General features: G+C 67.4%; 55 protein-coding genes, 8 pseudogenes and 1 riboswitch (1 of these 64 only partly in view). Of the genes and pseudogenes, 30 read left to right on the top strand and 33 right to left on the bottom strand.

Features of this window, described 5'->3' with window-relative positions; all coding sequences use genetic code 11:
• Both G3N64_RS05910 and G3N64_RS05905 read left to right on the top strand, forming a co-directional pair.
• Positions 1–1,300, top strand: the 3' portion of a protein-coding gene (locus tag G3N64_RS05910) for an amino acid ABC transporter permease/ATP-binding protein (RefSeq protein ID WP_205782785.1). The gene continues 491 nt to the left of window position 1, outside the view; only the last 1,300 of its 1,791 coding nucleotides appear in the window; its start codon lies beyond the left edge, outside the window; the stop codon is at positions 1,298–1,300.
• A 34-nt stretch (positions 1,301–1,334) separates the two neighbouring features.
• A complete protein-coding gene (locus G3N64_RS05905) occupies positions 1,335–2,270 on the top strand; it encodes an ABC transporter substrate-binding protein (protein WP_205782784.1) in 936 nt (311 codons plus the stop codon).
• Between the two features lie 103 nt (positions 2,271–2,373).
• Here the strand turns inward: G3N64_RS05905 and G3N64_RS05900 are convergent, their stop codons facing one another.
• Both G3N64_RS05900 and G3N64_RS05895 read right to left on the bottom strand, forming a co-directional pair.
• Positions 2,374–3,468 carry an LLM class flavin-dependent oxidoreductase gene (locus G3N64_RS05900; RefSeq protein WP_205782783.1) on the bottom strand — a complete coding sequence of 365 codons (1,095 nt, stop codon included), beginning with the start codon at positions 3,466–3,468 and terminating at the stop codon, positions 2,374–2,376.
• A 52-nt stretch (positions 3,469–3,520) separates the two neighbouring features.
• On the bottom strand, positions 3,521–4,489 hold the full coding sequence (locus G3N64_RS05895) for an ABC transporter substrate-binding protein (protein WP_205782782.1): 969 nt from the start codon (positions 4,487–4,489) through the stop codon (positions 3,521–3,523).
• A gap of 288 nt (positions 4,490–4,777) precedes the next feature.
• Here G3N64_RS05895 and G3N64_RS05890 point away from each other — a divergent pair, with 288 nt between their 5' ends.
• From G3N64_RS05890 to G3N64_RS05880, 3 genes are all read left to right on the top strand, one after another.
• A complete protein-coding gene (locus G3N64_RS05890) occupies positions 4,778–5,695 on the top strand; it encodes an alpha/beta hydrolase (RefSeq protein ID WP_205782781.1) in 918 nt (305 codons plus the stop codon).
• Positions 5,692–6,123 (top strand): MarR family transcriptional regulator, encoded by a 432-nt coding sequence (locus G3N64_RS05885; protein ID WP_205782780.1) that lies wholly within the window; start codon positions 5,692–5,694, stop codon positions 6,121–6,123. Before G3N64_RS05890 ends, G3N64_RS05885 begins: the two co-directional genes overlap by 4 nt.
• Before the next feature lie 474 nt (positions 6,124–6,597).
• Positions 6,598–8,046, top strand: a complete 1,449-nt coding sequence (locus tag G3N64_RS05880; protein WP_205782779.1) for a sialidase family protein — start codon at positions 6,598–6,600, stop codon at positions 8,044–8,046.
• Between the two features lie 70 nt (positions 8,047–8,116).
• Here G3N64_RS05880 and adhP read toward each other — a convergent pair whose 3' ends face one another.
• Positions 8,117–9,145 carry an alcohol dehydrogenase AdhP gene (gene adhP, locus G3N64_RS05875; RefSeq protein ID WP_205782778.1) on the bottom strand — a complete coding sequence of 343 codons (1,029 nt, stop codon included), beginning with the start codon at positions 9,143–9,145 and terminating at the stop codon, positions 8,117–8,119.
• 632 nt (positions 9,146–9,777) lie between these two features.
• On the opposite strand from adhP, the gene G3N64_RS05870 reads away from it, so the two are divergent.
• Positions 9,778–11,805 carry a TonB-dependent receptor gene (locus G3N64_RS05870; RefSeq protein WP_205782824.1) on the top strand — a complete coding sequence of 676 codons (2,028 nt, stop codon included), beginning with the start codon at positions 9,778–9,780 and terminating at the stop codon, positions 11,803–11,805.
• A 706-nt stretch (positions 11,806–12,511) separates the two neighbouring features.
• On the top strand, positions 12,512–13,918 hold the full coding sequence (gene otsA / locus G3N64_RS05865; protein ID WP_205782777.1) for an alpha,alpha-trehalose-phosphate synthase (UDP-forming): 1,407 nt from the start codon (positions 12,512–12,514) through the stop codon (positions 13,916–13,918).
• A gap of 7 nt (positions 13,919–13,925) precedes the next feature.
• Here the strand turns inward: otsA and G3N64_RS05860 are convergent, their stop codons facing one another.
• Positions 13,926–14,393, bottom strand: coding sequence for an OsmC family protein (locus G3N64_RS05860; RefSeq protein ID WP_205782776.1), 468 nt, complete (start codon positions 14,391–14,393; stop codon positions 13,926–13,928).
• A 123-nt stretch (positions 14,394–14,516) separates the two neighbouring features.
• On the bottom strand, positions 14,517–16,499 hold the full coding sequence (gene ftsH, locus G3N64_RS05855; protein WP_205782775.1) for an ATP-dependent zinc metalloprotease FtsH: 1,983 nt from the start codon (positions 16,497–16,499) through the stop codon (positions 14,517–14,519).
• Positions 16,500–16,970: 471 nt separating this feature from the next.
• On the opposite strand from ftsH, the gene G3N64_RS05850 reads away from it, so the two are divergent.
• Positions 16,971–18,635, top strand: a complete 1,665-nt coding sequence (locus G3N64_RS05850; RefSeq protein ID WP_205782774.1) for an acid phosphatase — start codon at positions 16,971–16,973, stop codon at positions 18,633–18,635.
• A gap of 100 nt (positions 18,636–18,735) precedes the next feature.
• Here the strand turns inward: G3N64_RS05850 and G3N64_RS05845 are convergent.
• Positions 18,736–19,009, bottom strand: a pseudogene (locus tag G3N64_RS05845) (FAD-binding protein); the annotation flags it as partial.
• A 60-nt stretch (positions 19,010–19,069) separates the two neighbouring features.
• Between G3N64_RS05845 and G3N64_RS05840 the strand changes: the two are divergent.
• Positions 19,070–19,414: pseudogene (locus tag G3N64_RS05840) on the top strand (nucleoside-diphosphate sugar epimerase); the annotation flags it as partial.
• Positions 19,415–19,514: 100 nt separating this feature from the next.
• Here the strand turns inward: G3N64_RS05840 and G3N64_RS05835 are convergent.
• Both G3N64_RS05835 and G3N64_RS05830 read right to left on the bottom strand, forming a co-directional pair.
• A complete protein-coding gene (locus G3N64_RS05835; protein WP_205782773.1) occupies positions 19,515–21,380 on the bottom strand; it encodes a phosphoenolpyruvate carboxykinase (GTP) in 1,866 nt (621 codons plus the stop codon).
• 525 nt (positions 21,381–21,905) lie between these two features.
• Positions 21,906–22,454 (bottom strand): annotated as a pseudogene (locus G3N64_RS05830) (SDR family oxidoreductase); the annotation flags it as partial.
• A gap of 127 nt (positions 22,455–22,581) precedes the next feature.
• Between G3N64_RS05830 and G3N64_RS05825 the strand changes: the two are divergent.
• The 4 genes from G3N64_RS05825 to G3N64_RS05810 all read left to right on the top strand — a co-directional run bounded on the left by G3N64_RS05825 (position 22,582) and on the right by G3N64_RS05810 (position 25,188).
• Positions 22,582–23,085 carry a YbaK/prolyl-tRNA synthetase associated domain-containing protein gene (locus G3N64_RS05825; protein WP_205782772.1) on the top strand — a complete coding sequence of 168 codons (504 nt, stop codon included), beginning with the start codon at positions 22,582–22,584 and terminating at the stop codon, positions 23,083–23,085.
• A gap of 62 nt (positions 23,086–23,147) precedes the next feature.
• Positions 23,148–23,786 (top strand): helix-turn-helix transcriptional regulator, encoded by a 639-nt coding sequence (locus tag G3N64_RS05820; RefSeq protein WP_205782771.1) that lies wholly within the window; start codon positions 23,148–23,150, stop codon positions 23,784–23,786.
• A gap of 61 nt (positions 23,787–23,847) precedes the next feature.
• Complete coding sequence (locus G3N64_RS05815; protein WP_175032404.1) at positions 23,848–24,822, top strand: threo-3-hydroxy-L-aspartate ammonia-lyase; 975 nt, start codon at positions 23,848–23,850, stop codon at positions 24,820–24,822.
• A 117-nt stretch (positions 24,823–24,939) separates the two neighbouring features.
• Positions 24,940–25,188 (top strand): hypothetical protein, encoded by a 249-nt coding sequence (locus G3N64_RS05810; RefSeq protein ID WP_205782770.1) that lies wholly within the window; start codon positions 24,940–24,942, stop codon positions 25,186–25,188.
• Here the strand turns inward: G3N64_RS05810 and G3N64_RS39630 are convergent.
• Entirely contained in the window at positions 25,119–25,517 is a 399-nt protein-coding gene (locus G3N64_RS39630; protein ID WP_241020795.1) for a hypothetical protein, read from the bottom strand. The genes G3N64_RS05810 and G3N64_RS39630 overlap by 70 nt on opposite strands.
• 128 nt (positions 25,518–25,645) lie before the next feature.
• A riboswitch (cobalamin riboswitch) is annotated at positions 25,646–25,839 on the top strand.
• A 90-nt stretch (positions 25,840–25,929) separates the two neighbouring features.
• Here G3N64_RS39630 and G3N64_RS05800 point away from each other — a divergent pair.
• The 7 genes from G3N64_RS05800 to G3N64_RS05770 all read left to right on the top strand — a co-directional run bounded on the left by G3N64_RS05800 (position 25,930) and on the right by G3N64_RS05770 (position 32,046).
• Complete coding sequence (locus G3N64_RS05800; RefSeq protein WP_205782769.1) at positions 25,930–26,097, top strand: hypothetical protein; 168 nt, start codon at positions 25,930–25,932, stop codon at positions 26,095–26,097.
• An 83-nt stretch (positions 26,098–26,180) separates the two neighbouring features.
• Positions 26,181–28,109 carry a TonB-dependent receptor gene (locus tag G3N64_RS05795; RefSeq protein ID WP_205782768.1) on the top strand — a complete coding sequence of 643 codons (1,929 nt, stop codon included), beginning with the start codon at positions 26,181–26,183 and terminating at the stop codon, positions 28,107–28,109.
• Positions 28,110–28,330: 221 nt separating this feature from the next.
• Positions 28,331–28,900, top strand: coding sequence for a YdeI/OmpD-associated family protein (locus G3N64_RS05790; RefSeq protein ID WP_205782767.1), 570 nt, complete (start codon positions 28,331–28,333; stop codon positions 28,898–28,900).
• Between the two features lie 162 nt (positions 28,901–29,062).
• Positions 29,063–29,908 carry a GNAT family N-acetyltransferase gene (locus G3N64_RS05785; RefSeq protein WP_205782766.1) on the top strand — a complete coding sequence of 282 codons (846 nt, stop codon included), beginning with the start codon at positions 29,063–29,065 and terminating at the stop codon, positions 29,906–29,908.
• A gap of 104 nt (positions 29,909–30,012) precedes the next feature.
• On the top strand, positions 30,013–30,585 hold the full coding sequence (locus G3N64_RS05780) for a TetR-like C-terminal domain-containing protein (protein ID WP_205782765.1): 573 nt from the start codon (positions 30,013–30,015) through the stop codon (positions 30,583–30,585).
• Positions 30,586–30,614: 29 nt separating this feature from the next.
• Positions 30,615–31,610: an alpha/beta hydrolase gene (locus tag G3N64_RS05775; RefSeq protein WP_205782764.1), complete on the top strand. Its 996-nt coding sequence runs from the start codon at positions 30,615–30,617 to the stop codon at positions 31,608–31,610.
• A gap of 19 nt (positions 31,611–31,629) precedes the next feature.
• Positions 31,630–32,046, top strand: a complete 417-nt coding sequence (locus G3N64_RS05770; protein WP_205782763.1) for a DUF6331 family protein — start codon at positions 31,630–31,632, stop codon at positions 32,044–32,046.
• Here G3N64_RS05770 and G3N64_RS05765 read toward each other — a convergent pair.
• Positions 32,043–32,675, bottom strand: a complete 633-nt coding sequence (locus G3N64_RS05765; RefSeq protein ID WP_205782762.1) for a LysE family transporter — start codon at positions 32,673–32,675, stop codon at positions 32,043–32,045. The genes G3N64_RS05770 and G3N64_RS05765 overlap by 4 nt on opposite strands.
• Before the next feature lie 116 nt (positions 32,676–32,791).
• Between G3N64_RS05765 and G3N64_RS05760 the strand changes: the two genes are divergently transcribed.
• Positions 32,792–33,253: an Lrp/AsnC family transcriptional regulator gene (locus G3N64_RS05760; protein ID WP_205782761.1), complete on the top strand. Its 462-nt coding sequence runs from the start codon at positions 32,792–32,794 to the stop codon at positions 33,251–33,253.
• A 122-nt stretch (positions 33,254–33,375) separates the two neighbouring features.
• On the opposite strand, the gene G3N64_RS05755 is transcribed toward G3N64_RS05760, so the two are convergent.
• From G3N64_RS05755 to G3N64_RS05725, 7 genes and pseudogenes are all read right to left on the bottom strand, one after another.
• Positions 33,376–34,707, bottom strand: coding sequence for a collagen-like triple helix repeat-containing protein (locus G3N64_RS05755; RefSeq protein WP_205782760.1), 1,332 nt, complete (start codon positions 34,705–34,707; stop codon positions 33,376–33,378).
• Between the two features lie 313 nt (positions 34,708–35,020).
• Complete coding sequence (locus G3N64_RS05750; RefSeq protein ID WP_205782759.1) at positions 35,021–35,812, bottom strand: DUF2182 domain-containing protein; 792 nt, start codon at positions 35,810–35,812, stop codon at positions 35,021–35,023.
• Positions 35,809–36,453 (bottom strand): DUF1326 domain-containing protein, encoded by a 645-nt coding sequence (locus tag G3N64_RS05745; RefSeq protein WP_205782758.1) that lies wholly within the window; start codon positions 36,451–36,453, stop codon positions 35,809–35,811. The genes G3N64_RS05750 and G3N64_RS05745 overlap by 4 nt, the downstream gene beginning before the upstream one ends.
• Positions 36,454–36,643: 190 nt before the next feature.
• On the bottom strand, positions 36,644–36,943 hold the full coding sequence (locus G3N64_RS05740; RefSeq protein ID WP_043186617.1) for a hypothetical protein: 300 nt from the start codon (positions 36,941–36,943) through the stop codon (positions 36,644–36,646).
• A gap of 254 nt (positions 36,944–37,197) precedes the next feature.
• Positions 37,198–37,446 carry a hypothetical protein gene (locus tag G3N64_RS05735; RefSeq protein ID WP_205782757.1) on the bottom strand — a complete coding sequence of 83 codons (249 nt, stop codon included), beginning with the start codon at positions 37,444–37,446 and terminating at the stop codon, positions 37,198–37,200.
• 110 nt (positions 37,447–37,556) lie between these two features.
• Positions 37,557–38,059, bottom strand: a pseudogene (locus G3N64_RS05730) (phenylacetic acid degradation protein PaaY); the annotation flags it as partial.
• A 3-nt stretch (positions 38,060–38,062) separates the two neighbouring features.
• Positions 38,063–38,203 (bottom strand): annotated as a pseudogene (locus tag G3N64_RS05725) (electron transfer flavoprotein subunit alpha/FixB family protein); the annotation flags it as partial.
• Positions 38,204–38,206: 3 nt separating this feature from the next.
• Here G3N64_RS05725 and G3N64_RS05720 point away from each other — a divergent pair.
• From G3N64_RS05720 to G3N64_RS05705, 4 genes and pseudogenes are all read left to right on the top strand, one after another.
• Positions 38,207–38,362: pseudogene (locus G3N64_RS05720) on the top strand (DUF1329 domain-containing protein); the annotation flags it as partial.
• A 110-nt stretch (positions 38,363–38,472) separates the two neighbouring features.
• Positions 38,473–38,859: pseudogene (locus G3N64_RS40375) on the top strand (2-oxopent-4-enoate hydratase); the annotation flags it as partial.
• Positions 38,859–39,584 (top strand): annotated as a pseudogene (locus G3N64_RS05710) (SDR family oxidoreductase); the annotation flags it as partial. The pseudogenes G3N64_RS40375 and G3N64_RS05710, both read left to right, overlap by 1 nt.
• 114 nt (positions 39,585–39,698) lie before the next feature.
• Positions 39,699–40,496 carry an alpha/beta hydrolase gene (locus tag G3N64_RS05705; RefSeq protein WP_205782754.1) on the top strand — a complete coding sequence of 266 codons (798 nt, stop codon included), beginning with the start codon at positions 39,699–39,701 and terminating at the stop codon, positions 40,494–40,496.
• 176 nt (positions 40,497–40,672) lie between these two features.
• Here the strand turns inward: G3N64_RS05705 and infA are convergent, their stop codons facing one another.
• The 9 genes from infA to G3N64_RS39615 form a co-directional block, all read right to left on the bottom strand.
• Entirely contained in the window at positions 40,673–40,936 is a 264-nt protein-coding gene (infA, locus tag G3N64_RS05700; protein WP_011355053.1) for a translation initiation factor IF-1, read from the bottom strand.
• Positions 40,937–41,406: 470 nt separating this feature from the next.
• Positions 41,407–41,610 carry a cold-shock protein gene (locus G3N64_RS05695; RefSeq protein ID WP_006483056.1) on the bottom strand — a complete coding sequence of 68 codons (204 nt, stop codon included), beginning with the start codon at positions 41,608–41,610 and terminating at the stop codon, positions 41,407–41,409.
• A 63-nt stretch (positions 41,611–41,673) separates the two neighbouring features.
• Positions 41,674–42,057 (bottom strand): hypothetical protein, encoded by a 384-nt coding sequence (locus tag G3N64_RS39625; protein WP_241020792.1) that lies wholly within the window; start codon positions 42,055–42,057, stop codon positions 41,674–41,676.
• 189 nt (positions 42,058–42,246) lie between these two features.
• Positions 42,247–42,663 (bottom strand): type II toxin-antitoxin system VapC family toxin, encoded by a 417-nt coding sequence (locus tag G3N64_RS05685; protein ID WP_346778802.1) that lies wholly within the window; start codon positions 42,661–42,663, stop codon positions 42,247–42,249.
• Positions 42,650–42,886, bottom strand: a complete 237-nt coding sequence (locus G3N64_RS05680) for a DNA-binding protein (protein WP_205782753.1) — start codon at positions 42,884–42,886, stop codon at positions 42,650–42,652. Before G3N64_RS05680 ends, G3N64_RS05685 begins: the two co-directional genes overlap by 14 nt.
• 395 nt (positions 42,887–43,281) lie before the next feature.
• On the bottom strand, positions 43,282–43,959 hold the full coding sequence (locus G3N64_RS05675; protein ID WP_205782752.1) for a hypothetical protein: 678 nt from the start codon (positions 43,957–43,959) through the stop codon (positions 43,282–43,284).
• A gap of 462 nt (positions 43,960–44,421) precedes the next feature.
• Positions 44,422–44,637 carry a hypothetical protein gene (locus tag G3N64_RS39620; protein ID WP_241020790.1) on the bottom strand — a complete coding sequence of 72 codons (216 nt, stop codon included), beginning with the start codon at positions 44,635–44,637 and terminating at the stop codon, positions 44,422–44,424.
• Positions 44,638–44,648: 11 nt separating this feature from the next.
• The gene (locus G3N64_RS40155) at positions 44,649–44,771 is read right to left on the bottom strand and encodes a hypothetical protein (protein ID WP_277399094.1); all 123 of its coding nucleotides are present in this window, start codon (positions 44,769–44,771) and stop codon (positions 44,649–44,651) included.
• The gene (locus tag G3N64_RS39615) at positions 44,768–44,971 is read right to left on the bottom strand and encodes a hypothetical protein (protein ID WP_241020789.1); all 204 of its coding nucleotides are present in this window, start codon (positions 44,969–44,971) and stop codon (positions 44,768–44,770) included. The genes G3N64_RS40155 and G3N64_RS39615 overlap by 4 nt, the downstream gene beginning before the upstream one ends.
• A gap of 257 nt (positions 44,972–45,228) precedes the next feature.
• Here G3N64_RS39615 and G3N64_RS05665 point away from each other — a divergent pair, with 257 nt between their 5' ends.
• The gene (locus G3N64_RS05665) at positions 45,229–45,555 is read left to right on the top strand and encodes a VOC family protein (protein ID WP_241020788.1); all 327 of its coding nucleotides are present in this window, start codon (positions 45,229–45,231) and stop codon (positions 45,553–45,555) included.
• A gap of 74 nt (positions 45,556–45,629) precedes the next feature.
• On the opposite strand, the gene G3N64_RS05660 is transcribed toward G3N64_RS05665, so the two are convergent.
• Positions 45,630–46,490 carry a LysR substrate-binding domain-containing protein gene (locus G3N64_RS05660; protein ID WP_205782751.1) on the bottom strand — a complete coding sequence of 287 codons (861 nt, stop codon included), beginning with the start codon at positions 46,488–46,490 and terminating at the stop codon, positions 45,630–45,632.
• Between the two features lie 158 nt (positions 46,491–46,648).
• On the opposite strand from G3N64_RS05660, the gene G3N64_RS05655 reads away from it, so the two are divergent.
• Positions 46,649–48,037: a DHA2 family efflux MFS transporter permease subunit gene (locus G3N64_RS05655; RefSeq protein ID WP_205782750.1), complete on the top strand. Its 1,389-nt coding sequence runs from the start codon at positions 46,649–46,651 to the stop codon at positions 48,035–48,037.
• A gap of 9 nt (positions 48,038–48,046) precedes the next feature.
• Here the strand turns inward: G3N64_RS05655 and G3N64_RS05650 are convergent, their stop codons facing one another.
• Positions 48,047–48,427 (bottom strand): DUF4377 domain-containing protein, encoded by a 381-nt coding sequence (locus G3N64_RS05650; RefSeq protein WP_205782749.1) that lies wholly within the window; start codon positions 48,425–48,427, stop codon positions 48,047–48,049.
• Between the two features lie 20 nt (positions 48,428–48,447).
• Here G3N64_RS05650 and G3N64_RS05645 point away from each other — a divergent pair, with 20 nt between their 5' ends.
• Entirely contained in the window at positions 48,448–48,756 is a 309-nt protein-coding gene (locus tag G3N64_RS05645) for a hypothetical protein (RefSeq protein WP_205782748.1), read from the top strand.
• The gene (locus G3N64_RS05640) at positions 48,753–49,946 is read left to right on the top strand and encodes a tyrosine-type recombinase/integrase (protein WP_205782747.1); all 1,194 of its coding nucleotides are present in this window, start codon (positions 48,753–48,755) and stop codon (positions 49,944–49,946) included. Before G3N64_RS05645 ends, G3N64_RS05640 begins: the two co-directional genes overlap by 4 nt.
• A gap of 200 nt (positions 49,947–50,146) precedes the next feature.
• Here G3N64_RS05640 and G3N64_RS05635 read toward each other — a convergent pair whose 3' ends face one another.
• The 3 genes from G3N64_RS05635 to G3N64_RS05625 all read right to left on the bottom strand — a co-directional run bounded on the left by G3N64_RS05635 (position 50,147) and on the right by G3N64_RS05625 (position 52,981).
• Entirely contained in the window at positions 50,147–50,365 is a 219-nt protein-coding gene (locus G3N64_RS05635; RefSeq protein ID WP_205782822.1) for a YXWGXW repeat-containing protein, read from the bottom strand.
• Between the two features lie 61 nt (positions 50,366–50,426).
• The gene (locus tag G3N64_RS05630; RefSeq protein ID WP_205782746.1) at positions 50,427–51,590 is read right to left on the bottom strand and encodes a DUF1501 domain-containing protein; all 1,164 of its coding nucleotides are present in this window, start codon (positions 51,588–51,590) and stop codon (positions 50,427–50,429) included.
• Positions 51,587–52,981: a DUF1800 domain-containing protein gene (locus G3N64_RS05625; RefSeq protein ID WP_205782745.1), complete on the bottom strand. Its 1,395-nt coding sequence runs from the start codon at positions 52,979–52,981 to the stop codon at positions 51,587–51,589. The genes G3N64_RS05630 and G3N64_RS05625 overlap by 4 nt, the downstream gene beginning before the upstream one ends.
• A 581-nt stretch (positions 52,982–53,562) precedes the next feature.
• On the opposite strand from G3N64_RS05625, the gene G3N64_RS05620 reads away from it, so the two are divergent.
• Positions 53,563–54,420 carry an alpha/beta hydrolase gene (locus tag G3N64_RS05620; protein ID WP_241020787.1) on the top strand — a complete coding sequence of 286 codons (858 nt, stop codon included), beginning with the start codon at positions 53,563–53,565 and terminating at the stop codon, positions 54,418–54,420.
• A gap of 147 nt (positions 54,421–54,567) precedes the next feature.
• Here the strand turns inward: G3N64_RS05620 and G3N64_RS05615 are convergent, their stop codons facing one another.
• Both G3N64_RS05615 and G3N64_RS05610 read right to left on the bottom strand, forming a co-directional pair.
• Positions 54,568–55,071 (bottom strand): periplasmic heavy metal sensor, encoded by a 504-nt coding sequence (locus G3N64_RS05615; RefSeq protein ID WP_205782744.1) that lies wholly within the window; start codon positions 55,069–55,071, stop codon positions 54,568–54,570.
• Positions 55,068–55,262 (bottom strand): hypothetical protein, encoded by a 195-nt coding sequence (locus G3N64_RS05610; RefSeq protein WP_205782827.1) that lies wholly within the window; start codon positions 55,260–55,262, stop codon positions 55,068–55,070. Before G3N64_RS05610 ends, G3N64_RS05615 begins: the two co-directional genes overlap by 4 nt.
• Positions 55,263–55,350: the final 88 nt, after the last annotated feature.

Here is a 55,350-nt window from a genome sequence, read left to right as displayed (position 1 = left end):
CCCGTTCCTCGCAGCCGTGCTCGGCCTCACGCTGCACCACGCGGCGTTTTCCGCCGAGGTGATCCGCGGCGGCATTCTCGCGGTCGACCAGGGCCAGCTCGAAGCAGCCGCCGCGCTCGGGCTGCCGCGCGGCCGCCAGACCACGCGGATCGTGCTGCCGCAGGCGATGCGCGCGATCCTGCCGACCGCGTTCAACGACCTGATCATGCTCGCGAAAGGCACGTCGATGGTCTACGTGCTCGCGATGCCGGAGCTGTTCTATACGGTGCAGGTGATCTATCGCCGCAATCTCGAAGTGATTCCGCTGCTGATGGTCGCCACCGTCTGGTACCTGATCATCCTGACCGTGCTGTCGGCCATCCAGGTGCAGGTCGAGCGGCACTATGCGCGCGGTGCGCTGCGCAACCCGCCGCCGTCCGTCATCACGTTTGCGCTCGCGCGCCTCGGCGTGCTGTGGCGGCGCGTCGCGTCCCGTCACGCGGCATCGAGCGCGCAGGCTCACGGCGATGGCGACGCCGCGACCGCCACCGCGCCGCGCGCCGGCGGCGAAGTGGCCGTGCATGGCGTATCGAAGCAGTTCGGCATGCAGCGCGTGCTCGACAACGTGTCGTTCGTCGCGCCGCGCGGCAGCGTGACCGTGATCGTCGGGCCGTCGGGCTCGGGCAAGTCGACGCTGCTGCGCACGATCAACCATCTCGAGCGCGTCGACGACGGCTTCATCGACATCGACGGCGAACTGATCGGCTATCGCCGCGACGGCGACGTGCTCTACGAGCTGAAGGAACGCGACGTGCTGACGCGGCGCACGGCCGTCGGGATGGTGTTCCAGAACTTCAACCTGTTCCCGCACCTGACGGTGCTCGAAAACCTGGTGGAAGCGCCAGTCGTCGTCGGCGGCATCACGCGCGACGCGGCCGAGCGCATCGCCCGCACGCTGCTCGCGCGCGTCGGCCTCGCGGATAAAGCCGATGCGTACCCGCGCCAGTTGTCCGGCGGCCAGCAGCAGCGCGTCGCGATCGCGCGGGCGCTCGCGCTGCGCCCGAAGGTGCTGCTGTTCGACGAACCGACGTCGGCGCTCGATCCCGAGCTCGTCAACGAGGTGCTCGACGTGATCAAGGAACTCGCGCGCTCGGGCACGACGCTCGTGATCGTCACGCACGAGATCGGCTTCGCGCGCGAAGTCGCGGACAACGTGCTGTTCATGGAGCGCGGGCGCATCGTCGAGGCGGGGCCGCCGGCCGTCGTGCTCGATGCGCCGACGCATCCGCGCACGCGTGCGTTCCTGTCGCGGGTGCTGTGATGCGCGCCGCTCCCGACCTGCGAGGTACCGCACGATGACCGACCGACGCCAGTTCATGACCGCCGCGCTGGTCGCGGCAGCAGGCAGCCTTCCATGGCACGCGGCGCATGCAGCCGCCGCGACCGCGGATCTCGACCCGCGCCAGGCCGGCCGCATTCGCGCGACACGCGATGATGCAGCCGTTCGTGAGGCAGCCGGCTACCGCTGGGTACGCGACGGCGCGTTCACGGTCGCGATTTCACCGCACGCGCCGCCCGTGTCGACCTACGCAACCGACGCGCGCACCGTGGTCGGCGCCGATCCCGACTATGCGCAACTCGTCGCCGACGCGCTCGGCCGCACGCTCGCGCTGGTGCCGATCGCGTGGGCCGACTGGCCGCTCGGGCTGACGTCCGGCAAGTACGACGCGGTGATCTCGAACGTCGGCGTGACCGAGAAGCGCAAGGAGAAATACGATTTCACGACCTACCGGCTCGGGCTGCACGGCTTCTACGTGCGCACCGGCAGCCCGATCGCGAAGCTCGCCGAGCCGAAGGATATCGCCGGCCTGCGCATCATCACGGGCGCGGGGACGAGCCAGGAGCGCATCCTGCTCGAATGGAACAAGCGCAACGAGGCGCAGGGGCTGAAGCCCGCCGAGCTGCTCTATTTCGACGACGACGCGGCGTCGCGCGTCGCGCTGCTGTCGGGCCGCGCCGATGCGGAGCTGAACCCGAACGCGTCGCTCGCGTACGAGGCCGCGCGCACCGGCAAGATCCGCCGTGTCGGCGTCGTCAATGCGGGCTGGCCGGCCAACGCCGATGTGGCGATCGCGACGCGGCGCGGCAGCGGGCTCGCGCCCGCGCTGACGCTCGCGACGAACGCGCTGATCGGCAGCGGCCGCTATGGGCAGGCGCTCGCGCGCTGGGGCTTGCAGAGCGAAGCGATCACGCGCGCGGAGACCAATCCGCCGGGGTTGCCGTCGTTCTGAACGCGACGCCCCGAATGACATCGCCCCGGCATGCCACATCGGAAATGCCGGGGCGAATCGAAGCAGTCCCGTACGTCGTTGCGCCGCGATGCCCGAGATGCGCCTACGCCGTCATCGCCGCGTGATGCCGGTCGAGTTCCGCGACCTGCGCATGAATCGCCGGAATCAGGTCGCGCCCGTAATCGAGCGCGTCGTCGAGCGGATCGAACCCGCGAATCAGGAACGTCGTTACACCGAGCCGGTAATACGCACCGAGCGCCCGCGCGACCTGTTCGGGCGTGCCGACCAGCGCGGTCGAATTCCAGCGCGCGCCGGTCAGGTTCGCGACGCCCATCCACAGCCGTTCGTCGAGCACGTCGCCTTGTGCGGCGGCCGCCATCAGCCGTTGCGAGCCCGCATTCTGCGGCGCATGGCCGGCGATCGGCTGGCCGTTCGCGAGCCGCGCCGCGCGCACGCGCTCGCGGATCGCCTCGGCCTTCTCCCATGCGGCAGCTTCGGTGTCGGCCACGATCGGCCGGAACGACACGCTGATGCGCGGCGCACGTCCGAACGGCGCGGCCGCCGCCCGCACGCGCGCGATCTGCTCGCGCACCGCGGCGAGCGGCTCGCCCCACGTCATGTAGACATCGGCATGCTCGCCCGCGACTGCCAGCGCGGCCGGCGACGAGCCGCCGAAATAGATCGGCACGTGCGGCCGTTGCGCGCCCTTCACGAGCGGCGATGCGCCGCGCAGCCGGTAGAACGCGCCATCGTGGTCGACCGGCGCGTCGGCCAGCCAGATCCGTTTCAGCACGTCGAGATATTCGCCGGTGCGGCGGTAGCGCGCATCGTGCGGCACGAAATCGCCGTCGCGCTGCAGGTCCGTATCGTCGCCGCCGGACACGACGTTCAGCGCGAGCCGGCCGCCGCTGAACACGTCGAGCGTCGCGATCTGCCGCGCGGCGGCCGACGGCACGATCACGCCCGGCCGGTGCGCGAGCAGGATGCGGATGCGTTCGGTCGCGGCGGCCGCGAACGACGCGACGATGAAACCGTCCGCCGCGTTGCTGAAATGGCCGACCAGGATCTGGTCGAAGCCGGCGGCCTCGTGCGCCTGCGCGAAGCGGCGCACGTAATCGGGCTGGACGGCCGCGCCGCCCGGTACGTCGACCTCCGCGCCGGGCGTCGCGGTGATCATGCCGATGATGTCGACTGGCATGTCGGGGTGTCCTTGTGGTGCTTGATCGGGATTCGGGAGTGCGGCCGGCCGGTCACTGCGCGGCGGCCGTCTTCTGCGCGGGCGCCGCGAACGCGCCTGCATACGAGCGGTCGAGCAGCTTCGACGTGTCGTACGCGGCCGGAATCACGCCGGCCTTGTGCAGGAAATCGGCCGTGTTCTGCGCATCCTTCGCGGCCGTCTCGTCGACCGGGCCGACGCGCTGCCTAGCATTGTTGAGCCAGCGGTACGCGACGTCGGGTTCGAGCTTCGCGCGCTTCGCCCACAGGTCCGCGTACTCGCGCGGATGGCTGTCGACCCACTGGCGGGCGACAACCACGCGCCGCAGGAAATCGGTGATCTCGGCACGTTTGCCCGACGCGGCCTGCTCGTTCGCCGCGACGAAGCTCAGCGCCGGCATCAGCCCCTGCGCGGTCGTCACCGACCGCGCACCCTGGCGCAACGCGAGCGTGCTGACGAACGGCTCCCACAGCGACACGGCGTCGACTGAGCCGTTCGCGAGCGCGTTGGTCGCGTCGATCGGCATCAGGTACGCATATTTGACCGAATCGGCGCGCAGGCCCGCGTGTTCGAGCGCGCGCAGCACGAGCTGCTGGCTCCACGCGCCGCGCCATACCGCGATGGTCTTGCCTTGCAGGTCGGCCACGGTGCGTACCGGCGAATTCTTCGGGACGAGAATCGCGACGCCGTCGAGGCTCTGCCGCGACACCGCCACGACCTTCACCGGCGCACCGCGCGCGGCCAGCGTGAGCAGCGCGGAATCGCCGAGGAAGCCGACGTCGATCGCGTTGCCGTTCAGCGATTCGGCAACCGGCGCGGCGGCCTGGAAATGCTTCCACTCGATCGTGTAAGGCAGGTCCTTCAGCACGCCGGACGCCTCCATCGATGCCTGGATGTTGAAGTAGTTCTGTTCACCGACGCGCAGCGTGACGGTGTCCTTGGCAATGCCCGGCTGCGCGGCAAGCGCCAGCAAGAGTGCCGTGACGATTCGGCTCAGCAACATGATCTCCCGGAGGGTTGGCGGGCGGCCGCGCGATCGCGGCGCCTCGTGGTCCGCCGTGCACGGCGGCCGGCGGAACGCATGGAACCGGTGAAGATACGTCGATCCGCTTCATGAAACAAACGCAATATTCTTCTATGCAAAGATGCAAATGTTTTATGAAGTGACCCGATGCCGCCTGTCGCCTCCAGGGAACCTTGTTCGAATGAACCCTCGACAGATATTTCGCGCACGAAATAAATCGCGGACTATATTTCGCATACGAAATAACTACCCGGAACGAGGACGGCCATGACCTCCCAACCCATCGAGTTTTCCGCTGCCGACGGCTACGCGCTGCACGGCACGCTGTGGTCGCCGGGCGCGCCGCCGCGCGCGCTGGTGCTGATCCATCCGGCGACGGCCGTGCCGGAGCGGCTGTATGCGGGCTTCGCGCGCTTCCTGACCGAACGCGGCTTCGCGGCGCTCACCTACAACTATCGCGGCATCGGCGCGTCGCGGCCCGCGCGCCTGGGCACGCTGCGGGCCCGCATGCGCGACTGGATGGAACTCGACGTGGGCGCCGCGACCGCGTGGGCACGGCGCGCGTATGAAGGGTTGCCGCTGCTGGCGGTCGGCCACAGCGTCGGCGGGCATGCGATCGGGCTGTCCGCCGCGACGACGCACCTGCGCGCGGCCGTGCTCGTCGCCGCCCATGCGGGCAGCACGCGACTGATCACGCAGGCGGCCGAACGCCTGAAGGTGCGGCTGATCCTGCGCGTGCTCGGCCCGCTGATGTCGGCGCTGCTCGGCTACGTGCCGGGCAAGCGGCTCGGGCTCGGCGAGGATCTGCCGGCCGGCGTGTTCCGCGAATGGAGTCGCTGGACGACGCTCCCGCACTATTTCTTCGACGATCCGACGCTCGGTGCGGCCGAGCGTTACGCGAAACAGCAGTTGCCGATCCTCGCGCTCGGCTTCGACGACGATCCATGGGCGAACCCGACTGCCATCGGGCTGCTGGTAAGCTACCTGACCCGCGCGGCGGTCGAACGCCGCCAGATCGATCCGCACGCGGCGGGCAGCGGCCCGGTCGGGCACATGGGCTTCTTCCGCAGCCGCCCCGGCACCGTGCTGTGGCCCGACGTCGCCGACTGGCTCGCGCAGGCACTCGACACGCCGCGAACCGCGGGCCGTCCGTCCCTTTCCATTGCAGCCGGGAACCCAGCTTGAGCGAAGACCGACGACTGTTTTTCATGTTGAACATCGGCCAGCGGCGCGTGCAGCGCTGGATCGACCGCAAAGCGGAGACCGAGACGCGCGCGAGCGCCGCGCAGGCCGGTGCGCTGTTCTGCCTCGCGAAACAGGATGGCGCGCTGATTGGCGAGGTCGGCGCCGCGCTGCAGCTTGCGCCGTCCGCGATGACGGGGCTCGCCGACCGGATGGCGAAAGCCGGCCTGATCACGCGTCATGCCGATTCTGACGACGGCCGCGCGACGCGGTTGTACCTGACCGACGAAGGCCACGCGGCGCTCAAGCATGCGCGCGTGCTGCTGCGCGAGCTCAACGGCAAGTTGTGCGACGGGTTTTCCGACGACGAGCTCGATGTCGTCGCGCGCTGGCTGCATGCGTTGCAGGACCGGTTCCCAGCGGAACGCTGAGCGGCCCATTCCGGCATTGCTACCGGCGCTCGGCGGCCGTCATCGCAAGCGATTGCGATTCGCGTTCTCGATTCGATTTTCATGCCGCCGCGACGGCAATTTTTGCGCGCCTGCGGCCCTCTTCCGGCAACGCTTTCCGGCTACGCACTGTTACAAAAAACTGCCTGTCCGGCGGGATTCGAATCGCCTACATTGCAATCCACTTCGACACATTCGTCGCATGCGCCGACGGGCCTTCCCGTCCGGTCGACATCGCAGGCACGCCCGACAATCAATGAAAATGAAGAGGAGTCTTGACCGACGCGCTGGCGGTATCCAGCGCACGCGGATCGCGATGACTGAAGCGGCATCCTGAACGGCACGTATCGGCACGTATCGGCACGATGCGCGGCATGCGACGCCGCGCGCCGAATCGCGTTGCCGCGTCGTGCCATGCCATCGCACCCGTACCCGCATGTCAACGAGGAGCAGTCCATGCGACGCATGATCGTGTCCCACTCGCTTGTCACCCGCCTGTCCGCCGCGATGGCGATGGCCGCCGCCGCTGCCGCGGCGCACGCCGATCCCGTCGTCGTGTCCGGCCCGAGCCCGTTCGTCGCCTGCACCATCGGCGGCCCCGGCACCAACTACGTCAACGCCGAAGTCGAGCCGTGGCTATCGGTCAACCCGGCAAACCCGATGAACATGATCGGCGTGTGGCAGCAGGACCGCTGGTCGAACGGCGGCGCCCACGGGCTCGTCGCCGGCTACACGTTCGACGGCGGCGCGACCTGGGCACGCACGCCGCAGCCGTTCAGCGCATGCGCGCCGGGCGGGCTCAAATACGAACGCGCGTCCGATCCGTGGGTCTCGTTCGGGCCGGACGGCACCGCGTACTCGGTGTCGATCTCGTTCAACCGGTCGAACAACGGCAACGCGGTCGCCGCGTCGGTCTCGACCGACGGTGGACAGACGTGGAGCAGCCCCGCCGTGCTGATCGCGAACGACGAGCCAACGACGCAGTTCTTCAACGACAAGGAATCGGTCACCGCGAACCCCGTGAAGGCCGGCACGGCCTATGCGGTATGGGACCGCCTCGAGCTGCCGAACGGCAACCCGTACGCGAATCTGCACACGCAGGCGTTCCGCGGCCCGACGCTGTTCTCGAAGACGACCGACGGCGGCAAGACGTGGAGCAAACCGAAGGTCATCGTCCACGTGCCTTCGCGCCAGCAGACGATCGGCAACCAGATCGTCGTCGATCCGAGGAACGGCACGCTCTACAATTTCTTCGACCTGATCCAGCCACCGTTCAGCAAGGCGGCCGGCAAGGTCGCGTTCATCAAGTCGACCGACGACGGCGCGACGTGGACGAAACCGCAGGTGATCGCGGGCCTGCAGACGGTCGGCGTCACGGATCCGGTCACGGGCGAACCGGTGCGCACCGGCGACATCATTCCGGAGCCCGCGATCGATCCCGCATCGGGGCAGTTGTATGTCGTGTGGCAGGACAGCCGCTTCAACGGCGGCACGTACGACGAGATTGCGGTCTCGACGTCGAAGGACGGCGGCGCGACCTGGAGCACGCCACAACAGTTGAACACGCCGACCGGACGCCCCGCGTTCAATCCGTCGGTGCGCGTCAACAACACGGGGGCGGTGATGGTCACGTACTACGACTTCCGCGACCTGCAGGCCGGCAACACCACGACGCTGCCGACCGGCTTCTGGCGCAAGATCTCGCACGACGGCGGCACCACGTTCGCTGACGAGCGGCGCGTCGGCGGCCCGTTCGACATGAAGCTCGCGCCCAATGCCGAAGGTTTCTTCATCGGCGACTACCAGGGGCTCGACGTGCTTCCGTCGTCGTCGTTCCATCCGTTCTTCGTCCAGACCAACGCGGGCAACCTGACGAACCGCACCGACGTGTTCTTCGCGCAGTAACGCGCACCAGGCCGCCACGGCACCGCACGACGTCCCCCGTCGCGCGGTGCCGTGGCCTGCGTGTGCGGCCTCAATGCATGTCGGTCAGCACGATGCGCCCGTCGACCTTGCCTTCGCGCAGCTTCGCGAATATGTCGTTGATGTTGCCGAGCCGGTCGCGATGGATGTGTGCGCGCACCAGGCCGTCGGCGGCGAAGTCGAGCGATTCCTGCAGGTCGCGCCGCGTACCGACGATCGACCCGCGCACGGTGATGCCGTTCAGCACGGTCGAGAAGATCGGCAGCGGGAAATCGCCGGGCGGCAGGCCGTTGAGCGCCACCGTGCCGCCGCGCCGCACCATCCCGAGCGCCTGCGCGAACGCGCTGCGCGAGACGGCCGTGACGAGCACGCCGTGCGCACCGCCGATCTCCTTCTGGATCACCTTGGCCGGATCGTCGATCGACGCATCGATCGTCAATTGCGCACCGAGCTGCCGCGCCAGTGCGAGCTTGTCCGGTGAAATGTCGATGGCCGCGACGTGCAGGCCCATCGCGCGCGCATACTGCACGGCCACGTGCCCGAGGCCGCCGATGCCGGAGATCGCGAGCCACTGGCCCGGGCGCGCATCGGTGACGCGAATGCCCTTGTAGACGGTGACGCCCGCGCACAGGATCGGTGCGATCTCGTCGAACGCAACCTGAGCGGGCAAATGGCCGACGTAGCCGGGATCGGCCAGCACGTATTCCGCGTAGCTGCCGTTCACCGAATAACCGGTGTTCTGCTGGCCGTGGCACAGCGTTTCCCAGCCCGTGTGGCAGTACTCGCAATGGCCGCAGGCCGTGTAGAGCCAGGGCACGCCCACGCGGTCCCCTTCGCGCACGTGCGTGACGCCCGCGCCGACCGCCGCGACGATGCCCACGCCTTCATGGCCCGGAATGAACGGCAACGTCGGCTTGACCGGCCAGTCGCCGTCGGCCGCGTGCAGATCGGTGTGGCATACGCCCGATGCCTTGATGTTGACGAGGATCTGGCCGGGCCCCGGCGTCGGCACGGGCACCTCCTCGATGCGCAGCGGTTCGCCGAATGCGTGCACTACGGCCGCTTTCATGGTTTGGGTCATGCGTCGCTCCTGCCTGGTCGGTGAGCGATCCAGTATCCGGTTTCGGAATCGAACGACTTTGATGCGTGTCAACGCGCGGGACAATGCGCGGCGATGGCCGGTGCTTCAACGCGTCGCACCGGGGCGTGACGCCGGATTGCCGTCGATCCCGATCCGATCGCGGATATCCACGCTTGCCTCATCGAACGGTGTAGGGCTGTTTCCCGGCAGACCGCATCGACGGACACTGAATGCGGGTGATACGAACCTGGCCGGCGCGTGAGCAACGCGTCGGCACGCGCATCGCATCGCCCCGTTCAGGCGATCGTTCCGAACACCGTGCAGACGCTTTCCGCTCTCGCCGCCGTTTCACCCATCCAACAGAAACCCGACAGAACCCTGCCATCCGGCTTGGATTTTGAAATGATATAACATATCATTTCGCGTGCTCGTCCGTCTGACGCCATTCCACTGTGGGTGGGCGAGCCTCGCCGAGCCATGTTCCAACGGGTCACTGCGCGTCGCGGACGCAACAATATATCGTATCCAGCCGTGACCCGCATCGCTCGTTATCCGATCCGATTCCAACCGATTCACCGACCATGCGCGACCTCCCTCGTCTACCGCTTCGCCCGCTCTCGTCCCTTTCGCTGATGCTGTTCGCCGCCGTCGCGCACGCGCAGGCCGATACGCCCGCCGTGCCGGGCACGCCGCCGGCCACCTCGCTCGCACCGATCTTCGTGACCGCGAACCCGCTCGGCGACAGCGACCTGATCGCACCGACCGTCCAGCTTTCCGGCGATGCGCTGACGCGCCGCCAGGCCGATTCGCTCGGCGAAACGCTCAACGGGCTGCCCGGCGTGTCGACCACCACCTACGGGCCGATGGTCGGCCGCCCGATCATCCGCGGAATGGACGGCGACCGGATCCGGCTGTTGCAGAACGGCGTCGCGGCCTACGATGCGTCGTCGCTGTCGTACGACCATGCGGTGCCGCAGGACCCGCTGTCGATCGAGCGCGTCGAGATCGTGCGCGGCCCGGCCGCGCTGCTGTACGGCGGCAACGCGGTGGGCGGCGTCGTCAACACGATCGACAACCGGATTCCGCGCGAAGCGATCCAGGGCGTGACGGGTGCGCTCGACGCGCGCTACGGCGGCGCGAACTCGGTGCGCGCGGGCGCCGCGCAGGTCGAAGGCGGCAACGGCCGCTTCGCGTTCCACGTCGACGCCTTCGACCGCGAAACGAGCAAGCTGCGGATTCCCGGCTACGCGCGCAGCAGCGCGCAACGTGCGATCGACGGCCCCGACACGCCGCAGCCGTACGGCAACGTGCCGAACAGCGACGGCCGCGTGCACGGCGGCGCGGTCGGCGCGTCGTACACGTGGGCGGACGGCTTCGCGGGCCTGTCGTACAGCGGCTACGAGTCGAACTACGGCTCCGTCGCGGAAAGCGACGTGCGGCTGCGGATGCGCCAGGAACGCCTCGCGCTCGCGTCGGAGGTGCGCAATCTGAGCGGGCCGTTCACGAAGCTGAAATTCGACTTCGCGTACACCGACTACCGCCACAAGGAAGTCGACAACGGCGAAACCGCCACCACCTTCCGCAATCGCGGCTACGAGGCGCGCATCGAGGCGACGCATCGCAAGATCGGCCCGTTCGAAGGCGCGATCGGCGTGCAGTTCGGCCAGAACACGTTCTCCGCGCTGGGCGACGAGATGCTCGTGCCGTCCACGCGCACGAACAGCGTCGCGCTGTTCGGCCTCGAGGAATGGCAGGTGGTCCCGGCGCTCAAGCTGAGCCTCGGCGGCCGCTTCGAGCACGTGAAGGTCGATCCCGATCCGGCCGGCGTCGAGAAATTCGCGGGGGCGCAGCCGCGCGAATTCAACGCGGGCAGCCTGTCGGCCGGCGCGCTGTTCTCGCTGACACCCGTGTGGTCGGTGGCGGCCAACGTCGCGTACACCGAACGCGCGCCGACCTTCTACGAGCTGTATTCGAACGGCCCGCACGATGCGACCGGCCAGTTCCTGATCGGCAACCCGAACGCATCGAAGGAAAAAGCGGTGTCGACCGACCTGTCGCTGCGCTACGCGAGCGGCCCGAATCGCGGCAGCATCGGCGTGTTCTACAACCGCTTCTCGAACTACCTGACCGAGTACAACACGGGCCGCGTAGTGGACGACGACGGCGAACCGGTCGCGCCCGGCACCGACGGCTCGCTCAACGAGGCGATCTACCGCGGCGTGCGCGCCGAGTTCTACGGCATCGAGCTGGACGGCAAGTGGCGCGCCTTCGCGCGGCGCGGCCATACGGTCGACCTGCAGCTGACGGCCGACTACACGCATGCGCGCAACGTCGACACGGGCCAGCCGCTGCCGCGCATCGCGCCGCTGCGCGCGACGCTCGCGGCCGACTACGGCTACGGCCCGTTCGGTGCACGTGCGCAGGTCACGCATGCGTGGTCGCAGCATCGCGTGCCCGACAACGACTTTTCGACGGACGGCTACACGTCGCTCGGCGTGATGCTGACCTACAAGTTCCGCGTCGGCGCGACGCGCTGGCTCGCGTACCTGCGCGGCGACAACCTGACGAACCAGGACATCCGCTATTCGACCTCGGTCGTGCGCGGCTTCGCGCCGGAAGGCGGCCGCAGCGTGATGGCCGGGTTGCGCACTACGTTCTGACTCTCGGCACTTCAGACCAACCTCCTTGCGCTGAACGCTGCCGTCAAAGCGGCTGCATCGGCCGAGCAGAGCCGCGGCATCGACCAGGTGAACCTGACGATCACGCAGATGGACGAGACGACGCAGCAGAACGCGGCGCTCGTCGAGCAGGCCGCGGCCGCACGCGGCACGCGGTGCGGCTGCGCTTCGTCGCCATCCGGCGCGGCCTGTTCGCATGCACGACGTCGCGCTTCGCCGATTCGCGTCGTGCGTTCGCGGCACGCGTGCGTGTCGCACGCAGGTCGGCATAGCGCCTTCGCCACCGGCCGTTTCTACCGGCCGGCGCAGCATCGAGCGCGTGTCCGGCAATGCACATCTTCACGAACGATCGCACGCCATACGCCCTGCTTCGCATCGCATTGCGCACGCTGCGTTTGCAGCGTGCGCAAGTTCCGATCCCGTCCGTATATCGTGCGTTGCCACACCGGCGACATGGAGATCGCCCTGCATTCGCGCGTGCCTCCGCTCGCCGATGCAGACTTTTAAAACGAACGAATGACGAGTATGCTTAAAAAAGCACTCCCCGTTCGGACGGCGAATCGCATGCCCTGACTCCCGTCCGATCGCATTGCGGCCCCATCGCTTCGCGCACCGCGTGTCGATGGCGGCGTCTGCGTCTCGCGCCACGGCCGCACGAACCTTCCCCCAACAATCGTCAGGAGAGCTGGTGAGCCGACTCGTCGTCGTATCCAATCGCATTGCAGATCCCCGTAAAGCCGCGGCCGGCGGGCTCGCCGTCGCCGTGAAAGACAGCCTGCAGGAAACCGGCGGCGTCTGGTTCGGCTGGAGCGGCCGGCTGCGCGGCAGCGACGATCAACCCACGCACGGCGACGACGTGCAGATCCAGAACGTCGGCGGCATCCAGCTCGCGACGATCGATCTCGACCCGCAGGATTACGACGCGTATTACCTCGGTTATTCGAACAACGTACTGTGGCCGGTGTTTCACTACCGGCTCGATCTCGCGCAGTTCGACCGCCGCTTCGCCGACGGCTACCGGCGCGTGAACCAGTTGTTCGCGCGCAAGCTGCGCACGCTGCTGCGCCCCGACGACACCATCTGGGTCCACGATTACCAGCTGATTCCGCTCGCCGCCGAGTTGCGCGCGATGGGCTGCACGAATCCGATCGGCTTCTTCCTGCACATCCCGATGCCCCCGCCGCCGATCATGGCCGCGATCCCGGAACACGAATGGCTGATGCGCTCGCTGTTCGCGTACGATCTCGTCGGCTTCCAGACCGAGTCGGATCTGCTCCACTTCGAGCATTACGTCGAAGCGGAAGCCGGCGCCGCACGGCTGCCCGACGGCCGCCTGCGCGCATTCGGCCGCACGCTGTCGGCCGGCGCATTCCCGATCGGCATCAACGTCGACGAGTTCGAATCGCTCGCGCGCGATCGCGACGGCCTCGACATGTTCGACCGCATGCGCGACGAATATTCGCGCCGCCAGCTGCTGGTCGGCGTCGACCGGCTCGACTACACGAAGGGGCTGCCGCAGCGCGTGCATGCGTTCCGCCAGTTGCTCGAACAGTATCCCGAGAACCGCAACCGCGCGACGCTGATCCAGATCGCTGCGCCGAGCCGCGAGGATCTCGGCGCGTACGACGACCTGCGGCGCGAGATGGACAGCCTGTGCGGCGCAATCAACGGCGACTACGGCGAGCTCGAATGGATGCCGATGCGCTACATTCACCGCACCGTCGCGCGCAAGCGCTTGCCGGGCCTCTATCGCGCGAGCCGCGTCGCGCTCGTCACGCCGCTGCGCGACGGGATGAATCTCGTCGCGAAAGAGTTTCTCGCCGCGCAGGACGCAGCCGACCCGGGCGTGCTCGTGCTGTCGCGTTTCGCCGGCGCGGCCGAGCAACTGAAGTCGGCACTGCTCGTCAATCCGTACGACACGCAAGGCACCGCGCAGGCGATCCAGCGCGCGCTCACGATGCCGCTCGAAGAGCGTCGCCAGCGTCACGCGGCGCTGATGGCGATCCTGCGCAAGACCGACGTGCACTGGTGGCGCACGCGCTTTCTCGATGCACTCGCCGAAGCGGCCGAAGTCGCGGCCGCAACCGAATCCTGACGCACGCTCACACGCCGGTCGTCTCGCGGTCGAGCACCGCGCCGTTCACGTCCTGCACCGCCACCGAGATCGGAATGCCTTCGCGCATGCTCTCGGTCACCACGCAATATGCATCGAACCGGTGAAGCATGCGTGTCGCCGCCGCGAGATCGGCCCATGCCTTGCCGACCGACAGCGTCACGGCCATCGCGCCGACCCGCACTCTCCCCGCATCGTTCTGCTCCATGTCGACGTCGATATGCGCGGCCACCGGCTGCGGATCGACGCGCTGTTTCTCGAGCGCGAACAGCAAGCTCGCCGCGAGACAGCTGGCGACCGCCGCAGCCAGCAGCCGGACGGGGTTCGGGCCTCGGCCGGCGCCGAGCGGCGGCGGCTCGTCGGTCAGCACCGGCGAAAGATCGGTGCCGGCAAACGTGATCTCGAAACTGAAACGCGCGTGCTGCGCGGCATCGACCGATACGTGCGCCTCGCTCATGGGGACTCCGTGACTGGAATGAGGAAATGGAAGGCCGGCGCAACGCCGCGCCGGCGTGCGTGAGTCGCAGCGCCGACGCGACGCGGTCATGGCCGCCCGCCGGCTGCGCACGAGATTTGGACTTCAGCGCTCGGGTTCGCGTGGCGGCCCGTACGCGACGAAATCGCGCTCGACCGCGGACGCGTGCTCCGTTTCGATCGCGCCGCCGCGTGCGCCGGCTTCGTCATCCGGCGCCGCCGATGGCACCGTTGCGGGCGACGGCTCGACACGCCCGTCGATCAGGGCCTGCAGCGTGTCGCGTTCGAGCACCTCGCACGCGAGCAACCGCTGCGCGATCCGCTCGAGCGCGTCGCGACGTTCGCCGAGCGTTGCCGCGACGCGCGCATGCGCGTCGGTCAGCAACATATGCACCTCGTCGTCGATCATCCGCGCGGTGTGTTCGCTGCAGCGGCCGTCGGCCGCATGCCATACGCCCGGGATGCCGGTACGCGTGTCGCCGTCATCGAAGGTCACGAGCCCGATCTTCTCGCTCATCCCGTACTGCATGACCATGTGGCGCGCCATCGCGGTCGCGCGTTCGAGATCGTTCTGCGCGCCCGTCGACACGTCGCCGAACACGAGCTCTTCGGCAACCCGCCCGCCGAGCAGCGCATCGATCCGGTCGAGCAGCTCGCTCCTGCGCAACACGTAGCGATCCTCGGTCGGCACCTGCTGCGTATAGCCGAGCGCCGCGACGCCGCGCGGAATGATCGACACCTTCTTCACCGGATCGCAGTGCGCGCGGCTTTCCGCGACGAGCGCGTGGCCGGCTTCGTGATATGCGATGGTCAGCTTCTCCTGTGCGTTCATCACGCGGCTCTTGCGCTCGAGGCCCGTCAACGCGCGGTCGATCGCCTCGTCGAAGTCGGCCATCCCGATCGCCGGCTTGCCGAGTTCGGCCGCGTGCAGCGCAGCCTCGTTGACGACGTTCGCGAGATCCGCGCCGACGAAGCCCGGCGTGCGCGACGCGAGTTCGCCGAGATCGACGTCGGCCGCGAGCTTCACGTGCTTCACGTGCACGCCGAGAATCTGCCGGCGGCCGTTCACGTCGGGCCGGTCGATCGCGATGTGGCGATCGAAGCGGCCTGGCCGCAGCAGCGCGGGATCGAGGATCTCGGGCCGGTTCGTCGCGGCCATGATGATCACGCCGGAGCCGGCCTGGAAGCCGTCCATCTCGACGAGCAACTGGTTGAGCGTCTGCTCGCGTTCGTCGTTGCCCGACATCGGGCCGACGCCGCGCACCTTGCCGAGCGCATCGAGCTCGTCGACGAACACGATGCACGGCGCCTTCTGCTGCGCCTGCTCGAACAGGTCGCGCACGCGCGCCGCGCCGACGCCGACGAACATCTCGACGAATGCCGAGCCGCTGATCGAGAAGAACGGCACGGCCGCCTCGCCGGCCACCGCGCGTGCGAGCAGCGTCTTGCCGGTGCCCGGCGCGCCGACCACGAGCACGCCCTTCGGAATCTTGCCGCCGAGCCGCTGGTAACGGTCGGGGTTGCGCAGGAACGCGACGAGCTGCTGCAGCTCGGCCTTCGCTTCGTCGATGCCCGCGATATCGTCGAACGTGATGCCGGTTTCCTGCTGCACGTACACGCGCGCGCGGCTCTTGCCCATCCCGGTGAAGTCCTGCAGCCCGCCGCGCTTGCGCAGCATCATGTTCCAGATGAACACGAACAGCACGAGCGGCAGCAGCCAGGACGCAAGCGATGCGATCCAGCTCGTGTCGGGCACGCCGTGATAGCGGATGCCGGCGGCGGTCAGCGTGTCGGTCAGGTGCTCGTCGGTCACGCGGTTGGTCGTGAAGCGCCACGGGGCGCCGGCCTGCTGCACCGCCGCGGCGTCGGACGCCGGCAGCATCGTGCCGGCCTGCGGCATCTTCAGCGTGCCCGAGATCGATGCGGGGCCGACCTCGAGATCGTCGACGAGCCGTGCGGCGACGAGCCGATGGAAATCGCTGTATGCGATCGGCGCCGATGACGGACGCAGCATCAGCAACTGCGCGGCGAACAGCACGAAGAAGCCCGCCGCGATCAGCAATCCCGGGTAGTCGAATTTCCTGTCCATGGCATCGGGCCGGACGTGCGCGCCGGTCGCGCGCTCACGCGGGCAACCGCGCGCGACCGGCGGCGCGCGGCATCGGCGGCCATGCGGAAGCGGCAATCATCCGCGCCATCTTCGTCTCGCTGTGTCGCCTCGTTTCGTTGCATCGATGACGCCGCGACGCCACTGTCGGCCGGCGCCGCGAGGCAATCCTCGCCCGGGCGGCACGCCGCGACGCGCCGCCCCTGAATCCAGTCTAGCTCGCGCGCGCGCGTCTCGCATCGCCCGCGGCGTGCCCCGATTCGTCCGACAAACACCTATCATCTGCCCCCGTTGCCGCGTTATAGTCGCGTTCGTGACATTTTTGTGACAGCTGCGTCACCCCCGCTTTTGCGCGACGCCGGCCGTTGCCTTCCGTCCCGCGTCGCGGCAGCCTGTGCGACGCTGCCGCGCATCGAACGACCTGCCCACCCGTCCATCCGAGGAGACCACGACGTGACCGACACCCCCGATCGCCCCGACGACCTTCCCGCCGATCCCGACCGCCGCCGTATGCTCGGCGGCCTTGCCGCGCTCGGTGCGGGTGTCGCGCTCAGCGGCTGTGAAACCACGGCCGGCAGCGCGCCGCGTTCCGCCGCCGACCTGCGCCTCGACGAAGCGTTGCGCCAGCGCGTGCGCCACATCGTCGTGATCTATGCGGAAAACCGCAGCTTCGCGAACCTGTACGGCGATTTCCCGGGCGTGCGCCATCCGCTGAGCGAGGTGCGTCCCGAGCACGCGCAGCAGCTCGATCGCGACGGCAAGACGCCGCTGCCCGTGCTGCCGAAGATCTGGGGCGGGCTCGTGCCGCAGGCGCAGGAAGTGGACGGCAAGCGCTACGCGATCGCCGAGCGCGACCTCGACAAGCTGCCGAACGCGCCGTTCCGGATCACGGACGCGCAGGGCAAGCCGCTGCCGAACGGCGTGATCACGCGCGACCTGTGGCACCGCTTCTACCAGAACCAGATGCAGATTGCGGATGGCCGCAACAACCAGTTCGCCGCGTGGGCCGATTCGGGCGGCCTCGTGATGGGCCACTACCGCAATTCGGCCGACACGCTGCGGCTGTGGAATCTCGCACGGCAATACACGCTGTGCGACAACTTCTTCATGGCGGCTTTCGGCGGTTCATGGCTGAACCACATGTACCTGATTTCGGCCCAGCCGCCGCTGTACCCGGACGCGCACAAGCATCCGCATGCGGCGAAGCTGCTGTCGAAGGTCGAAGGCGACGATCCGACCGGCACGCGCCTGAAGCTCGCCAACGATTCGCCCGCGTCCGCGCTCGACGGCCCGCCGAAGTTCGCCGTCGACGGCCCGCTGACGCCCGACGGCTACGGCGTGAACACGATGGCGCCGCCGTACCAGCCGAGCTACGTGCCGCCGGCCGATCCGGGCAATGCCGCGTATGCGGATCCGGCCGATCATCGCGTGATCCCGCCGCAGGGCCATGCGACGATCGGCGATCGCCTGTCGGAAAGGAACGTCGACTGGGCGTGGTACAGCGGCGCATGGCAGTACGCGCTCGAGCATCGCGACACGGGCACCGTGCCCGATTTCCAGTACCACCACCAGCCGTTCAACTATTTCGCGAACTACGCGCCGGGCACCGACGCGCGCAGCAAGCACCTGCGCGACGCGGGGCTCGGCGACGCGCCGTCGACCAACCACTTCATCGCCGACATCGACGCGGGCCGCCTGCCGGCCGTCACGTTCTACAAGCCGCAGGGCAACCTGAACATGCATGCGGGCTACGCGGACATCGAATCGGGCGACCGTCACATCGCGACCGTGATCGACCATATCCGGCGCGGGCCGCAATGGGACAACACCGTGATCGTGATGACGCACGACGAGAACGGCGGCTGGTGGGATCACGTCGCACCGCCGGCGGGCGACCGCTGGGGCCCCGGTTCGCGGATTCCGGCGCTCGTGATTTCGCCGTTCGCGAAGAAGGGTTTCGTCGATCACACGCTGTACGACACGAACTCGATCCTGCGCTTCATCAGCCGCGTGCACGGGCTTGCGCCGCTCGACGGCGTGGTCGCGCGCAACAAGGCGTTCGCCGCGCGCGGCGCGACGCCGCCGGGCGATCTCACGAACGCGCTCGATCTCGGCTGACGGCAGACTGCTCTGGCCGCTTGGCCGCTTGGCTATTGAAACGACGACGCCCCGGGCAATGCGATTGCCCGGGGCGTCGTTCATTCCCCCCTTGCAAACGCTACGCTACGCTGCGCAGTGCATCGCACCCCGCCTGCGCGGCGTGAAGGCCCGCTTGCCGGCCGAAGAACGTCGCATCGGCCAGCGACAGCCCCGAGCTGTACCCGGCACCCCAGCGCGGCCGCCCGCAGGTCGTGCGGCCGGCCGCATAGAGCCCCGGCACCGGCGCGCGCGGCATCGACCACCTGCCCGGTCGGCAGCGTGTCGAGCCCGCCGAGCGTGAAGTGCGGATAGAACGCGTAGTCGATCCGGCAATCGAGCGCGACGAACGGCGGCCGGCCCGGTGTTTTCCCCGACCCTCGCCGTGCTCCATATGGATGATGAATCTGCTGCACAACGAGATGTTCGCGGCCTACACGGGCTATGCGCAGGGCCAGTTCGCGGAGTTGCCCGTGTTCGGGCCGGCCGGCGGCAGTAACTTCATCTCGACGCAATCGCTGTCGGAAGCGATCTTGGGTGCGCTGCAGCGCGGCGAAGCGGGCAAGGCCTACCTCGCCGGCGACGAGAACCTCAGCTTCGCCGACTACTTCGCAGCCTTCTTCCGCGCGGCCGGCAACCCGCAGGCGGTGGCGGCGCTCGACCAGGAGCATCCGCTGCTGCCGGACATCGCGATCTACTACACGCGGCGCGGCGACGTGCAGCGCGCGGTGGACGAAGGCGTCGCGCATTGCCGCGCGCAGCAAGCGAACGGCGCGGGTGTGGCGCGGATGCAAAAACGTCCCGCCGCCGGCGATGGATGCCGGCGGCGGGACGTCAGGGCGACTCCGTCGATGCGGACCGTCAGGCGCCGATGCGCTGCTCGATCTTCTTCATCGTGTCGGTCATTTCGGCCGGCAGGCGCAGCTTCAGCATATCGAACAGCGCCGCATGCAGCTTCAGTTCCTCGCGCCATTCGTCTGCGTTCATCGACGTCACGGCGTCGAACTGCTCGTGCGTGAAATCGAGGCCATCCCAGTGCAGATCCTCATACGCGGGCGACACGCCGAACGCATGCTCGCCGCCGCCACCGGTGCCTTCGAGGCGATCGAGCATCCACTTCAGCACGCGCATGTTCTCGCCGAAGCCCGGCCACACGAACTTGCCGTTCGCGTCCTTGCGGAACCAGTTCACGCAGTAGATCTTCGGCAGTTTCGCGCCCGCACCTTCGAGCTGCTTGCCGAGCTTGAGCCAGTGCGCGAAATAATCGCTGACGTTGTAGCCACAGAACGGCAGCATCGCGAACGGATCGCGGCGCACGATGCCCTGCTGGCCGACCGCCGCGGCGGTCGTCTCCGAGCCCATCGTCGCAGCCATGTACACGCCTTCGACCCAGTCGCGCGCCTCGGTCACCAGCGGCACGGTCGTCGAACGACGGCCGCCGAAAATGAACGCGTCGATCGGCACGCCGGCCGGGTTCTCCCAGTCGCCGTCGATCGACGGGCACTGCGCGGCCGGCGCGGTGAAGCGCGAATTCGGATGCGCGGCCTTGCGGCCGGTTTCCTTGGCCATTTCCGGCGTCCACGGGTTGCCCTGCCAGTCGGTCAGCTTCGCGGGCGGCGTGTCGGTCAGCCCTTCCCACCACACGTCGCCGTCTTCCGTCAGCGCAACGTTCGTGAAGATCACGTTTTCGGTGAGCGTCGAAATCGCGTTCGGGTTGGTCTTCACGCCGGTGCCCGGGGCGACGCCGAAGAAGCCGGCTTCCGGGTTGATCGCATACAGTCGGCCGTCGCGGCCCGGCTTCAGCCACGCGATGTCGTCGCCGATCGTCGTGACCTTCCAGCCGTTGAAGCCCTGCGGCGGAATCAGCATCGCGAAGTTGGTCTTGCCGCACGCGGACGGGAACGCAGCCGCGACGTGATACTTCTTGCCGGCCGGCGACGTCACGCCAAGGATCAGCATGTGCTCGGCGAGCCAGCCCTGGTCGCGGCCCATCGTCGACGCGATACGCAGCGCGAAACACTTCTTGCCGAGCAGCGCGTTGCCGCCGTAGCCCGAGCCGAAGCTCCAGATCTCGCGCGTTTCGGGAAAGTGCACGATGTACTTGACCGGGTTGCACGGCCACGCCACGTCCTGCTGGCCGGCTTCGAGCGGATGGCCGACGCTGTGCACGCACGGCACGAAATCGCCGTCCTCGCCGAGCACGTCGTATACCTCGCGGCCCATGCGCGTCATGATCCGCATGTTCACGACGACGTACGGGCTGTCGGACAGTTCGACGCCGACGTGCGCGATCGGCGAGCCGAGCGGGCCCATCGAAAACGGCACGACGTACAGCGTGCGGCCGCGCATCGAGCCACGGAACAGGCCGTTGAGCGTCTCGCGCATCTCGGCGGGCTCGACCCAGTTGTTGGTCGGACCGACGTCGTCGCGCGATGCCGCGCAGATGAACGTGCGATCCTCGACGCGCGCGACGTCCGACGGATCGGATTGCGCGAGATACGAGTTCGGGCGCTTCGCCGGGTTCAGGCGCTTGAGCGTGCCCTGGTCGACCATCGCCTGGCACAGCGCATCGTTTTCTTCCTGCGAACCGTCACACCACACGACGCGCTCGGGCTCCGTGAGCGCCGCGATGCGCGACACCCAGTCGATCAGCTTGCGATGTTTGACGAAAGCCGGCGGAGCGATCAGCGGGCCGTGTGTTGCTTCGGCCAGATTGTTTTGCGACATGAGGATGTCTCCAGATTATTGGGCGGGGATGGGGGATGCGGGGCGAGCCCGCGAGATGAGGGATGCGATTGGAGCGCAGGGTGCGGCGGCGCGCAGGACGGGACGCGCGAGCGGAGCGCGCGTCGATGCCGCGATGCGAGCGAGAGAAGGTGATGTCTCTTTAGTAAGTGCGAACACGAGTTTCGCCATACAAGCAACCTGCCGTACAACTCCATGACGGCCAGCATACCATCGCCGCTATTCGGCAAACGTTGCGTTGCAACAAGAAACAACTCTGTCGGCGAGCCGGCACGCCGGTTGCCTGTGCTGTCTTTTTACAGCGCCATTGCGCGCGCTTTGGGGACGAAACGGCCAGGGCGGCCGTCCGGCAAGGGTTTCGCGGAAGCGGCAAATTCGGCCTGCCGCGCACGCGCACGATCGACGCGAGCGCGCGCCGTGCGAATTCACGTTTTCGCTACTCAGGCAAACCCTGAATTAGGTTGCGTACACAAACATCGGACGTGAGCGTGCGGCAACCAACCCTGCTCAAAACGGCGCGCCCGGCAATCCGGGGTAATACGCGCCCACTGCCATCCCGCCGTCGACGGCTAGATCGGCGCCGTTGCAATACGACGCTTCGTCGCTCGCGAGGAACAGCGTCGCGCGTGCGATTTCGTCGGGCAGGCCAACGCGTTGCAGCGGCACGTTCGCATCGTGCTGGTTGATTTCCTCGAGCAGCGCGCCGGTCGGGTTCGGCATCGCGGTGTTCACGCCGCCCGGACGGATCGAATTCACGCGCACACCCTGACGGCCGAGTTCGAGTGCCGCGACCTTCGTCAGCCCGCGCACGCCCCACTTGCTCGACACGTATGCGGCCAGCGCGTTCACGCCACGCAGCCCGTCCACCGACGAGATGTTGACGATCGACCCGCGCTTCTGCGCGAACATGCGCGGCGCGATCGTCCGGATTCCGACAAACGTGCCGACGAGGTTGATCGACACCGCGCGTTCGAAATCGCGTTTCGACAGCTCGGTGATGCCGCCGAACGTCAGCACGGCCGCGTTGTCGACCAGCACGTCGATACGGCCGAACTGCGCCGCTTTCCGCTCCTTTCCCACCCCATGACAAAACATCTATAATTGGACAATCCATCGACCGGCACGCTGAAGCATTCGCCTCCGAGCGCGCCTCGATTCCCCGGCCCCATCTGCCCGGAGCGACATGAGCGACTACCCCGTTTTCGACACGCTGTGCGATCTGCTGAACACGTCCGGCGCGCGGTTCCGCGTGCTGGCGCATCCGGCCGAAGGCAAATCCGACGCGATCGCCGCGCTGCGCGGCACACGCCCCGAACAGGGCGCGAAGGCGATGCTCTGCACGTTCAAGGATGGCGGCGACGCCACCGCGCTCGCGGTGATTCCCGGCCACCTGAAGATCGATTTCCGCAAGGTCGCCGATGCGGTCGGCCGCCGCAAGGCAACACTCGCCTCGCCCGACCTCGCCGCCACCGTCACGCGCTGCGTGATGGGCGCCGTGCCGCCGTTCGTGTTCGACGCCAGCGTGACGCTCGTCGTCGATCCGGCGCTGGTCGAACGCAACACCGAGATCGCCTTCAACGCGGGGCGCCTCGACCGCTCCGTCGTGCTCGACGCAGCCGACTATGTGCGGATCGCGCAGCCGCTGCTCGCCGACATCACGCGGCCGGAAGCCGCGGACGGCGAGTAACGCGCCGGTTGGCCCTTTCCCGAACTCGTCGCATCGATCCGGAACCTGCACGCGAACCCATCATGACCACCACCCGGAAAAAGGCGCTGTCCGAGCAGGCATCGCTGATCGAACAGGTGCAGCGCATTGCCGAAGGACTCGGCGCGATGTTCGCGCCGTTCACCGAGGTCGTGGTCCACGACCTGCGCACGCCGAAGCACGCGATCCTCGCGATCCACAACAACCTGTCCGGGCGTGCAGTCGGCGATCCCGCAACCGAGCTCGGCCTCGCCCGCATCGCGGACGACGATTTCCCGCAAGTGCTCGCGAACTACCCGAACCGCTTCGCCGACGGCCGCACCGCGAAAAGCACGTCGATCGGCATCAAGGATTCGACCGGCCGCTATGTGGCCGCGCTGTGCCTGAATGCCGACGTCACGCTGTTCCGCGGCTTCCAGGGCATGCTGAACCAGTTCTGCACCACGGACGGCGAAGCCGTCGCCGAAACGCTCGACCCGGCCGGCGCGGACGCGATCCGGCAACGCATCGACGCGTTCGCGATGCGCCTCGCGACCACACCGCGCGAACTGAAGACCGACCAGCGCCGCGAGCTGATGCAGACGCTGAAGGCCGACGGCTTCCTCGAGGTGCGACGCGCGATGGAGATCGTGTCGCAGCATCTCGGCGTCTCGCGCGCAACCGTCTACAACGACGCGAAATGACGCAAGCGCGATTCCCGCGCTGCGTTCCTGCTGACCGATTTTCACGACCACTGGGCAACCCATGAACGCTCCGACTCTCCCCACATACGACGACGTTGCCGCCGCCGCGGCCCGGCTCGAAGGCCACGCGCACCGCACACCGGTGATGACGTCGCGGACGATCGACGAAGCGCTCGGCGCACAGGTGTTCTTCAAGTGCGAGAACCTGCAGCGGATGGGCGCATTCAAGTTCCGCGGTGCGTTCAACGCGCTGTCGCGCTTCGACGCGGAGCAGCGCCGCAACGGCGTCGTCGCGTTCTCGTCCGGCAACCATGCGCAGGCGATCGCGCTGTCGGCGCGCATGCTCGGCATTCCCGCGACGATCGTGATGCCGCAGGATGCGCCGGCCGCGAAGATGGCCGCGACGCGCGGCTACGGCGGCAAGGTGGTGACCTACGACCGCTACACCGAGGATCGCGAACAGATCGGGCGCGATCTCGCGGCGCAGCACGGGCTCACGCTGATCCCGCCCTACGACCACCCGGACGTGATCGCCGGCCAGGGCACGGCGGCCAAGGAACTGTTCGACGAAGTCGGCCCGCTCGACGCGGTATTCGCGCCGCTCGGCGGCGGCGGGCTGCTGTCGGGCACCGCACTCGCCACACGCGCGCTGTCGCCGCACGCGACGCTGTACGGCGTCGAGCCGGAAGCCGGCAACGACGGCCAGCAATCGTTCCGTTCCGGCGCGATCGTGCATATCGACACGCCGCGCACGATCGCCGACGGAGCGCAGACGCAGCACCTCGGCAACCTGACGTTCCCGATCATCCGCCGCGACGTCGACGACATCCTGACCGCGACGGACGCGGAACTGGTCGACTGCATGCGTTTCTTCGCCACGCGTATGAAGATTGTGGTCGAGCCGACCGGTTGCCTGTCGTTCGCCGCCGTGCGGCGGATGAAGGACGCGCTGCAGGGCAAGCGCGTGGGCGTGGTGATCAGCGGCGGCAACGTCGATCTCGAGAACTTCTGCGCGCTGGTATCGGCGCCGGCATGAAGGTCGCGGCGTGCATGAATTTTCCGTCATCCGCGCCGCACCGCTCCTTCGCATCGCGTTAAGTTTCGCGCCCTAGACTGATTACGTTGTCCCGCAGTCAGTCGTGAAGGAGCCACCATGAAAACGCACGCGATCGTCGCCGCCGCCCTGGCGGCTGCTTCCCTTTCGGCGTTCGCTCAACCGGGCGTGACGTCATCCGGTTTTCCGGCCGCGTCGCCGCACGACGCCGTCGCGCAAGCGACGCATCGCTCGCCCGGCGCGTTGCCGCACGCCGGCTTCATGCTCGCAAAGATCGATCAGAACAATACGCCACCCGATCGCGGCGGCGACCCGAGCGGCCGCACGCACGCCGGCACGCACATGTGACGGCGCGCGCCGGGCGCGGCTGCCGCGCCCGGCCCACAGAACGACGGCAGCGACGGATCGCGTGAAGCGAGGATGTCGTCGGTACGCCGCGGCAGCGCGCCGTCGATCGTCTCCGGTTGCGGCATCAGCCAGTAGCGCCCTGCACGGATGCCGTCGAACACCCGCTCGGCGAACGCGTCGGGCGTGAGCCCGTGCGCGTTCAGCATCGAGCGCATCGTGTCGACGAAGCCGTGCACCTCGGGCCGGTCGTGCGCCGCACCGAACGGGTCGTTGAAGATGCCCGTGTCGCGCCGAGCCGGTTCAGGCGCGATCGCACGAGTGCGAGCCACCCGGTTTCGTCAGACATGAAACGCAGCACCAACGCACAATAGGAAGGATTTCGAAAGACCCGCCCCGGCAATGACGTTTTTTCGCATCCCCGTGCGACCGGACAATTGACGCACCGGAGCGCACGCCATTACCCTTGCGCGCTGATGGTTCCCAGGAATGGGATCAAAAGGGAACGCAGGAGAGGCCGCGCCTCGAATCTGCGGCTGCCCCCGCAACTGTGAGCGGCGAATCCGTGCCACTGCATGCCACTGGGAAACCGGGAAGGCCGGCACGAATGACGACCCGCGAGCCAGGAGACCTGCCATCGACCCGAGGTCCAAGCAGCCGCACCGGGCGGGGTGTCCCGGCGCGCCAGGCACCGCCGTTGGCGGTCGCCCGTTGCATGGACGGCCCGACCTCAGGATCCGCCCGATGTCCACTGTTACCGCATCCGCCTTCGCACCGGAAGCGTCGCGCCGGCACGCCGCCGGCATGCACGGCCCGCCCGCGCGCACGTGCCGTTCCCTATCGATCGCGTCCGCCGGCATGCGCCGCCCCGACGCTCGCGACAACGGCCCGCTCGGCCTGGTCGCACGATAGCCCGATTACCGATAACAAGACCGGTGCTGCCCGCCGCCCGCTCCCGATCGCCGCATGCGCAGCCCGACGACAACGACAGCCTCATGAAGATTCGACACCTCCTTGCCACGTCCGCCGCGACCGCGCTCCTGTCCCCCCTCGCCCACGCCGTCGGCGACACAATGGCCTCGCAACCGGCCCCGGCCGCCGAAGGCGCCGACCTGCCGACGATCAACGTGACCGACACGCGGCGGTTGCCCGAGTCGTTCGACCAGCGCTATGCGACGACCCAGGTGCTCACGCGCACCGATCTCGACCGGCTGTCGCCGAGCGACCCGAGCATCACGCAGGCGCTCGCGACGCTGCCCGGCGTGACCGTCTCGCAGAACGGTGGTCCCGGTTCGTCCGCGTCGGTCAGCATCCGTGGCTCGTCGGCAAGCCAGGTCGCCGTGTTCATCGACGGCATCCGGATCGGCTCGCCGACCACCGGCATCGCGCCGTGGGCCGACCTGCCGACCGAAGCATTCGAACGGGTGGAAGTGATTTCGGGGCCGGCTGCCGCGTCGTTCGGCGCCAATGCGATGGGCGGCGTCGTGCAGCTCTTCACGCGCCGCTCGGCCAACCAGCCGAACCAGACCACCGTGTCGTTCGGCGGCGGGTCGAACAAGACGTTCGACACGCAGCTCCGCACGTCGGGCACGGTGCCGTCGACCGGGCCGCTCGCCGCGCTCGGCGGGCTCACCTACTCGCTCGGTCTGCATGCCTACAATACGGCCGGCATCGATTCGACGCAGCCCGTGTTGCCGTACCACGAGGCCGGCCGCAACCCGTATCACGCGCAGGATCTCGATGCGCGCCTCGGCTACGCACGCGACAACTGGTCGGTCTCGACGTTCGCGCTGTATCACCGGTCCGATCTGTCCTACGACAACAGTGGCTATGCGAACCGCCAGCTCGATCATCAGTTGACGACCGGTATCGCGTTCCACCTCGACATCACGCCGGACACGCAGTTCGACCAGTCCTTCGGTTATTCGAACGATCGCCAGTTTCTCTATGCGAGCGATCCGGCCATCCCGACCGACCGGATCGATTCGCAGCGCATCAGCACGTCGACGTCGCTGACGCATCAGGAGCGCGGGTTCCATCTGTTCGGGCTGCCGCTGTCGGGCGAGACCAAGCTCGCATACGATTTCACGCGTGAGCAGGCATTCCTGCCGGTCGACATTCCGGGCGGTGTGCCGACGCGCAACGACTCCGCGTTCTCGCTGCATCAGTCGGCGACGCTCGGCAGCGTGACCATGTTCCTCGCGGGGCGTCATGAAATCATCGCCGGGCAGTCGGTGAATACAGGCAACGCGGCGCTGTCCTGGGCGATCACGCCGGTGTATACGGCGCGCGTGTCGTACGGCAATGCATTCAAGCTGCCGTCGTTCAACGACCTGTACTACCCCGGCTACGGCAATCCGAACCTCAACCCGGAACGCAACACGTCGGTCGAGGCGGCGGTCGATGCGAACACGTCGTACGGCACGTTCACGGCCGCGATCTACGACACGCGGGTCACCAACCTGATCGCGTACAACCCGGCGACGTTCTCGCCGATGAACATCGGCCGCGCGCATATTCGCGGCATCGACCTGTCGTACAAGGGAACGATCGGCCGCTCGACGCCGGTGAGCCTCGCGGTCGGGATCCTGAATCCGCAGGACGAGACCAACGACTCATGGCTCAACCGCCGGCCGCGCCAGACGGTCAGCCTCAACATCGATCACACGTGGGATGAACTGCACCTGCATGCGTTGAGCACGGGGGCGTCGCTGCTCTACGGCGGCACGACGTTCGACGATCCGGCGAATTCGACCTATCTGCCTTCGTATCTGACGGTGGGCCTGCGCGCGTCGTACCGGATCAATTCGCACCTGACGGTATCGGCTACGGTGTCGAATCTGTTCGATCGTCAATATATGACCGCGTATGGATACAACACGCTTGGGCGGACGGCGTTCGGGAAGGTGAGTTATACGTTCTGATGGCCGATCGGGAGGCCTTGGCGCGGAGTGCGGCGAGGCCTTCCGTTGGAAAGCTGCCACCGGTCTTTTGAAACGGGGGATTCCGCCCCAAACCTGTCGATGGGCAAGGAACTACTGAACGGCCGGCCTTCGGTCGCATCATGGATGTTGCTGTCCGTATCGACACTGTTAGACTGCCGACGGCGTCCCCGCACATTGACGCCACCAGTCAGGACAGTGACATGACCGAATGCGTTCTAACATTTGCCAGTCAGATCGAATGGGAAAGCTGGTTAGGGCAAAACGGCAGCACTTCGACCGAAGCATGGCTGCGCCTGGCGAAAAAAGGCACCCGGAAGCGAACCGTCACCTACGAACAGGCGTTGGAAAGCGCCCTCTGCTACGGCTGGATCGATGGTCAAAAGCGGGCTGAAAGCGAGCAATACTGGTTACAGCGCTTCACCCCGCGCTCCGCAAAAAGCATCTGGTCCAAACTCAACAAAGACAGGGCTGAAGCGCTGATCGCCGCAGGCAGAATGCGCCCGCCCGGTTTGTGCGAAATCGAGAAGGCCCGAAAGGACGGCCGCTGGAAGGCGGCCTATACGTCGGCCAGCAACTCGACCGTGCCGGACGACCTGCAGGCGGCTTTGGACGCCAATCCGGAAGCCAGGAAGTTTTTCGCAACACTGAACAGCCGTAACCGTTATGCCATCCTGTTTCGGGTACAGAATGCGAAAAAGCCGGAAACACGGGCGCGCAAGATCGGGGAATTCATCGACATGCTGAATCGCGGCGAAACCATCCATCCATAGATTGTTCGCTGACTGACATTCAGCCAAACGGGGCATATGACCTGTCATCGCCGCTTCGGCTCGGCGGCCGTCATATGTGGCCCATACCCGAAGGACTCTTGCTCGCCGATACGAGGCAAGTAACGTAACGCGCAATCCTGAGCGCAGCGACTGAGGTGAACCATGGATCAAGGCGGAGACTTCATCGTACGCACCATGTCGGCCGACGAGGTGGCCATGTCGGTCGAATGGGCGGCTGCGGAAGGCTGGAATCCCGGCCTGCACGATCCCGCCTGTTTCAGGGAAGCGGACCCGGCCGGGTTCTTCGTCGGCGTCTGGCGCGCCGAGCCGGTCGCGTGCCTCGCCGCTGTCGCCTACGACGAACGCTTTGGCTTCATCGGCCTCTACATCGTGAAACCCGGGTTTCGCGGCCACGGCTTCGGCATGCGAATCTGGCAGCACGGCATGCGTTATCTTGGAGAACGCAACATCGGGCTCGACGGTGTCGTGGCCCAGCAGGCGAACTACCGGAAGTCCGGATTCGATCTCGCGTACCGCAATATCCGCTATGAGGGGCACGTGGACGGCATAGGGTGCGCGCACGTGGTCGAAGCGGCCAACGTGCCGTTCGAGCAATTGCTTGCCTACGATCGCGCGTGCTTTCCCGCGGCGCGCGAACGTTTCGTCTCCGCGTGGATCGCGCAGCCGGATGCCGTTGCGCTCGCGACGATCGACGCCGGCCGTGTCGCCGGCTACGGTGTCGTGCGCCGCTGCGGGACCGGCTGCAAGATCGGCCCGCTCTTCGCCGATGACGCAGGCGTTGCCACCGGGCTGTTTCGCGCGCTGGCCGCGCGCATGCCCGGCGAGATCATCGTGCTCGACGTGCCGGAAACGAACCCTGCCGCCGTCGCGCTGGCGGAACGGCACGGCATGACGAGCGTCTTCGAAACCGCGCGGATGTACACGAAAGTTGCCTCGGCGATTGCGATCGATCGTGTGTTCGGGGTGACGTCGTTCGAGCTGGGGTGATCGTCCCCCAATCACGCATCGGAACAACCGGAACGCACGGAAAATTGCTCCCGCGATAAAACCTAATATAATTAGCATTTTCACTAATCAGCGTAGCATTCACCATGGCACGCGCCGGTATCACCCTGGACAAACTCGTCGAAGCCGGCGCACATCTCGCCGATGAAACCGGCTTCGAGCACCTCACCGGCGCGGCGCTTGCGCGTCACTTCGACGTCAAACTGGCCAGCCTGTACTCGCACATCCCGAGTTTCGAGGACCTCAAGAGCCGGATCGCGCTATTCGCGCTGAAGGAACTCGCCGACCGCTCGACCGACGCATTGGCCGGCCGCACCGGCAAGGACGCGCTGGCCGCACTCGCCAACGTCTATCGCGACTACGCGCGCGAACACCCCGGCCGTTTCGCGGCCGCGCGCCACCCGGTAAGCGCCGAGCGCGCCGCCGAAAGCGCGGGCGGCCGGCTCGTCAGGATGACCTCGGCCGTGCTGCGCAGCTACGACATTCCGGAATCCGAACAGGTGCATGCGATCCGCCTGCTCGGCGGCTTTTTCATGGGCTACGTCACGCTCGAAAGCGCGGGCGGGTTCTCGCACAGCGCACCGGCTTCCGACGCGTCGTGGTCGCGCAGTCTCGATGCGCTGGACGTGATGCTGCGCCACTGGCCTTCCGCCGCCTGACTCGCCCAACGTCCAACGGAACCGAATCGATGAAAGACAAACCCGACGGCGTCGTCCTGCCGAGCCGTGTCGTCCCCTTCCCCACCTCGATCAGCGAAGCAGCGCGAACCGCGTTGCAACGACTGGTCGGCAGCGACGGCGTGCCGCTGAACGCGCTGCACGTGATGCCGGCCCCGGACGATTTCGACGCATGGATGCGCGTAAAGGCAGCTGCCGACGCGCACTACGCGGCAGCCGTCGAGCAGCTCGGCGGCTCTCTGCGTTCAAGCGTGGAGACGATCCGGGCCGGCGCTGCGGACGTGCATGTCGCCACGCCCGAAGCGGCGGCTTCCGATGAATGCGCATACATCGACCTGCATGGCGGCGCGCTGGTTTTCGGCGGCGGCGCCGCGTGCCGTGCCGGCGCGCAGATGCAGGCCGACCGGCTCGGCATTCGATGCTACGGCGTCGACTATCGCCTGCCGCCCGAACACCCGTATCCGGCCGCACTCGACGATTGCATCGCGGCGTATGCGTACGTGCTGGAGCGCTACGCGCCGGAAAACATCGTCATCGGCGGGCGCTCGGCGGGCGGCAACCTCGCCGCCGCGATGGTGCTGCGCGCCCGCGATGAAGGCTTGCCGCTGCCAGCCGCGCTGGTGCTGCTGTCGCCGGAAGTCGACCTGACCGAATCCGGCGACAGCTTCGAAACCCATCGTCTCGTCGATGTCGTGTTGCCGGCGTCGCTGATGCCGAACAACCTGCTCTACGCGAACGGCGCCGATCTCGCGCATCCGTATCTGTCGCCGCTGTTCGGCGATTTCTCTTCCGGTTTCCCGCCAACCTTCATCCAGAGCGGCACGCGCGACCTGTTCCTGTCGAACGCGGTGCGCCTGCATCGCGCCTTGCGGCGTGCACAGGTGCCGACCGAACTTCACGTATTCGAAGGGATGCCGCATGGCGGGTTCATGGGCGCGCCCGAGGACAGGGAGTTGAACCAGGAAATCGCGCGCTTCGTGCGTGCGCATTTGCCGGCATTGAATTGAATCCGTCGAGTGTCAACCGATGAACCGCAAACCACACAAGGACGACATCGGCATCGGCCCGGATCGCTGGATCGGATTCGGCGATCTGTCGGGCGGCCAGGCGCAGGCGGTTGCGATCGATCCCTATCTGGCAGAGGTCATGCCGTTGATCGATGCACTGGAGACGGACTGTGTCGCCGCATGCTGCGGCATCGACGCGTTCGGCTTCTGGCCGGACGAGATCGCGGTTGCGGTGAGCACGCGGGATCGCGATGCGCTGGCGCGGCTCGCCGACGATCTGCTGTCGGTTCAGCGTTCGATCGACGCGTTGCCGTCCGGTCTCGTCGTCAGCACGCGAATGAACCAGTATTTCCGGAAGGCGGTCGTGCTCGAGTTGCTCGCGCATATCCGGACGACGATCGACGCTATCCGGTCGCCACGCGATGCATCGACCTAAATGACACCGCGCACGCCCGCGACCACCTGAATCACGCCGAATACCGCGACGACCGCAGCCGACACGCGCGACAGCCCGTGCATGAACGCGAACGACATCCTCGTGCGCAGCGCGGCAGTCGTACCGCTCAGGCACAGCCACCACGTCGCGGAGCCGATGAACACACCGGCGACCATCAGCACCACGGCCGGCCACATCGCCCCTTCCCCCGCGCCCGACAGCGGGCCGAGCGCTGCGAAAATCCCGACGAACGACAGGATCGTCATCGGGTTCGACAGCGTCAGGCCGAACGTCGTCAGGAAATCGCGCAGGACGGTCGTGCGCGGCAGGTCGCGCTGTGCCGTCGACGCGGCCGGCGCCTGGCGCGCGATGCTCCACGCCAGCCACACGAGGAACGCGCCGCCGCCGATTTTCAGGGCGACGGTCAGCATCGGGAATGCCGTGACGATGCCCGCGATGCCGACCGCACCGAGCAGGCCGTAGATCGCATCGGCGCACGCGGCGCCGACGCCTGTCGCTAATCCCGCCTGAAAGCCGCGGCTCAGGCTGCGCTGGATGCACAGCATGCCGATCGGCCCGACCGGCACCGCGATCGACAGCCCCATCACGACGGACTTGATGAACAGCATCGCCTGCTCCTTGCGACATGTAACGTGTTGAACAGGCATCGTAGGGAAAGTCCGGTCATCGCTGAATGCGGTTTCTAAGGAAAAATGGCCACTTCACCTTAAAAAATCCCGCCGCAATGGACGATCTGGACTGGAAGATATTGGCGCAGTTGCAGGCCGACGGCCGCATCAGCTACACGGAGCTCGCGCGCCAGGTGCACCTGTCGGTGCCGGCGGTGACCGAGCGCGTGAAGCGCCTTGAAGCAGCAGGCGTCGTCGAGGGCTACACGGCCCGGATCAATCCTGCCGCAGCCGGCTATCCGGTCAGCGCGCTGATCGGCATCACGGTGCCGCAACCGGCGAAAGCAAAATTCCTGCGGTTGCTGGAGACGATTCCCGAAGTCGTCGAATGCCATCACGTGACGGGTGCGGACTCGTATGTCATGCGACTCGTCGCGATCGGCATGACGCATCTCGAACAGCTGATCGAACGCATCAACCTGTACGGCGAAACACGCACGTCGATCGTGATGTCGACGCCGCTGCCCGCACGCGGGCTGGCGCGGCCGCCGTCGCAGCGCGACGTCGTTCGCGATTGACGCGGCGAGCGGCCTCGTCCGATCCGCCTCCCGCAGGAGACCATCGAGAAGTCACGATCGGCGGTAACCGGAGGCCATTTTTCGTTTGGCCGGTTACCGCCGTGACGATCGGAACCGATCGACTATTTGCCGGCCAAGCCGCCAAGCAGGCCGCCCACCAGCCCCGTAACGGGCGCGAGCGGATTGGAGAGACCACCCAGCGGCGAGCCGCCGCCCGTGCCGGTCGCGGAACCGTCGTGGACGATCGCCGGCATGCCGCCGACCACGCTCGTCACCAGGCCGGCGACCGGCACCGCGCCGTTCGCCCCGCTCGGATTCACGAGGCCGCCCGCATTGGTCACGGTGTTGCCAACCGCGCGAACGACCTCGCCGACGCCGCTGACCAGCGGCTGGGGCGACGTGGACGTCACCTTCCATCCCGCCGACGTGATCGCGCCGCCGATCTGCCCGAGCAGGCCTGCGACCGGCTGCCCGAGGCCGGTCGCCGTGCCGACCTGCTGCGTGACCTGGCCGACGGTCGTGACGAGCGGCGTGATCGCCGTGCTGATCGCCTGCGTCGCCTGCTGGACCGGGCCCGACGAAAGCGCCGAGCCGAGCGTGGTGCCGCCCGTCTTGATACCGCCGGCCACCGTGTCGAGCAAGCCGCCGACCGGCGTCGTGAGCGGCTGCAACGGCGACAGCGGGCCGGCGCCGAGCGCCTTCACAGTGTCGCTGAGGCCGCTGACCGGGTTGCTGGTCGAGCCGACGATCGCGCCAAGCCCGGCAACCGTCGTGCCGACGGGGTTCGCCGTAAAGCCGGTCTGGCCGATGCCGTTGCTCACGGCGTCCGTCGTGTCGCGGATGATCGTGCCCGCGCCGGTGACCGTGTTGCCCAGGCTGGTGGTCACGCCCTTGCCCACTCCTGGCGGGCTCATGCCGCTGATCGTGGCGCCGGCGTCCATGACGACCACGCCGACGGAGCTGATGATGCCGTTCGTGCCGGGGGTGCCGCTGGTTCCGCTTGTGCCGCCGATTCCGCTTGTGCCGCTGGATCCGCTTGTGCCGCTGGATCCGCTTGTGCCACTGGATCCGCTCGTGCCACTGGATCCGCTCGTGCCACTGGATCCGCTCGTGCCACTGGTTCCACTCGTGCCACTGGTTCCACTCGTGCCACTGGTTCCGCTCGTACCGCTGGTACCGCTCGTACCACTGGTTCCGCTCGTGCCACTGGTTCCGCTCGTGCCACTGGTTCCGCTCGTGCCACTGGTTCCGCTCGTGCCACTGGTTCCACTCGTACCGCCGGTTCCGCTTGTGCCACTGGACCCACTCGTGCCGCTGGTCCCACTCGTACTCGTCCCGATGTTGTTACCGCTCGGCTTCGGCGCCGTAACATCGCTGCCGCCGCACGCAGCCAGTGCGCAGGCCGCGGCAATGGCGGCAAGTGCAACGTTCGTCTTGATGAAATGATTGTGCATGGAAGCCCCGTTCGCTTTTCAGCTCGATCATCCCGACAAGCATCTATCGTGCCATTGCGATCGGCATCAACGACGACCTCCCACCCACGCCCGACCGCCGCGTCCCAACGGCCGTCCGGGGTGCGACGCATGGCGTCCGGGCTCGCCTTCACAGCTGCGAACAAGCGTTCCGTTTCGGGTAACGCGTGCGTAACACGGGCCCTGCGTTACGTAGCATCGCGTGGCGAAAGACGGACCACAACCGGCCGCAACCGGCCATTACCCGGCACACAGCAATTCCGCGCGTCCGCGCCGGCTTGACCATTGCGGCCCGTCACACGATCAACGTCACACCGGCCCACGCAATCAGCAGGACACCCAGCACACGTCCGACACGTTCGCCGCCGGGCAGGATCTTCTCCGCAAACACGAAGAACGACAGCGCGGCGATCCACACGACGTTCATCACGCCGCCGACGAACAGCAGCGCCATCAGCAACCAGCAGCAGCCCACGCAAACCATGCCGTGCCGCGCGCCGAGCAGGAAGCTGCCGGCGACGCCCGGACGCCAGTGCGCAACCAGGAACCCGGCCGGCGCCCGGCATTGCCGAAGGCACGCGCGTTTCAGCGGCGAGAATTGATAGAGCCCGGCGAGCGCCAGCACGATCGCGGAAAGGACGGCGCTCTTCGACCACAGCATCATCGCGGAGATCAGCCCGGCCGGCTGAAGCATCGCCTGAAGCAACGCCGCGCCGATCGAGAAGGCCAGCCACGCGGCAAGATAGCCGGCCAGCAGCGACAGCGACGTGAACGCCGAACCCGCCCCGTCCACGCCGCGCTGCCGCAGCACACGCCGGTACAGCATCACGAGCGGTGCCGCGCTGGGCGTCATCATCGCGATCATCATCACCCACCACATCACGATCACGGTCGGCAGCGACGGATCCATGCCGCCCATCGCGTCCGTCAGGCGATGCGGAAAGAGCGCAACGGTGGTCATCTCCAGCGCCGACATGCCGGTTCCCGCGCCCGTCCAAAGATAGAACCAGCACAGGCCGACGAGCGACGCGATGCCGAGCAGCGTGATGACGCGCTCGCGTGCGAGCCAGTGGTCGACGGGAGTCATGCCGCGACGCGATGCCTGACCACGCCGTGGTTGTTCAGATGCAACCGCGCGAACTGCGCATAGCTGCCGTCGAGGGTCAGCGGAATGTGGCCTTGCGAGCGCGACGTGCCCGAGCCGATTTCGGCCAGCTCGTATTCGAAACCGTGCGGCAGGTCGATCCGCGCACGATGCTCGGCGCCCGTCACCGGATTGAGAATGGGATCGCCCGCGACGTCGAACACGCCGTCGACGTGAATCCGGCCGCGCCTGGCATCGACATCGACGTCGAAATCGATCTTCGTGAAGATCGGATCGAACGCCTGCTCGAGCGTCGCAGCGTATACCGAGAACATCGTCGCAAACGGATCGGTATCCTGACCAGTCATGATCTTCAGCACCGCCTCGCGCTGTGCCGGGCTGGCGCGCTCGTCGACGATCGGCTGGCACCGGCCCCGGCCCTCGTGGACCGCCCCCGGCCACTCGAACACGACCGCGATCCTGACGCCGTCGAGCACCACGTCGCCGTAGTGGCCGCTGTCGATCGAAATCGCCCCCATCGCCGCGCAATTGCCGTTGGTCGGCAGCGCATTGAACTGGCAGGGACAACCGTATGAACAATTGCAATTCATCAATTCGGTTCCCTGAATTTCCCACGGCGTCATGGCTCCACCTCGCGCTCGGTTACACATGAATGTTTCGAATCTAGTGCACGGCACAGGGGAAATCAAAGCCGTCATGGCGGCCCGAATCGACGCATGAAAACCGTCTGTCAAACACTCGTGGAAGACGTTTCGACACGCTCGCGCAAGACTGCACCGGCGGGCGTCGGCTCATGCGAATCCTGTACGGATCTCACACGACCAGCGACGCGACGATCGCGCACCACAACGCACTCGCGCCGCACAGAAACACGCGCCGCGCGACGAACATCCGCGATTCGTCGTCGGGGGTCTTCATCGGCGATGTCGCGAGAAACGGCACACTGACGAGGCACGCGAACCCGGCCAGCGCCGGCAGGATCACGACGTAGTCGCCGAACCGCCACGGCAGCGGCTCGTGCCAGCCCCAGTAGCCGAGAAACAGCATGCCCATCGAAAACATCGTCGCGGCGGCCGAACTGAGCGCGACCACCGATCCCGTCGGGAATTGCATGGGAGCCTCCCCTCGCGCAGCATGCGCGACGCCGGATCATTATCCCGGCACGGAGGAAAAAAGCACAACGGCAGCCGCTGGCAGAGGATCGATGGCGACGCGCGTACCGGTGTCTGCGCCGCCCATGCTCCGACGGTCGACCGGTTCCCGAACCGGTTGGCCGGTTGCCCGTGCGGTGCGGGATCCCGGCGAAGCATCTCAGATGATCGTTGTCACGGATTGACAGCGATCGTTTTCGCTCGACCGTCCAACCGTCAACCCGGCTTCTTCGCGGCCTGCGCGACGGAAATCCAGCCCACCACCGCCGCGGCGACCCAGCAGCAGGCGATCATCAGGTCGAGATCCATCCAGCCCTCGAAATTCGTGCTGTTTTCGAAACTGCAGCGCTGATGGCCCCTGACCCACACGCAGCCACTGATGAACTGCTGGATGTGCATGTATACGCTGTAGACGGCAAAAGCCGACGCAATGACCGTGAGCCGTAAAAGAACGTTCTTTTTCATGTGACGCGGATGCCGGTGGAAAAGCCTGTGCCGATCTTACGGCAACGGCAACCTGCCCGGCAATCCGTCGCATCCTGCCCCGCCCGGATGCCCGCTCCCCCGCCGACCTGCCTGATCGTCGTCAAACAATCCGCCGCCAGCTGCTGATCGATCCGCGTGCCGTTCGCCTTCGCGTCGATCTCCGCGTCGCTCGGCCGCCGCACGACGCGCCCCGGCATGCCCGCGAGCAGCACGCCGCGCGGCACGTCGTAGCCGGCCTTCACGAACGCGCACGCGGCGACGATCGTCGTCGCGCCGTCCATCACGACCGCACGCATCCCGATCATCGTGTCGGGTTCGAGCGTCGCGCCATGCACGATCGCGCCGTGGCCGATGCGGCGGTTGACGCCGAGCCGGCACGTCTCGCCGATCCCGACGTGCAGCACGCAACCGTCCTGCACGTTGCTGCCGTCTTCGACGACGATCGCGCCGAAGTCGCCGCACAGGCTCGCATGCGGGCCGATGTAGCGGCGGGCGCCGATCGTCACGCCGCCGATCACGACCGCGCTCGGATCGACATGCGCGGACGGATCGTTACGCGGCGCCGCACCCGGTTGAATTCGAACAGCGGCATCGGTCAGAGCGCCGCGGCCGTTTCCGGCACGAGCGTGAACAGGACGCCGACGAGCCCATAGTCGGCCACGCCGAAGATCGGCGCTTCCGGATCCTTGTTGATTGCAACGATCACCTTCGAATCCTTCATGCCGGCCAGGTGCTGGTGTTCTACCCGGGCGTCGTGTTCTATCACGACCCGATCTCCGGCGCATACATGGCCGACCGCCTGACGAACGAAGGCCCGATGCCGAAGCTCGACAACAGTCCGCAGTTCAACGAGGCGTACTTCTCTCCGGATGCGATCCGCAGTTCGGGTCACTAAGCAACCTGTCGACGCGGTACGCCCGCGACCCACGCGCCGGAGCCCCCGCTCCGGCGCACGATGCCGCCCGCGCCGGCGGCCTGTTCCATTCGAGATTCGAGGGTCCTTTCATGTCTTCCCGCCTGCACACGACGCTCGGCGACGAGCTGTACGCCGCATGGCACGCACGCGCGCCGGTCGCACCGCTGTCGAGCCGCCCGCACCGCCTGTCGCTCGACGACGCCTACCGCATCCATCAGCACTTCATCGAACGCCGCATCGAACACGGCGAAGCGGTGGGCGACAAGAAGATCGGCGTGACGAGCCAGGCCGTGCAGGACAAGCTGAACGTGCGCCAGCCCGATTTCGGCATGCTGCTGTCCGGCATGCACTACGCAGCCGGCGAAGCGATCGCCGCCGATTCGCTGATCGCTCCGCGCGCCGAAGGCGAGATCGCGTTCATCCTCGCGCGCGACCTGCGCGGCCCAGGCATCGACCGCACCGACGTGATCGCCGCGGCAGCCGCGGGCTTGGCCGCAATGCCGTGCTTCATCTCGCGCAGCGCGGCGTGCGCTCGATCTTCACGTATCACTCGAACCGCGCCGAGGCCGATCGCGTCGTCGCGCTGGCTGCCGAAGCCGGGCAAGCGGCGATCGCGCTGCCGCTCGATACGGGCGACAGCACGACGTTCGACCGCTTCGCCGGGCAGCTCCGCGCAGCCCTGGCCAGTTGGGGCACCGACCGGTTCGACTTCCTCGTCAACAATGCGGGCACGTCGCATCACGCGCCGATCGCCGAGACGACCGAAGCCGATCTCGACGCGCTTTATCGCGTGCACTTCAAGGGCGTGTTCTTCCTCACGCAGACACTGCTGCCGCTGATCCGCGACGGCGGCCGCATCGTGAACGTATCGTCGGGCCTCACGCGCGTCGCCGTGCCCGGCAGCGCGGCGTACGGATCGATGAAGGGTGCGGTCGAGGTGCTGACGCGCTATCTGGCCAAGGAGCTCGGCCCGCGCCGCATCGCGGTGAACGTTGTCGCACCGGGCGCAGTGGCAACCGACTTCAGCGGCGGGATGGTGCGCGACAACCCCGAGGTCAACCGGCGCGTCGCGGAATGGACGGCGCTCGGCCGCGTGGGCGAACCCGACGACATCGGGCCGATGATCGCGTCGCTGCTGTCGGACGACAATCGCTGGGTCAACGGGCAGCGCATCGAGGTGTCGGGCGGAATGGCGCTCTGAGCGTTGACTTTCGCCGATCGGCCCGATACGATCGACGCACTTTCAAGACGCCCTCCCGGTCCGCCGGGAGGGCGTTTCGTTTTGGTTCCCCCAACCAAAAGGAAACCCCTTGAAATGAAGCGTATCGACACCCTCGCCTCGCGCCCGGACAGCGGCCTCGGCTACCTGCGGCACGGCACGGGCCCCGAATGCGTGATGGTCCTGCACGACTGGCTCGGCGACCGTACGAACTACGCGGCGCTGCTGCCGTATCTCGACGAAGCGGCGTTCACGTACGTGTTCGTCGACCTGCGCGGCTACGGTGCATCCATCCATCTGACCGGCACGTATACCGTCGACGAGATCTCGGCCGACTGCCTGGCGCTCGCGGATCGTCTCGGCTGGCAGCGCTTTCACGTGATCGGCCATTCGATGACCGGCATGGCAACGCAACGGCTCGCCGCCGATGCGCCGTCGCGCATCAAGAGCGCGATCGCCGTGTGCCCGGTGTCGGCAGCCGGCAATCGCCTGAACGACGACGCGCGCGCATTCTTCGCAAGCACCGCCGTCGATGACGATGCGTTTCGCCGGCTCGTGCGATTCGTGACGGGGGGATTGTCGGCTCGCTGGGCCGACGTGAAACTGCGGCAGAACCGCGAGCGCGTGGCGCCGGCGTGCCGGCTCGCGTATCTCGACATGCTGGCCGGAACGGATTTCGTCGACGCCATCCGCGGGCTCGACACGCGCTTCCTGGTGATCGTCGGCGACAAGGATCCGGGGCTCGACGAAGCGGCGATGCAGGCGACGTTCCTGGCATGGCATCCGAATGCGCGGCTCGCGACGATGCCGAATTGCGGGCATTACCCGATGCAGGAATGTCCGCCGTATTTCGCGATGATCGTCGAGGATTTCCTGCGGGACGCGGCCGCTTGAGCGTTGCGCACGCGCAGCGGCCGGTGAAGGCGGGGCGGGCCGCCGTGGCATGACGACGCCGCCGGCGACCGGCGAACGGCACGCGATGCGTCGTTCACCCGGTTCGTCCGGCCTCGTCGGCCGGACGGGATTCGATCGGCGAGGCGGTGCTGCGTGCCCGCGCCGATCCTTGCCGCTTAACGGCGCGGCTGGCCGGTTCGCGGCGGACGCGGGGAGTTCGCGTCCTTGTGCCGGAAGTTGATGCGGCCCTTGGTGAGGTCATAGACCGACAGTTCCAGCGTCACGCGGTCGCCCGCGAGAATGCGGATGTGGTTCTTGCGCATGCGGCCCGACGCGTACGCGCCCACCACGACGCCGTTTTCCAGCGTCACACGGTATTTGCTGTCCGGCAGCACTTCGTCGACGATTCCGTCGAGTTCCAGCAGTTCTTCTTTTGCCAAACCAATTCCTCCAGACAAGGTAATTGACCGCAGCCGCGGCGATCTGTCCGGCGCCGTGTCCCGCGACGGGACGGCGGCCGGCAGGCCTGCCGGGGATCGGTTCGTTCAGACGGGCCATGAGCCTGTCTTGCGATCGGAGCCCGGCGCGTTGCGGCGTTCAGGCGGTCGGTGGCGGCGGCGTATTGAGCGCCGCGCAAGTCGGGACCGCGCCTGCTACGGCATGGCGGCGGTCTGCTCGGGTTGATGCGTTGAAGCGGTGATGCGCTCGCGAAGCGGCGGGCGCTTCAGCGAAGGCGTTGCGTCGCACGCGGGTCACGCATGCGATGAGGGAGGCGTCACGACCGATGCATCGAGAATGTCGCGATGCATCGGTCGTGCGCATCGGAAACGCGCCGGCTGCCGCCGAAGCGGCGCCTGCGCGCAAATCCGTCCGGCAGCAGCCACCGTTTGGTGGCCACCGCCGATGCGGCTTACTGCGGCGTGATGTTCGACGCTTGCAGACCCTTCGGGCCACGCTTCACTTCGAAGCTGACCTTCTGGCCTTCGGCCAGGGTCTTGAAGCCCGTGCCGCGAATTTCGGAGAAATGGGCGAACAGATCGTCGCCGCCGTTGTCAGGGGAGATGAAACCAAAGCCCTTGGTTTCGTTGAACCACTTGACGGTACCGGTATCCACAATTACTTCCTTAATACAAATGACGAATAATTGAACATGCGCCCGCAACGGGCACAGAAAGAATCAAAGAGGGAGAGACCAACGACTGCCGCACTGGGTGCGGCCAATGATGAGCAATCGAACTTCTTGACGACTTCGGTCTCGGACACTACGCCATACCAGCCGTTTCGTCAAGACATTTTGGTGCAATGCACAAGCATGGCCCCCGTGAGCGCCTTGTCCGGCGGGCGTTGCCGGCCGATGGAGGCCGATTCGATACGCCCCTCTTTTTTCGGCCGGCCCGCCTGCTTTTACTGTGATTCGAACACGCGCTCGCAGGTCATCCGGCCGCTCGCCGTCGCGCGCATCGAGCGCCCGCATGCCCAGCACGTCTTCCGCGTAGCGGCGCCACGCATCGACGCGCGTCGCCTCGACGACGACATAGCCAAGCACACGGACATCGATCATGTCGGCCTCCTCCGGGTCCAGAATCCGTTGTTCGTGAAAGGATTCCGGCCGGTCGGGGGTGGTGTCACATCGTCTGTCGGGACAAGAGGCGACGGGGAATTGGAGCGGCGCGGAGGCCCGGCAGAATGGGCTATGCGTGGCGGAGGACACGGGGAGCGGGGGCCGGTTGCCGCGACGCGGCAACCCGGATCAGTCGAACGGGTTCAGCAACCTGACGCCAGTGCGGGCGAAATCAGCGACGTTGCGCGTGACCACAGTGAGATCGTTGATCAGCGCGGTGGCCGCGATCAGCTTGTCGAGTTCGTGCGTCGGATCGGGTACGCGCAAATGCCCCCACATCTGGCTGATCTCGATGTCGGCCGGCAGGATGTTCGGTGCATAGTCGGACAGGATCGTCGCAATCCATGCCTCGAGCGCCGACGCCTGCGAATGATCGCCGCGATGACGGATCAGATCGACGCCGCGGCGAAGTTCAGCAACCGTCACAACGGACAGGTAAAGCGGGCTTGCGTCCGCCGCTGCCTGCCTGAAGAACGCCCGCACGCCGCGGTTGGTTCGCTTGCCCTTCCTGATTTCGCTGATGACGTTCGTATCAATCAAATACACGCGTGGCCTCTCCCGAATCCTGAACACGTTGAAAATCCGCGTCGTCGCCAACCTCGGGCATGCTCATCAGCACTTGTGCAAATGTCTTTCGCTTCGGCCGGCCGAGCGCATCGGCCAGAATGGCCCGATGTTCGGCCTCGGCACTCCTGCCATTTGCCGCAGCCTGCTCGCGCAGGCTCTGAACGATACTGTCATCCACGTTACGCACCAGTAGATTTGCCATGATTCCCTCCATTCAGGTTGATATCAATGATAGCATCATGACCGCAAATTGCAATCATTGCTATCATCATCGACGGAACGAGGACGGTGGTTGGCGTCGGCGAACGGCAACGGGCCGCATGAATCCTTTCGGCATGCGCCGCTCGCCCGACACGTCGAACTGCTGTCTGCAAGGTAAGCCCAATCGGAACCGCGCGAAAGACGGCCGATCGGCCAATCACAGCTGAACGGCCTGGGCGGGCGTGCGCCGATCGGAGCGTGGCGGCTGCATTCAACGCCGCCACGTGCGCTGGTTGCGACGGTCATCAGCCGGCGCGGGTGCCAACACCCGTTGCCGCGCCCGTATCGGCGATGCCGGCAATCTCCCGCCCGGCACGCGCAACACAGTTGAACCGATCAGAACCGATACGAAATCCCGATCTGCAAAACCGGATACCACCGATAGCGCGACATCACCTGCCGCAGCGAGTCCAGCCCGCTCGCGGCCAGGATCTGGCTCTTCGCCGGCCCGGCCGCGGCCGCCAGTTCCGGCGACAGCGTGTACGAACATTTCGGTATCCCGTACGCCACGCCGAGATCGGCCACGAATCCCAGCCCTTTCGACGCCGGCCGATGCCCGTAGCCGATCCCGAAGTACGGCATCACGGTCGGATAGCGCGCTTCCGCCACCGCGTACATCCCCGGCATCGCCGGAAAGCGCTTGCCGCCGAACACATAGGTGCCGTTGGTCGGCACCGATACGCCGCGGATAGTGTCGTCGTTGAAGCGCAGGCCGAGCGTCGCCCGGAAGCCGCTGCCTCGCCACGGAAAGATATCCGCATACAGACCGCCCTGACGCAGCTTCAGGTCGTCCTGATAGCGATTGCCGGCCACCGTGAAGTCATGCGAAAGATCGATCGCATTGAAGTCCGCATGCGCACCCAGCATCGAATTGAAGCTCACAGCCGCGCCGATGCCGACGCCCTGCGTGCCGCCCTGCAGGTAGATTTCCTGCGCATGTGCGCTCGCGGCGCACATCACCGCGACCGCGGCCCATTGGTTCACCGTCATTTTCACGGGCGCCTCCCCCGACATGTGCCGGGCGCGCCTCGCCAACGCATGCGGCCTGCGCCGCCCTGCGTGATGCGAACCCCGGCACGACACCTTGCAAGCACGCTTGCTGTTCGACGGATCGGGAACGCGTTGCCCCGTGCGCATGACCGATACGACATGCGCGGCATGTACGCCGCTCCAGGCGGCGACCGCGGCCCGATCCGATTCCCCGTTTGTTTCGATGTCGTTGCACGCCGCCGATACGTCCATCGTTCTTGCACGTTTCGTTTGCACCGGCGGCACCGGGTCAACCGCAAAGCGCATGCCATGCGGCGCAAACCGAAGCGGGACAAGCGTCACCGCAAAACATGGGCGGTCACGCGGGGTGTAATCGGAGGAAATGTTTCAGGAACGCATCGTTATTCGACAGACGAAGCCGGGCCACGCGTTCTGATGTGTTGTACATCGCTGCCGCAGCGCGTGCGGAACGAGACGTGACGGCCGTCAGCGCCCGGAGTTGTCGTTGCCGTCAAGCGCGTGCGGCGCAATGCTTTGAAGAATGCGTTGCAAGGATGCGACCTCGCGCCGGTCGAACGCGAGGCCGATGCGCGATCGCGCGTGGCGATGCAGGGTGAATACCGATGCGTGCGCATGCATCTTCTGCGTCTCGTCGATCCATGCCTGGTCGAACTGCCCCTGTTCGAGCAGCACCGGAAACATCCCGGCCTCGATCACGCCAACAGGATCGAATTCGCGCGAATGTCGTAACGTCCCTCCTCGTTCGCCGCCTTCGGCGCGACCGGCAGCCCGTCGCGGCCGAGCCAACGCAGGTGCCCGGCCGACCCGAGTGTCACGAACGATCCGCCGCCCAACGCGCGGAAGTTCGGTAACGCGGCAACGCGGCTTTCGCCGCCACGAAGAAGCCGATCGTCTCGACGTCGATCGCGCGGCGCCGGTCGTCGTGCGCCATGTCGCCGATAGGGTCGCCCTCGCGCGATGCGCCGGTGGTCTGGGCTTTGTAGATGAGGGAAAACCTCATTGCGTGCGTCTCCATGCATGTTGGACGAGTCGGGGTCGTACAGCCCGCCCGCACGATACGGACGAAGCGCGACGATCCACGATTGGGAGTGTCGGCGCTCGGACGGGTGCGGGCATCGTCGGTTCGGAGTACCGGCACACTTGCGGGGACAGAGGGGTTTCACCGTCATCCGATCGGACTGCGTGACGCGGCGAGCGGCGAGCGGCGAGCGGCGCGCTAGCATCGAACGGCGGCGCGTTGCGCTCGCCGACCAACGACAAGGGAGAGAGGGAATGAAGGTATCGATGCCGCTGTATCCGGTCGACGACATCGACACGGCGCTGCCGCTGTTCGTCGACGGACTCGGCCTGAGCATGAAGTTCCGCGACGGCGACCGCTATTGCGCGCTCGACGGCGGCCCGCTGACGAGCGCGCTGGTCGCGGGCGACGAGCAGATCGTCGAGCGCGCGGCGCTCACGCTGCGCGTCGATGAGGACGACGACTTGTATGCGGCGATGGCACGAGTCGTGAAGGCCGGCGCGTCGGTGCGCGTGCCCATGCAGGCCGGGCCGCACGAATACCGCGCGTGCTGGAGGACAAGAACGGCGCGCTGTGCGTGATTTCGCAGAAACGGGCCGCATGACGGCGCGCGGCGCGGCGCCGGATGCGGGTGCCTGCCCGAGTGGCGAGCCCGTTATGCGTCCGCGCCCGGCGTGCTCAGGTCGCTCGCTTCCAGCAGTTCGAGCAGCGTGCGCGCCGGCTGGCTGAGCCGCTTCGCGGCCAGCGCGATGAACTCGATGTCGGGCAGCACGGGCAGCGCGTCGCCATTGACCAGCGGCGCAAGCCCGCGCGTCGACAAATAGTGCGACGTCGCGGTCAGGCCGAGCCCTGCGCGCGCGGCCGCGATGCAGCCCGGCTGGCTGCTGCTCGAACACACGACTTCCCAGCCGATCCCCTTCTCAGCGAGCGCGTTCAGGACGATCGAGCGCGTGACGCTCGGCTCGGCGACCAGCACGAGCGGCAGCGGCCGCTCCGGATCGACGACGGTACCGGGCCGCGCGACCCATTCGAGCCGCGTGCGCAAGAGCGGCGTGCCGCGCCGCTCGCCGAGCCGCCGCTTGCCGATCATCAGGTCGAGCGCGCCCGCGTCCAGCCCTTCGTAGAGCCGGCTCGTCATGCCGGTGGTGATCTCCAGTGCGACGTCCGGGTGCGCGGCGCGAAACCCGGCGAGCACATCCGGCAACGCGACGAGCGCAAGATCGTCCGGCGCGCCGAGCCGCACCAGCCCCTGCAGCCGCGGCTTGCGGAACTGCGATTCCGCGCGGTTCAGTGCCTGCAGGATCACGTTCGCATGCACGAGCAGCGCCTCGCCGTCGGCCGTCATCGCAATCGAATGCGTGTCGCGCACGAACAGCCGCCGGCCGACGCTCTCTTCGAGACGACGGATATGTTCGCTGACGCTCGACTGGTTGAGCCCGAGCTGCCGGCCCGCTTCGGTGAAGCTGCGGCAGTTCGTGACGGTCGCGAACGTCTTGAGCCAGACGGGATTGAGCATCCCGCATTGTCATTGGCATTGCCGATGACAGTTAACGTCTTCAGTCAGCTTCCCGATGACTATCGGAATCGGTACCATCGTGCGCTTGAAGACCGGCAGGCACCGTGCGACCGCGCAACGGCCCCGCCCGCGCCGGCCTTTGCATCTCCGATTTCGACATGTCCCGGGAACCCACACACTCCGCGCTGCTCTGGATCGTCGCCGCTGCGTTCTTCATGCAGTCGCTCGACACGACGATCGTCAACACCGCCCTGCCTTCGATCGCACAAAGCCTGCACGCGTCGCCGCTCGCGATGCAGCCCGTCGTGGTCGTCTATACGCTGACGATGGCGATGCTCACGCCGGCGTCCGGCTGGCTGGCCGACCGGTTCGGCACGCGCCGCGTGTTCTCGCTCGCGATCCTCGTGTTCGTGCTCGCATCGATCGGCTGCGCGGCGTCGCATACGCTCGGCCAGCTCGTCGCCGCGCGCGCGCTGCAGGGCATCGGCGGCTCGATGCTGCTGCCGATCGGGCGGCTTGCCGTGCTGCGCCGCGTGCCGGGCGAACAGTACGTCGCGGCGATCGCGTTCGTGTCGATCGCCGGCCAGCTCGGGCCGATCGTCGGGCCGACGCTCGGCGGCTGGCTCACGCAGGCGATTTCGTGGCACTGGGTGTTCATCGTCAACGTGCCGGTCGGCGTGGTCGGTTTCCTCGCCGTGCAGCGCTACCTGCCGCACGACCAGGCGACGCAGCCGCCGCCGTTCGACTTCGTCGGCTGTACGCTGCTGTCGGTCGCGATGATCGCGCTGTCGCTCGCGATCGACCCGCCGATGCCCGCGCATCGCGCCGCGTGGGCGGCCGGGCTCGCCGTGCTCGGGCTGGCGAGCGCACTCGCGTACCTGCCGCACGCGCGGCGCCGCGCGCAGCCGCTGTTCCGGCTTGGGCTGTTCCGCGAGCCGAACTTCGGGTCGGGGCTGCTCGGCAACCTGCTGTGCCGGATCGGCACGAGCTCGGTGCCGTTCATGCTGCCGCTGCTGATGCAGGTGCAGCTCGGCTATACGCCGCTGCAGTCGGGGCTGATGATGCTGCCGGCCGCGATCGCGGGCGTCATCGCGAAACGCTGGATCGCGCCGCTCGTGAAGCGTTTCGGCTACGCGGCATTCCTGGTCGTGAATACGGGGATCGTCGGGTGCGCGATCGCGGGGTTCGCGCTGGTGTCGGCGCGGCCCGCGCCGGTGCTGGAAGGCGTGCTGCTGATCGTGTTCGGCGCCGCGAACTCGATGCAGTTCGCGGCGATGAACGGCGTGACGCTCAAGGGGCTGTCGCATGCCGACGCCGGCAGCGGCAACAGCCTGTTCACGATGATGCAGATGCTGGCGATGGGGCTCGGCGTGTCGATCGGCGGCGGCCTCGTCAACCTGTTTGCCACCTATTGGGGCTCGATGGCGCACGGGTTCATGCTGTCTTTCGCGTGCATGGGCGTGGTGACGCTGCTGTCGTCCGTCGTGTTCCGGCGGATCGATACGGCCGCGCCGCCGGCCGGTGCGGCAGCGCGCCCGTCCGCGTGAGCGCGGCCGTCAGTTCGCCGTGCGGCGCTCGACGACGCGCTTGAGCACCCAGCGGATCGACGAACCGTCGGCCGGCGGCTGTGCGACGCGGTATTCGTCGATTTCAAGCGTGTACAGGTAACCGGGCTGGTACGCGAAGCCTTCGATGCCCGCGTACCACAGGCTCCACGGCTCGCTCGGGCCGTTGCGCACCTGCAGGCACTCCATCGGCGCGACGCCCGTGCAGCGCGCCGATTGCGGCGCGACATAGACGGTCCGGGTCACCGGCTTGCCATCGGTCAGACGCACCGCGTTCGGCGACGTGGCGACTGCGCCGGTCTGGCATCCCGCGAGGAGCGTGCTGCCGGCAATGACGGCCGCGCCGAGCAGCGTTCTGGATTGGCGAATCATCTGGTGTTCCTCAGGAAGCGTTGGAGGGCCGATTAGAAACCCGCACGGCGGGAAAGTTCACAAACAGCTTACAAAGCCGGCCGCTGAAACAACTGCCTGCCGTCACCGCGGCGATGCATTCGCAGCAACTGTCCGCTATCGAATCCGCCTGGCCCGTTTCAACGTCGAAGCGGCGGCGCATGCTGCCTGACCTGTCGATCATCCCGGCACGGCGGATTCACCGAGTGGTGATCGTGTACCATCGACGCTTCCCGATCTGCCCGATCGCGCTGCGTTCGTCCGCCCGGCCCCATGCGTACGATCCGCGCGGCGCACCCCGCTTCGCATGACCTCATCCGTTCCGTCCGACACCGCGCTGCGCCCGCTGCCGATCGATGCGCTGACCGTGCCGGCCGCACTCGACGGACGCACGGGCACCAACCGCTCGAACAGCGCGCATCCGCAGATTGCCGCGACCAACGACCTCGACGCGGTGCGCGCATGGCTCGCACGTTTCGTCGATACACCGACCACGTTCCAGAACTATCGCAAGGAAGCCGAACGCCTGCTGCTGTGGGCCGTGATCGCATGCGGCAAGCCGCTGTCGTCGCTCGCGCACGAAGATCTGGTCGTCTACCGGCAGTTCCTGCTCGCGCCTGCGCCGGCCGAGCTGTGGTGCGCGAACGGCGGGCGCAAGCATCCGCGCGACGATCCGCGCTGGCGGCCGTTCTACGGGCCGCTGTCGGCGGCCAGCCAGCGGCAGGCCTTGGTGATCCTGAACGTGATGTTCTCGTGGCTCGTGCAGGCCGGCTACCTGGCCGGCAATCCGCTCGCGTTGTCGCGGCAGCGGCAGCGCCGCCCTGCGCCGCGCGTCACGCGCCATCTCGGGCAATCGCTGTGGCAGTCGGTCAAGGACGCGATCGCCGCGATGCCGCGCGACGATGCGCGGGCGGGCTTCCATGCGGATCGCGCGCGCTGGCTGTTCACGCTGCTGTATCTCGGCGGGCTGCGCATCACCGAAGCGGCCGACACGACGATGGGCCAGTTCTTCTGCCGGCGCGACGCGGACGGGCGCGACCGCTGGTGGCTCGACGTGACGGGCAAAGGCGGCCGGCAGCGGCTCGTGCCGGCCACCGACGAGATGATGGCCGAGCTGTCGCGCTACCGGCGCGCGCATGGCCTGCCCGCCTTGCCGTCCGACGGCGAGCCCACGCCGCTCGTGCTGCCGGTCGGCCAGGCGCGCAAGCCGCTCACGCGCGCCGCGCTGCACCGGATCGTGAAGCAGGTGTTCCGGCACGCGGCCGACGGGCTGCGCGCGAACGGCGAAGCCGGCGAGCAGCAGGCGCGTGTGCTCGAACAGGCGTCCGCGCACTGGCTGCGCCACAGCGCAGGCTCACACATGGCCGACGGCCGCGTCGACCTGCGGCTCGTGCGCGACAACCTCGGCCACGCGTCGCTCACGACGACGAGCCAGTACCTGCACGCGGACGACGACTGGCGGCATCGCGAGACGGAGGAGAAGCACCGGATCGGGTGGTAGGCGCGCACCGGCCTGATGGATCCCGGCTCGCGCAACGAGCCTTGCTTTCATGGAGGTGCCGTAGCGAAGGGAACGGCGGCCGCGGATCGGCTCGCCGCGATGGACGAGCGGGAATGCCCGTCGCCGGAACCCAGCGGCTTAGGTCAACGCACTTCGCATTTCAATACGCTGCCCCACTCCGTACGGCACGTCACGCTCGATCAGTACACGCCCACCCAGTGCCCGGGCACCCATGCCCAGTGATTGCCGGCCCACCGATAATGTCCCTTCGCCCAGCGATAGCCCGGCGCGGGCATCGGCGGCGGCACCTCGACGACCGGTGCCGGCTGTGGCGGCCGCACGGGTTCGACCACGCACGCGGACAGCAGCGTCGCACTGGCCGCGACCAGCACGGTGAGCGAAATGGTTCGGATCTTCATCATGTTGCATTCTCCCTTTTGTGTAATGGATGGGTCGCTGCCGATGCGGCAACGCTTCACGTCATACGGCTCCGCGAATCAAGCCGCTCATCGGCCGCGTCGCACCGCTTTCCGCGAACAGCGCGGACGCGGTGCGATGCGGATCGAGTCCCAGGCTCTCGGCGGCGGCGCCCGCGATCAGCGCGTCGAGCGACGCGGTCGGTTTCAGGTCGCGCCCTTCGTACAGGTCGCCCGGCCGCAACCCCGGCCAGTCGGCGATCACGCGGCCACCCGCAACTGCGCCGCCCGCAAGCATCGCGACCGACGCCTGCCCGTGATCGGTGCCGCCCGTGCCGTTCGCGGCGGCCGTGCGGCCGAACTCGGTCGCGACCAGCACCGTGGTCTGCTGCCACGCGGGCCCGAGGCCGGCGCGCAGCGCGGCGAGCATCGTGTCGAGTGCTTTCAGCTGATTGCCGAGCCGCGCGTTCTGCGCACTGTGCGTATCCCAGCCGCCTGTCTCGATCATCGCGATGCGCGGGCCGTCGTCACGCGCGAGAAACGTCGCCGCGAGCTTGCCGACGCCCGCCGGATCCTGCCGCGCATGCGCATCGCCGGCGAGGCCGCGCGCGTCCATCGCCGATTGCCATAGCGGGCCGAGCTGCGCATCGGCCTCGTAGAGCGCCGACACACGTGCGAGCAGGTCGTCGGGCGCAGACGGCAAACCGGACGGCGCGTACGACGCGGCCTGCACGATGCCGCGCAACGCGAGCGGCACGGTCGGCGCGAACGCGATCGCGCTTTCACGCGTGGCCGGCAGCAGCGCGGCGAGCCGGTTCAGCCAGCCGTTCTTCACCTGGTACGGCGCGCGGCCGCCCGTCTCGAGCACGTTCTGGCCGTCGAAATGCGAGCGGTCGCGATACGGCGATGCAATCGCGTGAACGAACAGCGCCTGCCCGTCGCGATACAACTGCGCGGTCTGTACGAGCGACGGATGCAGCGCGAATGTGCCGTCGAGCCGCGTCGCGGCCGCCGTGTCGATCGCGAGCGGGCCGCGCAGCGACGCATATGCGGGCTCGGCATACGGGACGACGATGTTCAGGCCGTCGGCCGCGCCGCGCTGGATCACGAACACGAAGCGCCGGTCGGTCGCGACATTCGCGAACACGATCCGCGGCGCGACGAGGATCGCGCCTGCGCCGGCGGCGGCCACGCTCAGGAATTGTCGGCGGGACAGTGCCATGGTCATCTCCGTTGGAAATCGGGCGATACGAGCAGCAGCGCGAGCGACGTGGTCGCGCTTTCGGCGCGCGACAGCGCGGTTGCCGTCGGTGCGTTCAACGAGCCGGCGAGCAGCGTGTTGCCGAGCGAGCGCGGGTCGAGCCGGTCGCCCGTGCGCGCGGCCAGCCGCTGCGCGAACTCGACGCGGCGCACGAGCGCGTCGGGCGCGGCCCAGCTCGCGGCAACGTCGTCGTAACCGGCCGGCGAACCGGGCCGCCACACCGGCTGGCCGAGCTGCGTGAGCAGCGGCGCGGCCTTCAGGTCGCCCGTGTCGTGCCAGCCGAGCCCGCGCAGCGACGACACGGCCCACTCCCACGGCGTCTTGAACTTGCGGTTGACCGGCGACCATGCATCGGGCGCATCGACGAGCGCGCGATAGACGGTCGGCAAGTCGCCGCCGCTCGCGTCGAACGCGCGGGCCAGCCGGTCGGTCAGCGCGGGCGGCGGATTGTCGGCGACGAAATGACGGGCAAGCTGGAACGCGACATGCCTGCCGGTCGCCTCCGAATGCGCGAGGTCGTGCAGGATCGCGCGCGCCTGCGCTTCGCCGGGCTGGCCGTAGCTGCGCCCCATCACGGTACGCACGCCGGGTTCGTGCAATTTCGGGCGGAACACGAACGCACCGGGCGCCGCATCGCCGGGCTGCGGGCCGCGCCCGCCGGCGATGCTCCAGCCGGTCAGCGCGCGGGCGAATTCCGTCACGTCGGCCTGCGTGTAACCCGTGCGTACGCCGAGCGTGTGCAGTTCCATGATTTCGCGCGCGAGATTCTCGTTGAGCCCGCGTCTGGCCGATGGATTGCGCGCTTCGGCACGCAGCGCGGCCGGGCTGTCGGGGCCGACCGAGCGCGCCTGGTCGAGGAAAAACTGCATCGCGGGATGCTGCTCGACGGCAACCAGCATGTCCTCGAAACGGCCGAGCACGTGCGGGCGGATCGCGTCGCGTTCGAACGCGCCCGCGTAGGCCGCCACTGGCCCCTTGTCGACCGATACCGCGAAATGGTTCGCCCAGAAATGCACGAGACGCTCGACGAACGGCGCGGGCGTATTCAGCGCGCTGTTCAGCCGCGCGACGACGGCACTGCGATACGTGTCGTAGCCGTCGCGCCGGATCGACTGCTCGGTCGCGCGCTTCGTTGCCGGATCGTTACCGGTCATTGCATTGCGTGAGTTCGCGAAACGCGTCGCGAGCGCCACCGCGTCGGGCTCGCCGGCCCACGCGTCCGGCCGCGCATCGTAACGGTCGAATTGCGCGACGAGCGCCGCCTTCGGGTCGGCAGGCGGCGTTTCGTCGGCCCGCGCACCGAGACCGAAACGGTTCAGCGCGATGGCGGCCGGTGTGATGTCGTTCGGGTGGTCCATGAGGGGCTCTCGCGATGCGTACCCGTGTTTAACGTCGGCCGGCGGAAAATCCGTCGCCGGGAAGGCAAATATTTCGGGGGCGTCGAGCGGCTTTGAATGCGTGCGTGCTGCCGTTTGAATGTCCGTCGCGGATTCGACTGACGGATGCAGCGAACCGACGGATCGTCCAGTTGCCGTATCGTGGGCCCGTGCGTTGCCGGAGGCCGTGCATGCTTCGAAATCCGGATGAACGGCATTCACAAACCTGTTCGGCTCGGCTCGTCACGATCGCCGACGAAGAACCGCAATCGGCGAATCCCCGCTTGCCGCATCGAGGCCGTCAGGCGCTTGCCCTTCCCGGAAAGCGATCTAGACTCATGTAACGACGTTCGCATGAAGCGACGGCGCGCGCGACCTCAAGCGCGACAACGGCGAAATCGTTCCGTTCGTCGAATCGCATTGAGCGCCGCGCGTCGGAAAGAACACGACGGTTCGGGCAGCCACGGCCCGGCACAATCGCGTCGACGTGGCGCCACTACCTTGACCAGGAGATGCTGCCGCATTCCGGCCGGCCACGGCGGAAGGCGGCGGCCACCGCTACGATGTCCCACCGTCCCGTCAGCTTACGTGCGCGATTTCGTTGCTTCCGTTCGATGCGCCCGCCTTCGCGCTGGACAACCGCGTGGCTGCTCGCCGTCGTGTTGACGCTGCACGGCTATGCGGTGCATGCGCAGAGCCAGCCCAGGGTCGTCGATATTCCGACTCGCCCCGGCGTGACTCAGCGGTTTCTCTTCATCGCGCCGGATTCACCGAAGGCCGCGGCCATTCTGTATGCCGGCGGACACGGCGGGCTGCAACTGGAGCCGTCCGGACGGTTCGGATGGGGCGCAGGCAACTTTCTCGTCCGCTCCCGGCAACTGTTCGTGAATGACGGCATCGCGGTCGCGGTCATCGACGCACCGAGCGACCGGCAATCGGCGCCCTACCTCAACGGCTTTCGACTCTCGAAGGAACATGCCGACGACGCGCGTGCCGTGATCGCCTGGTTGAGGGAGCAACTGCACGTACCGGTCTGGCTGGTCGGGACGAGCCGCGGCACGCAGTCCGCCGCTGCAATCGCCGTTGCGCTCTCTGGCGGCGGCGGGCCCGACGGCATCGTGCTGACGTCCACCATCCTCCGCGAAGACAGAGTGGGCACTGCGGTCACGGACATGAACCTCGCCAGCCTCACGATTCCGGTGCTCGTCGTTCATCACGAGGAGGACGGCTGCAAGCATTGTCCGGTATCCGAAACGGATACGCTGTTGAAGAAACTGGACCAGTCTCCGAAGGCCGAACTGATCATCGTGTCGGGCGGCACGTCCCGGGGCGATCCGTGCGAAGCGTTCGCGTATCACGGCTTCAACGGCCTGGAGAGCGGCGTGGTCGACGCAATCTCCAAGTGGATGCTTGCACGTTGAACATGCCTGCCGCGTAACGCAGTCGTGGTTGCCCCTTGCGATCCTTCGCTGAAGCTTGCCCGCAAGCGCTATCGATCGGCCTTCAGCACCTGCCTTGCGCATCACCGAAAAAAGCACGCCGCCGCGCGTCGCCCGCGCGGCGTTTGCTTACTGACTCCCCGCGTCGCCGTGCTTCTTCTGCCACTTCGGCGGCAACCGCCAGTTACCGCTGCGTCGCAACCCGTCGACGAACTTCGCGCGCTCGTCCGGCGTCAGCGTCGCCGCGAAATCGACGACGCTGCGCTCGACCTGCGTACGCAGCGCGGTATCGGCCGCGCGCGTGCGGTCGAGCGCGGCGTCGATCGCCGCACGATCGAATTGCGGCGCGGCGAGCAGATCCAGCACGGTAATCCGGTCGTCGCGCGCTTCCCGCACGACATCCCGGCCGTCCTTGCGCGCCGCCTTCAGTGCCGCGACGAATTCCTGCTGGCGCGTGTCCGACAATTCGCCCGCGGCGAAACGCAACGCGGTGTGCGACGCAGGTCCGCCCGCGGCCCGCAGGTCGCGATGCGTCGAAAACCATTGATACGCGCCGCCGCCGATCGCACCGAGCATGAATACGTTCAACACGACCGAACCGACGAGGATGAATTTCCAGCCACGCTCACTCATTCATCACTCCAGTCCACGCTCGGTCCGCCGAACGTCGTTGTCAGATAGCCCGGCTCATGCGAAGACGGCACGCTGCCGAGCATCAGCATCGACACGGCCACCGCGCCCGCGAGCGCGCCGGCCAGGCCCACGCCCGCGAACGCTGCGCCCGTCCACCACCATCGAGACCACCCTGTGACGACGACGCTCACCACTGTCGCGCCGACCATCAGCGCGAGCGGCATCACCGCGCCGACCTACGCGGACATCTACGCGTACTTCCAGGCGAAGTACCAGGCG

It is taken from the genome of Burkholderia sp. Ac-20344, from assembly GCF_017104975.1.
Classification (GTDB): domain Bacteria; phylum Pseudomonadota; class Gammaproteobacteria; order Burkholderiales; family Burkholderiaceae; genus Burkholderia.
This window is presented reverse-complemented; position numbering and strand designations above follow the sequence as displayed.

Coding starts and splice junctions, on each gene's coding strand:
- adhP (WP_205782778.1), bottom strand. CDS start 9,145: ATGACCCAAACCATGAAAGCGGCCGTAGTGCACGCATTCGGCGAACCG.
- G3N64_RS05870 (WP_205782824.1), top strand. CDS start 9,778: ATGCTGTTCGCCGCCGTCGCGCACGCGCAGGCCGATACGCCCGCCGTG.
- G3N64_RS39620 (WP_241020790.1), bottom strand. CDS start 44,637: ATGTTTCCGGTGCTGCTCGAACAGGGGCAGTTCGACCAGGCATGGATC.
- G3N64_RS05660 (WP_205782751.1), bottom strand. CDS start 46,490: ATGCTCAATCCCGTCTGGCTCAAGACGTTCGCGACCGTCACGAACTGC.
- G3N64_RS05630 (WP_205782746.1), bottom strand. CDS start 51,590: ATGACCATGGCACTGTCCCGCCGACAATTCCTGAGCGTGGCCGCCGCC.
- G3N64_RS05820 (WP_205782771.1), top strand. CDS start 23,148: ATGACCACCACCCGGAAAAAGGCGCTGTCCGAGCAGGCATCGCTGATC.
- G3N64_RS05860 (WP_205782776.1), bottom strand. CDS start 14,393: ATGAGCGAGGCGCACGTATCGGTCGATGCCGCGCAGCACGCGCGTTTC.
- G3N64_RS05825 (WP_205782772.1), top strand. CDS start 22,582: ATGAGCGACTACCCCGTTTTCGACACGCTGTGCGATCTGCTGAACACG.
- G3N64_RS05625 (WP_205782745.1), bottom strand. CDS start 52,981: ATGGACCACCCGAACGACATCACACCGGCCGCCATCGCGCTGAACCGT.
- G3N64_RS05665 (WP_241020788.1), top strand. CDS start 45,229: ATGAAGGTATCGATGCCGCTGTATCCGGTCGACGACATCGACACGGCG.
- G3N64_RS05755 (WP_205782760.1), bottom strand. CDS start 34,707: ATGCACAATCATTTCATCAAGACGAACGTTGCACTTGCCGCCATTGCC.
- G3N64_RS05740 (WP_043186617.1), bottom strand. CDS start 36,943: ATGCAATTCCCGACGGGATCGGTGGTCGCGCTCAGTTCGGCCGCCGCG.
- G3N64_RS05680 (WP_205782753.1), bottom strand. CDS start 42,886: ATGGCAAATCTACTGGTGCGTAACGTGGATGACAGTATCGTTCAGAGC.
- G3N64_RS05735 (WP_205782757.1), bottom strand. CDS start 37,446: ATGAAAAAGAACGTTCTTTTACGGCTCACGGTCATTGCGTCGGCTTTT.
- G3N64_RS05790 (WP_205782767.1), top strand. CDS start 28,331: ATGACCGAATGCGTTCTAACATTTGCCAGTCAGATCGAATGGGAAAGC.
- G3N64_RS05835 (WP_205782773.1), bottom strand. CDS start 21,380: ATGTCGCAAAACAATCTGGCCGAAGCAACACACGGCCCGCTGATCGCT.
- G3N64_RS05880 (WP_205782779.1), top strand. CDS start 6,598: ATGCGACGCATGATCGTGTCCCACTCGCTTGTCACCCGCCTGTCCGCC.
- ftsH (WP_205782775.1), bottom strand. CDS start 16,499: ATGGACAGGAAATTCGACTACCCGGGATTGCTGATCGCGGCGGGCTTC.
- G3N64_RS05800 (WP_205782769.1), top strand. CDS start 25,930: ATGTCCACTGTTACCGCATCCGCCTTCGCACCGGAAGCGTCGCGCCGG.
- G3N64_RS05815 (WP_175032404.1), top strand. CDS start 23,848: ATGAACGCTCCGACTCTCCCCACATACGACGACGTTGCCGCCGCCGCG.
- G3N64_RS05650 (WP_205782749.1), bottom strand. CDS start 48,427: ATGATTCGCCAATCCAGAACGCTGCTCGGCGCGGCCGTCATTGCCGGC.
- G3N64_RS05780 (WP_205782765.1), top strand. CDS start 30,013: ATGGCACGCGCCGGTATCACCCTGGACAAACTCGTCGAAGCCGGCGCA.
- G3N64_RS05615 (WP_205782744.1), bottom strand. CDS start 55,071: ATGAGTGAGCGTGGCTGGAAATTCATCCTCGTCGGTTCGGTCGTGTTG.
- G3N64_RS05675 (WP_205782752.1), bottom strand. CDS start 43,959: ATGTCGGGGGAGGCGCCCGTGAAAATGACGGTGAACCAATGGGCCGCG.
- G3N64_RS05750 (WP_205782759.1), bottom strand. CDS start 35,812: ATGACTCCCGTCGACCACTGGCTCGCACGCGAGCGCGTCATCACGCTG.
- G3N64_RS05905 (WP_205782784.1), top strand. CDS start 1,335: ATGACCGACCGACGCCAGTTCATGACCGCCGCGCTGGTCGCGGCAGCA.
- G3N64_RS05655 (WP_205782750.1), top strand. CDS start 46,649: ATGTCCCGGGAACCCACACACTCCGCGCTGCTCTGGATCGTCGCCGCT.
- G3N64_RS05775 (WP_205782764.1), top strand. CDS start 30,615: ATGAAAGACAAACCCGACGGCGTCGTCCTGCCGAGCCGTGTCGTCCCC.
- G3N64_RS39615 (WP_241020789.1), bottom strand. CDS start 44,971: ATGGAGACGCACGCAATGAGGTTTTCCCTCATCTACAAAGCCCAGACC.
- G3N64_RS39625 (WP_241020792.1), bottom strand. CDS start 42,057: ATGATCGATGTCCGTGTGCTTGGCTATGTCGTCGTCGAGGCGACGCGC.
- G3N64_RS05745 (WP_205782758.1), bottom strand. CDS start 36,453: ATGACGCCGTGGGAAATTCAGGGAACCGAATTGATGAATTGCAATTGT.
- G3N64_RS05620 (WP_241020787.1), top strand. CDS start 53,563: ATGTCCCACCGTCCCGTCAGCTTACGTGCGCGATTTCGTTGCTTCCGT.
- G3N64_RS05760 (WP_205782761.1), top strand. CDS start 32,792: ATGGACGATCTGGACTGGAAGATATTGGCGCAGTTGCAGGCCGACGGC.
- G3N64_RS05810 (WP_205782770.1), top strand. CDS start 24,940: ATGAAAACGCACGCGATCGTCGCCGCCGCCCTGGCGGCTGCTTCCCTT.
- G3N64_RS05770 (WP_205782763.1), top strand. CDS start 31,630: ATGAACCGCAAACCACACAAGGACGACATCGGCATCGGCCCGGATCGC.
- G3N64_RS05705 (WP_205782754.1), top strand. CDS start 39,699: ATGAAGCGTATCGACACCCTCGCCTCGCGCCCGGACAGCGGCCTCGGC.
- G3N64_RS05785 (WP_205782766.1), top strand. CDS start 29,063: ATGGATCAAGGCGGAGACTTCATCGTACGCACCATGTCGGCCGACGAG.
- G3N64_RS05765 (WP_205782762.1), bottom strand. CDS start 32,675: ATGCTGTTCATCAAGTCCGTCGTGATGGGGCTGTCGATCGCGGTGCCG.
- G3N64_RS05640 (WP_205782747.1), top strand. CDS start 48,753: ATGACCTCATCCGTTCCGTCCGACACCGCGCTGCGCCCGCTGCCGATC.
- G3N64_RS05900 (WP_205782783.1), bottom strand. CDS start 3,468: ATGCCAGTCGACATCATCGGCATGATCACCGCGACGCCCGGCGCGGAG.
- G3N64_RS05795 (WP_205782768.1), top strand. CDS start 26,181: ATGAAGATTCGACACCTCCTTGCCACGTCCGCCGCGACCGCGCTCCTG.
- G3N64_RS05890 (WP_205782781.1), top strand. CDS start 4,778: ATGACCTCCCAACCCATCGAGTTTTCCGCTGCCGACGGCTACGCGCTG.
- G3N64_RS05635 (WP_205782822.1), bottom strand. CDS start 50,365: ATGAAGATCCGAACCATTTCGCTCACCGTGCTGGTCGCGGCCAGTGCG.
- G3N64_RS05895 (WP_205782782.1), bottom strand. CDS start 4,489: ATGTTGCTGAGCCGAATCGTCACGGCACTCTTGCTGGCGCTTGCCGCG.